Below are 55028 nucleotides of genomic sequence, written 5' to 3'. Positions count from 1 at the left end.
CGGCGATGACACCAGAACGCTCGTCACCATTACTGAATCCTCGTGGAAGCTCACGGAAGCCGGTGCAAAGAGCGCCTTCAGTAACTGCGAGGGGTGGACGGGGATGCTCCTCGCTCTGAAGAGCTGGCTCGAATACGGGGTCAACCTGCGCGAGGGGTTTTACGCGTAGCCGCTCTGCGACGCGGTGCGCGCCTGCCAGCGTCGCCGGTTGGGCGCGTGCCGCAACTCACGCTTTACCTATCGGTTAACGCCGATGTATCCTTGCCGCATGACACGACCCCCGGCAGCCCCAGACGTTTTCAGTGCAATCGGGCACCCGCGTCGGCGCGAACTCATCATGGCGCTCGCGGGCGGCGAGAAGCCCGTCGCTGAGCTCGTAGACACTCTCGGCCTCGCACAGTCCACGGTCTCCGAGCATCTCGGCGTGCTGCGCGCCGCGGGGCTCGTGCGGAGCACCAAGCGGGGGCGGGAACAGCGCTACACCTTCGAGCCAGCCCCCCTGGAGGACGTGACGGAGTGGATGGCGACGCTCGAAGCCTTCTGGGGTGAGCGATTTCACCGACTCGGGTCGCTGCTTGATGCCATGCACACCGCGGATACCACCGACAGAGAGAGCGAGACATGAGCAAGATCGAATACTCCACCACCTTCGACGTTCCGGCCGCAACGCTCTGGCGTGCGCTCACCGACAGCGAGCTACTCGCGATCTGGCTCATGCCGAACGACTTTGAACCCGTCGTCGGTCACGAGTTCACGCTGTCGACCGATCCCGCGCCCATGTTTGACGGCACCGTGCACTGCAGGGTGCTCGAGATCGACGAGCCCCGCATGATGCGCTGGTCGTGGAAGGGCGGCCCCATTGACACGATCGTGACGATGCGGGTCACCGAGCTCGGCCCGGAGCGCTGCACATACGAGTTTCTCCAGGAGGGCTTCCGCGGGCCAAAGGTGGCGATCGCCCGGATATTCCTCCTCCAAGGCACGCGGAAGATTCCCCCGCTCCTCAGCGCGGTCTTGCGCACGCTTGTGGCCGTGCCGGCATCAGGTGGTGAGCTACCCGACGGCGGGCGCCGGGGCTGAGTTACTCCACGCGCGGAGGCCCTTCCGGGCGTTGGTGTTGGTGCGAGTGGGTTCGCAGGATCCCGGCCGCAAGGAGCCCACCAACGACGGGGATCGCGGCGAGGCCGCGCTGCCACGGGGTGAGCCACGGCGTCAGCAGACAGCTGGCGACGATGGCCAGCCATACGAAGCCGTGCACGGGGCCGATGGCTGAAGCGAACGACCGCGAGTCGACGGTCGCGAGATTCACAAGCATTGCGGCGAGCGTCGCGACCTCGATTGTGCCCGCAACGATGAGGAAGATCCGCATCCGGCTGCGCCCGGTCATCCGCTCGCCCCTGGGCGCACAATCATCAGCGTGACGACGATCGCCCAGAGCAGCGCGAAGCCACCCGATGCGAGCCGTAGTTGCAGTTGGTCGCGCGCAGTGATGGGCCCGTCAAATGTGCGCCGCTGGAGCGGGTAAACCACGAATGCGAGCAGGATCGCAGCGAGGGCGGTGAGGATCATGGAGGCGATCACCCAGGCGTCGGCCAGGATGCCCATTCGGGCGGCGAGGACGAATCCGAGCGCTGGCACGAGCATGCCGATGACCCCGTAGACCCGGGTGACGCGGTGCAGCACGATCCTGACCTGTTCCGTTTTCTTGGGGAGCGTGTCGGTGTGGCCGGCTTGCGCTGTGTTCGTGATGGCCCTCGGCGACACCGTCACGAATGTGGGGTACAGGCTCGTGGCGAGGGTGACGGGGCCAACGAACAAGATCGACCCGATGACGTGGGCGACGAGCAGTGCGGTGTTCATGGGTGCCTTTCGTTGCTTTCAGTTTGACTGAAGCGTGGGTGTGGGTGAGCGGGTGAATCGGTGGGGTGCTGCGCAGTGTGGTGGGGCGCGGCGCTAGTCGCGCGAGCTGTACAGCTCGGCCATGGTTACGCGCGTCACGGCCTCGCCGAGCGCCCGCCACTCGGGCGACGCTGCCTCGCCAAACAGCTCCGCATCGATTGCGGCGATGTCGGTGGCGAGCTGCGCGAGGAGCGATCGCCCGGCTTCGGTGATCGAGAGCTCCGCTGCCTCGCCTGGATTCGGGATCGCGCTTTCCAGGAGGTCAGCGGTGATGAGTGCGGCGACGAGCGTGTGCATGCTCTGCACGGTGATGTCGAACCTGCGGGCGAGCTCACTGAATGACACCCCGGGGCTCGCGCTGATGTGGCGGAGCGCGCCGTACTTCCTGAGGTTGAGCCCGTGGCGGCGGAGCACTGCATCTACCGGCTGCTGCGCCTGCGACGCAATGACACTCAATGCGATCGAGGTGGAGATCCCCGGTCGCGCCGCGGAGGATTGCGGCTGGGGGGAGCTCGGCATGTGAGTGGTCCTTGCGGTGCGGAAGCTGGCGGATGGGAGTGCAGCTGCGCGCGCGCCTCATGGAGCTAGGGTGCGCGTGCAACGAGACCAGCGTAAGAGAATCCGCCGCCAAATCCGAATAGGAGCATCGGGGAGCCCGTTTTGAGTAGGCCAGCGGCGAGCATTTTCGAGAGCGCAAGCGGGATGCTCGCAGCGGAGGTGTTGCCAGACGTTTGGATATCGCGGGCGAGGTGCGCGGATTCGGGGAGCCCCAATTGCACCGCGAGTGGCTCGATGATGCGCAGGTTCGCCTGGTGCGGGATGAAGGCGCCGAGGTCGGTTGGGGTGAGGTTCGCCGCAGTGAGCGCCGCGGTTGCGTGCGCCGCCGCCGCGGTAATCGCCCAGCGGAAGACGCGCTGCCCGTCTTGGTGAAACTGCGGCTGCGCTCCCTCAATGAGCACTGAGTTGGTGAGCTCGGGGGCTGAACCCCAGGCCACCGGGCTGAGTTCGCTGTGCGCGGTTGCGCGCAGGAGGAGTGCGCCAGCGCCGTCGCCGACGAGCACGCACGTTGCGCGATCGGACCAGTCGGTCACGGCGGTCATCTTCTCGGCGCCGATCACCAGTGCTGTGGCCGCCGATCCGCCCGCGAGGAGCTGCTTGGCGATTTCCAGTGCGTGGACGAATCCCGAGCACGCGGCGTTCACGTCAAACACTGCGGCCGCCGGCACCCCGAGGCGGTGTGCAACGCGGCCGGCGGTGCTCGGCGTGCGGTCAATGTTTGAGCAGGTCGCCACGACAACGAGGTCAACCTCGCTCGCGGCCACTCCGGCGTTGCCGAGCGCGTTGCGGGCGGCGAACTCGGCCATGTCCGGCACGGAGTCCGTGTCGGCGAAATGGCGGGTGCGGATCCCGACGCGCTGCTGGATCCACTCGTCAGTGGTGTCGACGATCCCCGCAATGTCGTTGTTGGTGACGACCCGCGGGGGAAGGTAGTGGCCCGCACCAACGATCCTGGCGCCCATGCCCCAGTGTGGCGTGCGCTCTCCGTTCATGCTTTCAGTCTAACTGAAAGGTGGGCGAAGCGGTACCCGATTGTCTCCCGCACGAAAGCGGAGCTCTCCTCGGGCGCCTACGCCGCTTCGGGGGCCGCTGGCTGCTTCCCCGGTCGGAGAATGAAGAACCCCAGAATGATCGCGCCGAGCGTGAGCGTGATCCCACCAAAGAGCACCGATCCGCGCAGCCCGAAGAGCGAGCCGAGCACGGCGACCGTGAGGCCGCTGAACGTCATCATCCCCGGCCCGAACATCGTGTACGCTCCGATGACCCTGCCGCGCTGGTCGTCTGGTGCGCGCAGCTGCACGATGCTCATCTCCGTCGCGTCTGCCGTGATGCGGGCGACGCCGCCAATGAGGAGCGCGGCCACGGCAATCGGATAGATGGAACTCGACGCGAACACGATCGTGGTGATGCCGAGCACGATCGCGGCGAACACCGCCGTGCGTGCCGTCGTCGGCACCCTTCCCGTGGCCTCGAGCAGCAGGCCGCCGATCACTCCACCAGCGCCGTTCGCGAAAAGCAGCACCCCGTATGCGAGACCGGCAGACCCAGCGCCAAGCCCCTCGGCGAACTCCGGCATCGCGTTCTGAATCACGGCGCCAATCGTCGCCGCGCTCAGCGCCGAGAGCAGGATCATGCCGAGCAACTGCCGGTCGCGGCGGATCGTGCCGAGCACGCTGAATGCGGAGAAGAACGTCATCGGTTTCTCGGTGCTGCGCGCTGGCCGAGCGTCCCCACGGTCGAGCTTCACGAACCACAGGAACACCGTGAGGGGCAGGTAGAAGAGAATGTTCACGAACATGCCAGCCGCCGGGCCGATGCTCAGCAGCAGCGCAGAGCCGACGACAGGGCCAGCGAGAAACGCGAGCGACCGGAACGTCGCGTTCATGCGGATCGCCCCCGGCAGCTGCTTCGGCCCAACAAACTTGTACAGCAGCAGCTGCTCCGCTGGCATCCACAGGCAGCCAGCGATCCCGTGGATCACGAGGAGCACGCACGCGTGCCAGAGCTCGAGGGAGCCGGTCACAAACAGCACACCCCAAGCCGCAGACACCAGCATGAAGAGGGCCTGGCCGATCTGGATGACGCGCCTCGGGTCGAAGCGCTCGGCGAGCGCGCCGGCGGCGACGGAGAAGAGCAGGTACGGCAGCCAGTGGCTGACGATCTGGAAGCCAACGAGCCACGGCGAGTGGAACGTCTGCCAGAGCACCCAGTATGCGAGCACGTGCTCGACATTGTCGGCCATCATCGAGAGGGCGCCGCCACCAATGTAGGGCCCCGTCCGCCTATCTCGAAGTGCTCCGAATTTCCTTGGCCGCTCTTCGGGCACCTCAGCGCTGTTCATCAGACCTTACATTAGCAAGCTGGCGCACCGACCGGAGCCACCTGTCGCCAGCAGCTCGAATCCTTGGAGCTTCCTTGGTGCGCCCGCGAGAGTCTTGAACGATGGCGCAGCTCCCGCCACGGGCTGGGGCGGCGCCGCAGACACCGAACACCACGCTGCCCGAATGGAATACCGTTATGCGCAAAGACTCACTTCTCGAGACCCCGGAGCCGGTTGGTCGGCCGCGCATGAGCAGGCGCAGGCGCAAGCGGCTCGCGATCGTCATCTCGGTCACCCTCGTGGCGGTGCTCGGCCTGGGGGCAGCCGCCGTAGCGTTCGCGTTTCGAGGCGTCAGCGACAACATTGTGCGCTCCGAGTTCGAACTCCCGCAGGTTGCAGAAATCGTCGAAGCCGACCCGGGGGAGCAGAACATCCTCATCATGGGGATGGACAGCCGCGTCGACCAAAACGGAAACCCCCTCCCCGACGGGGTATACGAGGCGCTGCACGCCGGCGGCGCAGACGATGGCGGCTACAACGCCAACGTGCTCATGTTCCTGCACATCCCAGAGGACCGTTCGAAGACGGTTGGCATCTCCATCCCGCGCGACAACTACGTTGAGATCCCCGGCGCACCGCTCGGCGTGAGCTACACGAAAATCAAGGAGGCATACGGCCTCGCGATGCAGGAAAAGATGAATGAGCTGGTGTGGCAGGAGGACTCCGAGCTCACCGATGAAGAGGTCTATCAGCAGTCGCGGGCAGCGGGCAGGCAAGCGCAGATTGAGACGGTCTCACACTTCCTCGGAGACGTGCGTGTCGATCACTTCGTTGAGATGACGATGGGTGGGTTTTACCACGTCGCCGAGGCGGTCGCCCCCGTCTCGGTGTGCCTGAACCAGGCGACGGAGGATTTCTACTCCGGTGCGAAGTTCGAGGCTGGGCTGCAAGAAATCGATGCGCAAGAGGCGATGAGCTTCGTGCGCCAGCGCCGCGACACGGGCTTCGACGGGCCCTTCCTCACCGACCTGGACCGTTCGAGGCGACAGCAGGCGTTCCTCGTGTCGCTCGCCGAAAAGCTCCGCGAGACAAGCACGCTCATGAACCCGAAGACGGTGTGGTCGCTTGTCGACGTCACGCAGAAGCACGTCGCGCTCGATTCGGAGTTCGACGTGCTCGGCTTCATGCGCATTGCCCAGGATGTCGCGCAGCACGGCGCGCACTTCATCACCCTCCCGATCATGGAATTCGCGACGGTTGACGGCGCCGAGGTAAACATTGTCGACGTCGACGAGGTGCAGGCGATCGTCGCTTCGGTGCTCGACGGCAGCTACTTCGACGCGCCACCGGCCGACCCTGACGGGGCAGGCCCAGATGCGACCGACCCAGATGCAGCAGACCCCGAAGCTGGGGACGGCGAAGTCGGGGATGCTGCGGGCGTTGGGGCGGCGGATGGCGCCCCTGCGGCGGGGGACGGCGCGGCGGGGGACGACCCGATTCCAGGCACCGAGAACTACGACTCGTGGGAGGAGCCGATTCGTGCCGGATCCATCCCGTGCGTGAACTGAGCGTGCCGCGGCGATGCGGCACCAGACCGTGGTTCTCGCCCCGCAGGCCCCCGCGCGCTGGTCGGTAGTTCCCGCGCGCCACGGCAGGCTCCGCACGCTCACGATCGTGCTCCTCAGCGTCGTGCTCCTGCTCGTTGCGATCGGCGTGCTCATGGTGCAGTCGGCGAGCCAAGTGGTGGCGATATCGGCCGGGAGACACCCGCTCGAGGGTGTGCTTCGGCAGGGCGCGTTCGCGGCGCTCGGGATAGCGCTCATGCTCGGCATCAGTCGGGTTCCCACCGCCGTGCTGCGCCGGGGGTCATGGGCGCTCCTGCTGCTCGGGTTTTCGCTGCAGGTGCTCGTCTATTCGCCGCTGGGCTATGAGGCTGGCGGCAACCGGAACTGGCTGCGACTCGGGCCCATCTCGATGCAGCCAGCAGAGTTCATGAAGTTCGTGCTGCTGGTGTGGGTGTCGGCGGTGCTCGCGACGAAGGCGCGGTTGCTCGACCGCTGGGCACACGTCGTCATCCCGATCTTGCCGGTCGTTGCTGCGTCGATGTTCATCAACATCCTTGGCGGGGATCTCGGCACGCTCGTGATCCTCGCCGCGCTCGTGTTTGGCTGCCTGTGCTTCTCACGAGTGCGTGGGCGGATCCTCGCCGGCATCGCGGGCGTCGCCGCGCTCGGTATCGCAGCGATGACGCTCACGAAGCCGAACCGGGTGGTGCGGATCATGCACTTCTTCGAGGTGGACTGCCTCGCCGATGCCGAGCATGCCTACGCCGGCTGCTGGCAGACGCTCAACGGGTTTTGGGCGCTCGCCAACGGCGGGGTGTTGGGTGTCGGGGTTGGGAACTCGACCGCGAAATGGCACTGGTTGCCAGAGGCGGAAAACGACTTCGTGTTTGCGATCCTTGGGGAGGAACTCGGGTTTGTCGGTGCGATGATGGTGATCGTCGCGTTTGGTGTGCTCGCCGTGGTGCTCATGGCGCTCATGGCGTACTGCGACACGCCCTTTGCCCGGTCGGTGCTCGGCGGGCTTACCGCGTGGATCTCGGCGCAGATGATCGCGAACATCTCCGTTGTGCTCGGCTTCATCCCCGTGCTCGGGGTGCCGCTGCCGTTCATCTCAGCTGGTGGCACCTCGCTGCTATCACTGCTGATGGCAGTGGGGGTCGCGCTCGCGTGCGTGCGCGAGGCTGCGCTCGCCGCCGACGCTTGCGCCCCCGCGGGGCTCAGATAGTTTGGCGCAGGGAATCATGCGAGAGTTGAGACAACACTGGTACGCCGGGCCGATGGCCGGCCTGGGGATGAGGAGTCTCGAGATGACGCGATCTCAGGGGCGCTCCAGCGCGCTGCCCGACGAGCAGGCTTACCGCCGGTCGGCGTCAAAAATTGGCTGGCAGGTGATGGCGGTGTGCGCAGCGCTGTTCGTCGTTGGCGGCGCCGTTATTCTCGCGTTCGTGTTCTGGCAGACCACTCCAGCGCAGGTGAACAAGGCCCCGCAGCCCGGCGAGATCGAGGTTCGCCTCGACCCGGGTGAGCTCATTCTCGCCGCGACACTGCTGGCGACGGGGGCGGTGCTCGCAGCAGGGCTGGCAGCACGCCTCATAGCGCGGCGCGCGGTGCATCCGCTCGATGAGGCGTTCCGGTTGCAGCGCCGGTTCGTCGCAGACGTGAGCCACGAACTGCGCACCCCGCTCGCGGTGATCGACGCGCGGGCACAGCAACTCGCGGCGCTCACCCCGCCCGGTGACGCACGGCAGTCGGTGCTTGGCGAGCTGCGGCAGGATGCGCGAATCATGTCGGAGGTTATTGACGCGATGCTCGTCAGCGCATCCGGCGCGGCGCACGGCCACGGCACGGCGGCGCTCGCTGACACGATTGCCGCCGTCGCTGGTGACCTCGGTGAGGTTGCCAAACAGTTCGATGTTGCGGTGCGGCACGAGAGCGCTGAGGTCACCGTCGCGATGCCGGTCACGGTGCTGCGACGCTGTCTCGTCGCGGTGGTCGACAACGCGATCGACCATTCACCCGAGGGCACAACGGTGCGCATCTCCGGCGTTGAGCGCGGCGGGGAAGCGGTCGTGACGGTGCGCGACGAGGGTGACGGCATTCAGGGCATCGCCGCTGATCGCGTGTTCGATCGGTTCGCCCAGGGCACCGCGCCGGAGACGCCGCGCGGTGCTGCGCGGACGAGTCGCGGCATCGGCCTTGCCCTGGTGCGCGAACTCTGCGCCGCGCACGGCGGGCGAGTGGGCGTGGCGAGTTCCGGGCCAAACGGGACAGTGTTCGAGATCGTGTTGCCGCTCGCGCGCGAAGGGGAGGCGCGTTGATGCTCCGGCTCCTCGTCGTTGAGGACGACCCGCGCCTCGGCCCGATCATGCGAGAGGTGCTCTCCGCTGACTGGGAGATTGAGCTCGTCGCGAGCGCGGAGGACGGCGCCGTGGCGATCGGCGCGCAACACTTCGACGCGATGATTGTCGACCGCGGGCTGCCTGGCATGAGCGGGGAGGAGTGGATCCGCGAGCTGCGCGCACGCCGCATCCGCACCCCGATTCTTGTGCTCACCGCCCTCGGTGAACTCCACGACACGGTCGAGGGGCTCGACGCTGGGGCGAACGATTACCTCGTGAAGCCGTTCGAGTTTGCGGAGCTCAACGCCAGGTTGCGCGCCCTCACGCGCAGCTACGACGGGGGAGGGCCGATCACCGAGATTGGCGGGTGGGAGTTCTCACCAGAGGATCACTGGATCGAGTCGCCGTACTCCGGCCGTATTCTCCTCACCAGTACCGAGAGCGCCCTCCTCGCGGTGCTCGCGCACGAACCCGAGCGCACGTTTTCCCGTGAGGAACTCCTCGCGAGGGTGTTCACCCAGGGGGAGCGCGAGACGACGGTGGAAACCTACGTGCACTACCTCAGGCGGAAAACCGACAGGGAGCTCATTGAGACGGTTCGGGGGCGCGGGTATCGGCTTGGTGCGCTGAAGTAGCGCAGCCGAGCGCCGCCCCCAGCGCCGTCCGCCAGACCTGCTCGTCGATGTTCAGGTGCGCGATCTCGCCGCTGTCGACGTGCGCGATGACCGCGGTTTGTACGAGACCGCCGATGAGTTCGGGGAGCAGTGGCACGGCGGCACAGCGCGGGTGACTGCGGATCACCTCGGTGATGTCGCTCGCGAGCGCGCCGATCGCCGTGCGGTAGTACGCGTTGACCGAGGGGATGCTGAGCAGTGTCAGGCGCAGCTGCCTGCGCCTGACGTCGAGCTCATCGGGGGCCGTCGGGTAGGCGACACTGTCGCGCAGCGACGAGAATGTCGCGTGCAGTGGATCGTCGCCGCGCCTGAGGCTGGCGTCGATGCTCGCAGGAATGCCCGGCAGGTAGCTGTCGCCGAATAGCACAGCCTCCTTGCACGGGAAGTAGCGAAAGAAGGTGCGCCTGCCGACCCCGGCGCGTGCCGCGATGTCGTCGATCGACGCACGCTCGAACCCGACCTCTTCGATGAGGGTGACGGCTGCCGACCGGATAGCCGCGCTCGTTTTCGCCTTCTGTTCCTCACGGCTGAGTGGGGTGTGTTGCCCAGGGTCTGCGGTCGTCATCGCGCCTCCATTCGTCGCCCATGGCCCATCCTCCCACGGGGTGGTGGGGGAAGTGGCACCCGTGTCACGAGGTGTTCACCCGGTGTTATTCGGTCGGAAAGTGGCACTAGTGCCACCATTCATTCAGCCTCCATACCGTTCTGGGTGTGGCCACTCGAGCCACCCAAAACCAGGAGGATCCATGTCCAGAAAGTGGGCCGCACGCGGCCTCATTGCTGCCGCCGTTCTTGGTGCCTTCACGCTCTCGGCGTGCAGCGGGCCAGCCGGCGGAACGACGCCAACCACCCAGCAGAGCACCGCAACCCCCGTTGCTGGTGGCACGATGACCGTCGCGCTCGACCGTGAGGTGCCAAGTCTCGACCCCGCAGCTGGCGCGATCGGGCAGCAGCCGCTCTTCATCTTGGCGAACGCGCTCTACGAGCCCCTCATGAAGCCGGGTAAGGGCGGCACCGTCGTCCCGGGACTCGCGACCTCGGTGGAGGCCGACGCGACGGGAACGACGTGGACGATCGAGCTCCCAGCCGGTCTGACGTTCTCAGACGGCTCACCGCTCACCGCAACATCGATCAAGCAGTACTTCGAACACCTCCTCGACCCAGAGACGAAGTCGGCATCGGCCGGGCAGCTCGCCCAGGTGAAAGACATGACGGTCGAGAACGACACCGTGCTCACGCTCACCCTCCACCAGCCGAACGCGGACTTCAGCGCCCAGTTCGCCCGCGGCCTCGGCATGATCGCATCGACCTCGGCGACGGACGAGTTCGGGTTCCCACTCGGCGCCGGCCCGTACAAGGTCGAGAAGTTCGTCGGCGGCGATTCCATCACCGTCACGCGAAACGACGAATACCAGGGCAGCGAGCCGGCCTACCTCGACTCGATCGTGTACGCCATGATGCCCGACTCGGAATCGCGCCTGCAGAGCCTGCAAGCCGGAGACGTTGACCTCATGTGGAGCGAGGTCGCCAGCCACTTCGAACAGGCCCGCAGCAACGACGCCCTCGCCGTCCATGCCGCACCGGCAGCGATGACCTCAATCGTGCTCAACCTCGCGAACCCGAAGTTCGCCGACCTTGAGGTGCGCCACGCACTCGCGCAGGCAATCGACCGCGACGCGGTGAACACCGTTGTCAACCTCGGCGAGGGCACAACGGTCGACAACCCGTACGCGCTCCTCGGCGAACTCGCCCCCGAGATCACGTACCCGAAGTACGATCCCGCGGCCGCGAAGCAGGTGCTCGAGGGCAAAGATCTCGCGTTCGAACTCACCGTCAACAACCGCACCGAAACGGTCCAGCGGGGCACGGTCCTCAAGGACATGCTCGCGGAGGTCGGTGTCACCGTAACCCTCAAGCCGCTCGAAGCGGCGGAGTACGGTGCGACGCTCGGAGCCCACGATTTCGAGGCCGCCGACTTCGTCACCTCGCTGTTTGCCGACGCTGCGGGCGGACGCCTGGTCGCGCGCTCGGAGGCGCCAGTGAACTTCGGCGGCTACGCTAACCCGGCAGCGGATGCAGCCCTCGACGCGGCCGCAGCGAACACCAACGTTGCCGAGCGAGCAGCCGACCTGAAGGTAGCGTCGCAGAACCTCGCCGACAACCTCCCGATTCTCTGGCTCACCGCGAGCAACGCTGGTTTCGTCTCCAAGGCGGAGGTCGCTGGTATGCCAGATCTCACCGGGATCTCGCTCGTGTCGGTGCAGCCAGCATCGATCGGCTGGGCTGAGGCGCAGCAGTGATCCGCGCCGGGTTGCCGCGCATCCTGCGCTCACTCGGGGTGCTGCTTGTCGTCGCGGCCCTCACCTGCCAGTTGGCGTTTCTCATGCCAGGCGACCCGGCGCTCATCCTGCTCGGCCAGGAATCGACCGAGGCTCAGCGTGCGGAACTCCGCCACACGCTGGGCCTCGACCAGGGCTTCTTCCCGCGGTTCTTCGACTGGGTCGGGGGCGTGCTCACCGGGGATTGGGGAACGTCGTTCACGTCAGGAAGGCCAGTGCTCACCGAAATCCTCGAGCGCATTCCCGTGACACTCGAGCTCGTGCTCCTCGCACAGCTCCTCGCCCTCGCGGCGATCATCCCGCTCGCCCTCGGAAGCGCCCGCCGCGTCGGTGGCCGCTTTGACCGGGTCGTCTCAACGGCGACATTCATCACGCTCGCGGTACCGTCGTTCGTCGTCGGCGTGATCCTCATCTACCTGTTCGCCGTGCACCTCGGTTGGCTCCCAGCAACGGGGTACGTCGCGTTCGCCGAGGATCCGATCCAGAACCTCAGGCGCATGATCCTCCCCGCGCTCACCCTCGGCATCTCGGAGGCCGCCGTCTACACCCGTGCGCTCCGAGGGGCGGCGATCGAAGCCGTCCGGGCGCCGTACGCCTACGCGACCATGGTGCGAGGCGCGAGCGACAGGGCGCTCATGTGGCGGCGGATCCTCCGCCCGTCATCTCCCACCCTTGTCGCGATGCTCGGCATCACCGTCGCGACCGCGCTCGGCGGCTCCCTGCTCGTCGAACAGCTGTTTGCCCTCCCCGGGCTCGGGCGCCTCACCGTTGGCGCGCTCGGCGCACGCGACCTGCCGCTCATCCAGGGGGTCGTGCTGTTCGCGGCGATCGTCGTGGTCGCCGCAGGCATCCTCACCGACATCGCCCTCTTCCTCATCGATCGGAGAAGCGCTCGTGGCCGCTCCTGAACTCATCGCCATTCCCGTCAGCTCGAAGGCCCGCGCCCGGATCCCGCAACTGGGTATCACCCTCGCCATCGGGTGGCTCAGCGTGCTCGCCGCCGCGACGATTGCCGTGCTCCTCGGCGCCGGTGCAGACCCACTGGCGAACGACTACAGCGCGATCAATGCTGCTCCGGGGCTCCAGCACCCGTTCGGCACCGACAGCCTCGGCAGAGACATCCTCTCCCGGTCGCTGCACGGCGCAGCCGCGAGCGGTTTCGTCGCGATCATGACCGTGGTCATCGGCGGCGGCGTCGGGATCCTGCTCGGCGTGCTCGCCGGGCTCGTCCGCGGCGTCGTCGAGGCCGCCGTCGGGTTCATCACGGACGTCACCATCGCGCTCCCGTCGCTCATCATCGTGTCGACCGTCGTGACGCTCGCCGGACCGAGCATCTTCACCATCGGGTTCATCATCTCGGCGTTCACCATCCCCGTCTTCGCGCGCCTCGCTCGCGCCGCCACGCTCTCCGTCGCGACCGAGAACCACGTTGTCGTCGCAAGAACGCTCGGGGCGAGCGGCTGGCGGGTGCTCACCAAGGAGGTGCTCCCCAGCGTGCTGCCGCTGATGATCCCCGTACTCATGACCACGATCGCTGGCGCAATCGTCGCCGAAGGAGCACTGAGCTTCCTCGGCTTCGGCCTCCGCCCACCAGAGCCCTCGTGGGGCGCACTCATCGCGCAGGGCCGAGCGGAACTCACGAGCGCGCCGTGGCTGACCATGTTCCCCGCGCTGATGATCTGCCTCACGATCCTGTCCGTCAACGTGCTCGGCGAGCACTTCAGAGAGGCACGACGATGACCGAAACCCCGCCCGTTTCCGCCGCCCCCGACACCGTCCTCGCGGTGCGGTCACTCACCACAACGATCCACCGCCGCGGCGTCGAAAGCACCGTCGTCGACGACGTCTCCTTCAGTATTCGCGCTGGCCGCTCGCTCGCGGTCGTCGGCGAGTCTGGGGCGGGAAAGTCGATGCTCATCCGCTCGCTGCTCGGGATCCACCCTCCCGGGCTGGACGCGCGCGTCACGGGCAGCGTCGAACTCGCGGGAGTGGACATGCTCAACACTGGCGCGGCGGCAAGACGCCGTGTGCTCGCCGCGCAGGTCGGAATGATCCACCAGGATCCGCTCCGCTCACTCAACCCGACCTACCGCGTCGGCCAGCAACTCACCGAAGTGCTCACCTTCGGCAGGGCGCGGCCGAGCCGGAGCGCGCTGCGGCGGCGCGCGATCGACGCGATGGCGGCCGTCGGGTTCCGTGACCCAGAGCACGAAGCGCGACGCTTCCCGCACGAGCTCTCCGGTGGCCAACGGCAACGCATCGGCATCGCGGCCGCGACTCTCACCGACCCCGTGCTCCTCATCGGCGACGAGCCGACCACCGCGCTCGACGTTACCGTGCAAAAACGCGTGCTCGACCTCATCGACGAGCGCCGCAAGCGCACCGGGGCCAGCCTGCTGCTCGTGACACACGACCTCGGCGTCGCCGCTGAGCGCTGCGACGACCTCATCGTGATGCGCGCGGGCAGCGTCGTCGAATCCGGGCCAGCGCAGCAGCTCCTCACCCAGCCAGCACACCCATACACTCGCGCCCTCATCGACGCGATCCCGCGCCTCGACGGGCCACGCCCGCGCCGGCTCCGCACCCTCGCCGAAGGAACACTCTCATGAGCGCAACACCCGCAGCACTCGACGTGCGCGACCTCGTCGTCGGCTACGGCAACCGCACCGTGCTCCACGGCGTCTCCCTCACCGTGCCGCGCGGCGGCTGCGTTGGCCTCGTCGGGGAGTCTGGCTCGGGGAAATCCACGTTCGCCCGCACCGTGCTCGGGCTGAAAGCGCCGACATCTGGCAGCGTCACCGTTGCCGATGACGACTCGCAGCACCCGGTGCAGATGGTCTTCCAAGACCCCGTTTCCTCGCTCAACCCGCACCGCAGAGTCATCGACATCGTCGCCGAGCCGCGGACCATCTCCGGCGTCGGCACGCGCGCCCAACGACGAGCGGCAGCGCGTGAGCTCCTCGCGCGCGTTGGCCTCGCGCCCGACCGCTTCGGCGAGGTCAAGCCAGGAAACCTCTCTGGCGGCCAGGCCCAACGCGTCGCCATCGCGCGGGCACTCATGGCTGAGCCGAGCCTCCTGCTCTGCGACGAACCGGTGTCATCGCTCGACGTTTCCGTGCAGGCACGCGTGCTCAACCTGTTCGCCGACCTGCGCGAAGAAACCGGGCTGAGCATGCTTTTCGTCACACACGACCTCGCCGTGGTGCGCATGATCTCTGACGAGGTGTGCGTGCTCAACGAGGGCCGCATCGTCGAGTGCGGACCAACCGAGCGGGTCATCTCCGCCCCAGAACATCCCTACACGAGGGAACTGCTCGCTGCCGCGCCGCGGCTGCCGCAGCTTCCGAACACTCACGCCACCGAAAGGACACTGTCATGACTCGCACCTTCCCACCCGGATTCGTTTGGGGTTCCGCCACCTCCGCCTACCAGGTTGAGGGGGCATGGGACGCCGACGGGAAGGTGCCGTCGATCTGGGACACCGCCATGCGCGGCGCCCTCACCGTGCCGGACGGCACGAGCGGCGACACCGCGATTGACCAGTACCATCGCTTCGCCGAGGACTTCGACCTGCTCCGCGACCTCGGCGGGACAGCCCACCGATTCTCGACGTCGTGGCCGCGCATCGTGGTCGACGGCGCTGGCACCGTGAACGAGGCCGGGCTCGACCACTACGACCGTGTCGTTGACGCCCTCCTCGAGCGCGGCATCGCGCCCGCGCTGTGCCTCTTCCACTGGGACACTCCCCAGTGGCTCGAGGACCTCGGCGGCATGATGAACCGCGACTTTGCGGAGCGTTTCGCCGAGTACGCCGGCCACATGGGCGAACGCCTCGGCGACCGGGTCGCCCAGTGGTTCACCCTCAACGAGCCGGTGAACCCGACGCTCGGTGGCTACCTCGCCGGGGGACTGCCCCCGTACCGCAGGGAACGGGTGCGTGGCGGTCTCATCTCGGCTCACCACCTGCTCCTCGCACACGGGCGCTCGATCCAGGCGCTCCGCGCTGCGGGCGTCAGCGGGCAGATCGGAAGCGTCGTCAGTATCGGCGGTGTCGTGCCAGCAACGGACCATCCCGCCGACGTTCACGCCGCCGAGCGCGCCGAATACTTTGAGGGAAAGCTCTTCCTCGACCCCATGTTTGGGCGTGGGCACCTGCCGGAGGTTGCGGCGGTGCTCGGTGACGCGATCCACGAGGGGGACGCCGAGATCATCGCGCAACCGATGGACGTGTTCGGGGTGAACTGGTACTCGCAGTACGCGGCGGCCGCTCCCGAGCGGGCTGCGACGCACGCGATGGGCGTGCCAGAACGCGGCAGCATGGTGACGGCGCTCGCGGGCGCTACCGCGCCGCTCGGGTTCTCGCTCGTCCCAACTCCCGGCGCCCGCTGGGGTGGGGCGCACAGGCAGATCACTCCGGGCGGTTTCGCCCGCGCCCTCCGCTGGGTCGCCGAAACCTACCCCGAGCATCCCGATATCGTGATCACGGAGAACGGTGTCGGCGGGGCCGACATCCCAGGCCCGGACGGCATCGTGCACGATAGCGAGCGCATCGAGTACCTCTCCTGGGCGCTCGCCGAGCTCCACGACGCGATCTCAGCTGGGGCGCGAGTCACCGGCTACCACGTGTGGTCGAGCATCGATAACTTCCAGTGGATGGCGGGGTTCACCCACCGGTTCGGTCTCATCCACGTCGACGCCGAAACGCTCGTGCGGACACCGAAGGACTCCTTCGCCTGGTACCAACAGCTCGTGCGCAGCAACACGATCCCCGAACCCGTCGGCGCCGAGGCGACAGGCGATCACGTCGGGGTGGCGGTCTCTGGCGTGCGCAACGTGCGCGGCGTTGGCGGGTTGCGTCTCACCGAGGGCGGCACGCTGCGCGACGGCGTGCTGCTGCGGTCGGCCGGGCTGCACGCCATCGACGAACAGGGAAAGCGCGCGCTCTGCGCATACGGCGTGCGCACCATCATCGATTTGCGCGGCGAGGCAGAGTCGCTTGGCGCCTCCGACCCCGAGTTCGGGCCAACCCTCGTGTCGCTGCCACTGCACGAGCCAGCCACCGAGCCGGCAACCATGCTCTCGCTGCCCGAGATCTATCAGGAGATCGTCGACGGCAGGGGCGAGCGCATTGTTGCGGGCATCCGCGAGATCCTCGCGCTCGAAGACGGGGCAGTGCTCGTCCACTGCACCGCAGGCAAGGACCGCACCGGGGTGTTCGTCGCGCTCCTGCTGTCAGCGATCGGTGTCTGCGATGAGGACGTCATCGGCAGCTACGCCGAGTCGGCCGAACGACTCGGACAGCCCTTCGTCGAGGAGGTGCGCGCACACCTTGGCGGCGTCACCATCCCCGCCGACATGGAGGCGTATCTCATCGCATCCCCCCGCCAGTACATCGTCGACGTGCTCGCCGCGGTGCGGGCCGAGCACGGCAGCACGTGGGCCTACCTGCTCGCGCACGGGCTCACTGAGGGCGAGCTCGGGAAGCTGCGGGATCGGTTCCGCGGCGAGGCCCCGGTAGCCGCGAGCGCCCGCGCATAGCAGGCAGACGTGAGCGCAGCCGCGGCGGGTTCTCACCGCTGCGGCTGCGCTCTCGTGCGCGGCGCACTCGGCCACACGCGGCGAGTGATTCCGGCGATATACCCGAGTTGTGTCGGCACTTACAAGGGTCTTGAGGGGCCCTTGAGGTTACTCGCGAAAAGTCCCTCCGACACGCTGAGATCGTTTGACTTGGGTGGCTAGCTCCGAGATGCTCGAAGGTGGTCTGAGGGGAACTCGGCCTCGCTTATCGCGAACTCATCAAATGGTCACTGTGGACCAATGAAGGAGATTACTGCAATGAGGCATACGCCTGTTGCGATGGCACTTGGGGTGTCATTGTTGCTGTCTTTGGGGGTCGGGGTCAGCGCCCCGACCGAGAGTTCGGCTGAGGAACCGTTCCAGCCGAGCACCACCTACGACCTGTCGCTCACGGAGTCGGATCGCGCGGCAATCCACGCCGAGGTGGAGGCCCTCACCGGGCGGGTGGCGAGCGCACGGGCAGGCGACGGCTCGTACGATCCGCTCAGCCTCGTCGGCGCGATGCTCGACGGGTCGAGCTACGACTCCATCTCACGCGGTGCGGGCGGGCAACCCATCCCAACCGAATACCCGTTCCCGGTGAACAACACCGAGGCGAACCAGCATGAGTACGACCGCAAGGTCGCCAAGCTCGCCTGGGTCGTGAAGCTCGCCAAAGACATGGGATTCCCCGTTGTGGTGCAGCGCCAGCCAGACAAGTACGTGTACGTCGAGATCGGCGACCCAGAAGCGCCCGAGATGATCTCGGCGCTGAGCCACCTCGACTCACCGACATCATCGGTGTCTCCGGCCCAGCTTGAACGCTGGCGCGACGCAGACGGCAATCTCGGTACCCCTGGCGCGTACCACTCGCCGTACATCCAGGACGGCTGGATCTATGGCGCAGGCATCCAGGATGACAGCGGCCCGACGCTCGCGACAATGTTCGCCGCGAAGGCGCTCCTCGAAGCCGGGCTGCCCCTCGACCGTCGTATCCGCATCACGATGGGCGTCTATGAGGATGGTGGGCCTGGCACACCGACCGCGGCGAACACCGCTGCGTTCCAGTCGATCCCGTACAACGCTAACCCGAGTTTCTACGACAACTGGGCTTACAAGAACCTCAATCGCGAGGAAACCCCAATTGCGGCCTACACGTCTGATTCACGCTTCCCCGTGATCATTGGCAACACCACTGCGGTGACCCCCGACGTGTCGATGGATCTGTCGGCTGACGCAGGGAAAGCGTTCGCGCTCACGAACGCCACCGCCGGTGTCACCCTGCGGGAGGGTGACCCGACGCTCAAGGACATTGCGTACGGCAGCACGACGCAGATTGCGTCACGCGCGATCTTCACGCTTGACGTTACCGGTGTGCCAGAGGCGGATCGCGACGGTTTCATTGGAGCGCTCGTTGAGAGCGCAAGCGCGCGGGGCTGGCTCCCAGCACCCGCCGGCACCACGCCAAAGGTTCAGGCAGCGATCGTCGACGATGCGCTCACCCTTGAGATCAACACCGGCATGACCATGGAGATGCCAACTCCGCAATACGGCAAGAACGCTGTCGTGTGGGGCATGTCACTTATTTCCGCTGCGCTCGACGCGGTGGGCGTCACCGCGGACGACATGCAGCTGCAGCGCGCAGCAGCGGGCATCGCTGACCTGTTCTTCCGCGACGGTGTTGAGGGCGAGGCATACCTTGGGAAGTACATGGGTATCCAAGAGCACCTGCTGCGCAACCCGAGCAACGGCGCCCCGAACCTCACGTTCGCACTCATGGGCGGGATCAAATCCGAGGAGCCGACGCCGTTCTATGCCCCTGACAGCGGCAAGCTGAGCATCCCGATGTTTGTGCGCAGCATGCACGTCACGGCGGAGGACTCTGCGCAGGCCATGGGGGCCGTGAAGGCGGCCTTCGAAGGTCAGGGCTTTTCCATCGGTGAGCTCGGCGCGCCAATCGGGGCTGGCCTCTACGTCACCCATGACAACCCGCTGACGGCGCTGCAGTTCGAGAGCTACAAGGCATCGATCAACCACGACCCAGCGTCGTTCGACGGCCCGGCATCGCTCAGCGACATCGTCTACCCACTCGGCACGACCGGAGGGACGCTCGCAAGCAACTTCCGCAACAAGATGACGGCGTTTGGCGCGGTTATCCCTGGCAATGAGCGCTGGTGGCACACGGCGAATGAGCGCATGGGCGTGGACTCCGCGGTCCAGATGACGAAGATGATGGCCGACGCGATGCTTGAGATGGCTCGCTACAGCGGGCCAGCCGGTGCACAGTTCATGTGGGCAGACCTGCCAGGCATGAACACGAATCGTGCTGACCTCGACCTGCTCGATGTCACCATTGGCAGCTACGTCGACGCTTCGGACGCCGTCACGGAAGAGCACCTTGGTTCGCAGGCGCTGCTCGGGGCGACGACCTTCAACATTCCGATGTGGGATGGGCGTGGGAACACGACGAAGTCGGCAGCCGCGTACGCGCTCGGGCACGCGCAGGGGGGCGTCTACCTGCCCCTCGACGACCCCGAATACCTGGAAAGCACCTACGCTGCGCCAATGCGGCTGGAGTTCAAGGTTGACCGGCCAGCGCACATGAGTGACAGCGCCTGGGCCACGTTCATTGACGGCGGCTATGGCGACTTCACATTCAGCATCCTTGTCGGTGATGACGTGGTCGAGCTGGCGGTTCCCGAGGGGGAGGATCCCGAGCTGTTCTTCTCCTCACGAACGTCGGAGACGAACCCGAACGCGATCTACCTGTCGGTAAACCTCGCAATTGCCGATGCACCGTTCGAGGGCGTCGAAGCGCTCGTCGCCGACTCCAAGACCGACATGTACACGGTCAATCCGGAGTTCCTGAAAACGCGTTCCGACCCGTTCCCCGAGCGCGGCGCGATCGAGAAGCGAGGTTTCTTCTCGTTCGGTGACGGTGAAAAGAATGCCGAGTTCTCTTCGCCAGACGCGGTGTACGTCTCCGTCGACAATGCAGTGATCGACACAAAGATCACCGCTGAGGTGACGACGGTGGACACAAAGAGCGGCACGAAGAGCGGCAAGCAGAGCACGCTGACGATCACCGTCACCCGGACCCACATCGATGGCAGCGAGTCGGTAGTCTCCGAGGCGTTCACGATCGACGGTGAGAACGTCGCCGGCGCGTACACCGTTGGCGATCTGGTGGTGTGGGTTGACGCGCGAGGCAATGTCCTCGACGGGGAACCGGAGACCGTCGTTATCGTCCGCGACTCGAAGGGCAACGTCTTTGCAGGAGCGACGGTTGATGCCGGCGGTGCCTGGGTGATCACCGGCAAGGTGCCGTGCGGGGAGACACTCACCGCGACCAAGCGGATCGGCGATGGGCTCGAAACGGCAGCGGCCGACCCCTTCAAGGCGCCTGCTTGCTCCGTTGACGGTGGAGACGGTACCGGCAGCGAGGGAAGCGGCGGAGACGCCAGCGCGGGTACAGGAGGCGGTAGCGGCGACGACGTCGCGGCTACTGGCGGTATCCCGTTGCTCCCGGTCGCGCTCGCCGCTGCGCTTGCCGCGCTGCTCGGGGCAGCAGCCATGTTGCTGGCGCGGCGTAGGCAGCGTCAGTAGCCTCCACACTGGCGGGGCGTTGGCGGGGCGCGGGATCTTCGGATCCTTCGCCCCGCCCTGTCCGTCTTACACGCCGCGGTGCCCCGGTGCGGGCGAATCCGGCGTTGCGCGATGCGCTGCGCCGCTGAAGAATGGGAGTGCGCGAACCTTGCCGCCGACAGCCAACGGAGGTCATGATGTCGGAGCACCGCCAACACCCACCGCCCGTCGGGGCCGCCGCCCCAGAGGCTCGCATCCCGATCCACCCGGAGCTCGTCGCCGCGGCGCGCTGGCTGCCGCGGCACGTGACGAACCGGGTGACGCTGCGTCCGCAGCGCGTCCTCACCCGGATGGCACAGGCCTTCACCCGGCGCGGCCCCGAACCGGTCGCGGTTACGGTGTCTGCGTCGCTCACGCTGTTTTGGCCTGCGGGCGAGCCGCCGAAGGCCGGGCCGCCGTTGCCCGCGCTGCTGTGGATCCACGGCGGCGGATTCGTCGCAGGCTCGGTGCGGCAGGATCTCGCGCGCTGCGCGGACATGGCGGCGGCGACGGGCGCGCTGGTGGCCGCAGTCACCTACCGGAAGGCGCCGGAGCACCCGTACCCGGCTGCGCTGCACGACTGTCTTGCTGCGCTGCGCGCGCTGCGGGTCATGCCCGGGGTCGACCCTGAGCGCGTCGCAGTCGCGGGGGCGAGCGCAGGCGGCGGGCTCGCCGCGGCGCTCGCACTGCGCGTCAGGGACGTGGGGGATCCGCCCCTCGCAGCACAACTGCTGCTCTACCCGATGCTCGATGACCGGACGGGAAAGCACGCTGACGAACGCCACTTTCGGCTCTGGGAACACCGGAGCAACGCGTTCGCCTGGAAGGTGTACCTCGGCGACGCCGACCCCAGCGCCGCGGTCCCCGCCCGCGCCGCCTCACTCGAACGCCTTCCGCCAACGTGGATCGGTGTCGGAACGAACGACCTGTTCCTCGCGGAGAGCCGCAACTACGCTGCCAGGCTGCGGGCCTCCGGGGTGCCGTGCGAGCTGGCGGAGGTGCACGGGGCGTGGCACGCATTCGACGGGTTTGTTCCCATGGCCGCCGTGTCGCAGCGCTTCGCCGCGGAGCATCACGGCTTCGCGCGCCGGGCATTGGCGGTGAAAGCGTAGCTGTCGCCGGCTGATTGGCGCAGCCGCGGAGCACCGCACACGGCACAGACGACACCCGCTTGCGAGTCGCATCGCGGGCTCTACGCGCGGCAGGTGGGCCGGGAGCACCTGAGAGTGCGGGATACTGGTGGGTGGCACATATTTGGGGCCCGCGCACACCTTGGAGGGCACACATCATGGATCTACTCGCTTCGAACGACTCCCCGCTGAACCGCTACGGCTCGCTGGAGGAAGCACTCGTGCACCGCCGCGCCCCAGTCGAAAACCGGGTGTTCCTGCGCACCCTGCTCAACCGCATGCCGATCGAGCGTCTCGTGCGCGCCGACGGTGGTATTACCGTGGTTCGCTCTGACGACGCTCCCGACATTCTTGTTCGCAAGGGATACACCGTCGGGTTTCAGACGGAAGAAGAGATCATCGCGGTTGTCGGCTCCGAGGCCGAGCGCTGGGAGAGCAAGCGCAAGCCAGGCACGTGGGCGGTCGATCACCCCGTCGGGGGCCGCGGGCCCATCATCGAGGCTGAGGAGCTCGCGGCTGAGCGCGGCCCCGTGAAGCCAGCGCGCGGCGCGAAGCGCGTCGCCAAGCCGAAGGCTGAACCCAAGGTGAAGAAGCCGGTCGTGCAGGAGCGTGTGCAGCCGGTATGCCCGAACTGTTTCATGCTCATGGCGCTCTCGGGCGTTTGCGGCAACTGCTCGTAGCGGCCGCTTGGCGGTAGGCTCGTCGGGTGCCTCCGCGTTCCCCGTTGCCCCAGCGTCTGGGCCTCGACCCCGCTTGGCTCCGAACCGAGGGGCGCGACGAGGCTGACCCCGCGACGTGGCCGCTCATGCGCGACTGGTTGGTGCATCGCGTCGGCATGCACGTCGACGTCGACGCGTTCATCGCTCAAGGGCGGTTTGTTACCGCGACGGGGGTGCCCGTGCTCGCGGCGGACCCGTTCCGCCCGAACACCTTCGTGTGGTTTTACCGCGACCTCCCCGATGAAGCCAGGGTGCCGGGGGAGGTGCGTGTGCTGTACCGCGATGACCGGATCGTGGTCGTTGATAAGCCAGCGTTTCTCTCGACCATTCCGCGTGGTCGGCACGTGCGCGAAAGCGTCGTCGTTCGCATGCGCAACGCGCTTGGGCTGCCTGAGCTCACGCCAATGCATCGGCTCGACCGTGTCACGTCAGGGGTGCTGCTCATGGCAACCGAGCGGCGGTGGCGGGGCAGCTACCAGTCGCTGTTTCAGTACGGGCAGGTGACGAAAACGTATCGTGCGGTAGCGGGAATTCGTGACGATCTCGCGCTGCCGGTCACGGTGCGCAACCACCTCACGAAGGCGCGTGGCACGATGCAGGCTGAGGTGATCGAGGGCGCCGAACCGAACGCGGAATCGCTCGTCGAGTTTGAGCGCGAGCTCACCGCGGCGGAGCAGGGAGCGCTCGGTGGTGGAGCGCGCAGCGGGATCTATCGGCTCACACCGCACACCGGGAAGACGCATCAGCTCCGCATCCACCTCTGTGGACTCGGTATCCCCATCGCGGGCGACCCGCTCTACCCCGTCACGCTCGACACCCCGGTAGACGACTTCAGTACCCCGCTGCAGCTGCTCGCGAGCGAGTTGCGCTTCGTCGACCCCGTGGACGGGAGCGACAGGCACTTTGTGAGCGAACGCCGCTTCCCACTTGCATTTGAATCCGACGCTGAAGCGCCTCACTCGCAGGCAGCGCACACTGGCACCTAGCCCGATACCACAGTCAGCGAGTCGATTGGCCCCTCCTGAGTTCTGCACAGGAAAATCGCAGCCTTCGGGAGCATTTTGTGACGACTCCCGCCTTCCACCCGTCTCACATGTAGAGCGACATTCTCTCGCTCTACACAAGACGGCTCGACCGCTCAGGCCGAGCCACTGACAGTGGAGGTACTTCTGATGGCTACCGAAGAGACGAACACGACTGTTGTCACCGACAAGGCGCCGGCTGCACGCCGCGCTACCACCCCTGCTCCAGTCTCGTCGCGGGTTGACCGCACGAGCGCACCGTTCGAATCCGGCGCAGCGAACGAGTCGGCTGGGCGCACGACCGTCGCAGAGGGCGTCGTAGCGAAGATCGCAGGCATTGCCGCACGCGAGGTGCCCGGTGTCTACGCCCTTGGTGGCGGCGGCGCTCGCGCACTCGGTGCGATCCGCGACGCGGTCAACGCCACCGACCTGACCCAGGGTGTGAAGGTTGAGGTTGGGGAGACCCAGGCCGCAGCCGACATCACGATCGTTGTCGACTACCCTGCTCCGATTCAGGATGTCGCAGGAAACGTGCGCACCGCTGTGACGAACGCCATCTCCCTCATGGTCGGCCTCGAGGTCGTCGAGGTGAACATCGAGGTCAACGACGTTCACCTCCCGAGCGACGACGCTGACGACGACGAAGAGTCGCGCGTCTCATGAGCGCGACAGTAGCCGGGGCGCTGATGGGCGCGACGCTAGCGTTCGCCGGGCTCATCTTCGGGTTCTGGGGCTTCCTGCTCGTGCTGTTCCTCATGGGAGTTGGCGCGCTCGTTGGACGCATGCTGTCGGGTGAAATCGACGTGCGTGCGCTCGCCGGTGCCTTCACAGGCAGGCGCACCTCGTCATGAGCGCCGAGGCCGTTGACACCCCCGAGCGGACGACGGTCGTAGCTCCTCCTGAGATTCGCGGAGCCGTGCGTGTCCGTCCGCGGGCAATCGAAAAAGCGGTCCGCGAAGCATCTGCGGCGACCATGGGCGCTCCTCGCGGGGACGTCAGTGTCGAAATTGCAGAGTGGGGCGGCGGCCTGAACGTGCGGGTCGCAACCAAGCTGCAGATTCCTGCGCTGGACGACACCGAGGCGATCCGAGCAGAACTGCCCATCCTTGAGCGGGTGCGGGAACTCCAATCCGCACTCGCCACGGAGCTCTCCAGGCTGACAGGCAGGGAGATCCACCGCGTCACCGTCACGGTGACCGGCGCAATGATTCCTGAGCGAAAGCGGGTGAGATAGATGAGTAACGCAGTGTTGCAGCGGGTGGTGCGTCGCGAGACGCACTCGCCTCGCACCGTGATCACCGTCGTCGTGCTCGTCATCATTATTGCCGCGGCCGCATACGTTGGCACCGAGCTGGTGCTGCGCCTCTTGGGTGCCGGGCCGCTGCTCGCGGCCCCTGGGGCCGCGCTGACCTGGCTGGCAGACCTGCCCGATCTGGAGCCGGTTGCTGGCGTTGGAGCAGCGGGTGCCGTCGTCGCGCTGGTGGGGATCGTGCTCGTGTGGTTCGCTCTCGCCCCCGGGCGCCTGTCGAAGCACCAGCTCGGTGACTCAACCCATTCGGTGGTCGTGGACAACGGGGTGATCGCGTCGGCAGTTGCCGAGCGCGTGCGCCGCGAACTCGACCTCTCGAAGGACGGAGTGGTTGTGGGCATCGGCCATCGCAGCGCCGATGTGACGGTGCGGCCGGAACCGGGCCAGGTCGTGACGTCGGACGAGGTCCGCGCCGCAGCGCAAGACGAGCTCGCAGGGTATGGGTTGGCGCCCGCCGTGCGGGTCCGGGCTCGCGTGCAGCATCGGGCCGAAACGGGAGGATCGAAATGAATGCGACGAATCGGGCCGTGAACCGGCTCATCCTCGGAGTGGTCGGCCTGGTACTCATCGCCGTTGGCGGCGGGATCGTGACCGCGATCGCCTGGCCAGCAGCGGCAGACATGTGGCGCGAAGCGATGTCGAACGCGGTTGGATGGCTGCAGGAGGCTCATGCAGCTACGAAGATCGCCGAGGCAACGACACTGAGCTGGCTAGCGCTTGCTGTGCTCATCGTCTTGGCCTTGATCGTCGCTATCGCTGTCACGGTGATGGCGCGGCTCGGTGGGGGCCGAACAACTGCGGTGACCCGCGTCGAGGCGGGGGAAGGCGCCATCGGTGCCGTGACGATCCGCCACGGTTTCGCGGCTGACGCGCTCACGCACTCACTCGCCGGATACGACGAACTGCTCACCTCCAGGGTGAATGCGAGTCGGGTTCGCGGCGAGGAAGTGCTGCACGTCAGCGTCACGCCGCGGCAGAACACGTCGCCAGCTGCGGTCGCTGGGATCGTCACGCAGCTCGTCGACAACCTCGCAGTCCTGCTCGGCAAGGAAACGCCAACCTATGTGTCGATTCACTCAGGAGTCCGCGCACGGTTGGCCGCCGACCAGTCACGCGTGAAGTAACAACCTGGGCGCACTGCGCCCAAGAAATGGGGGAAGCAACATGTGGAAAAACACGCTGATGATCGCAGTTGTTGCGGTCGCTGCCTATCTGGTCGGGGTCGAATCGGCGAAGTCTCGTGGCAAGAACTACGAGGATCTTCGTCACCAGGTCGAGCGGCTCTGGTTGAGCCCCGACGCAAAGAAGGCAAGACGACGCATGGGTAAGCAAGCCAAACAGGCCGCAAAGCAGGCACGCAAGAGCCTGCTCGGGAGCTAGCTCACCCACCCGTCAGTGATCCACGCCCCCAACATCGGGGGGCAAACATGAAAGGAACAGCAATGAACGCTGTAGACAAACTCAAAGCCGCAGCCGAAAAGGTGACCGGAGAGGTCAAAGAGGCAGTTGGCAAGGCGACCGACAACGACAAGCTCGTCGCCGAAGGGAAGGTCGACAAGGCCAAGGGTGAGGTGAAAGGCACCGCCGCCGACGTGAAAGACACCGTCGCCGACGCGAAAGACCGCCTCACTTCGTAACCCGCTTGCGGCGGGCCAGCCGGCCCGCCGCACCGTCGCACTACCCAACATAAGGACATCTCCATGGGCTTCTTCAGTTTTCTCCTCCTCGGCCTCATCGCAGGCGCGCTCGCAAAATTCATCCTCCCAGGCAAGCAGGGCGGGTCTTGGTTCATGACGCTGCTCCTCGGCGTGCTCGGGGCAATGCTCGGCGGCTGGCTTGGCGGGGTGATCTTCAACGTGAACCTGCAGGGCTTCTTCAACCTGTCGACATGGCTGCTCGCGGTTGGCGGTTCGATCCTCGTGCTGCTGATTTACGGCATGTTCACTGGCCGTAGGTCACAACAATGAGGAGTTCACACAGAATCTGCCCCGTTCCCTACATTTCGGGCGAGGATTGGGGTAGGAAGCGGCGCTCACGGCGTCGTGTGGCCCTTGTTGAGGGAGGGCCCCTTCTCGTAAGGGGGGCTAAGAATGAGCTATGAATTCGAGCGCGAGTCACTCGAGAACGCCGACGATCGTATCGTGGCGGGGCGCGCAGCCGACGGCGATACGGTGGCGTTCGCGGTGCTCGTTCGGCGGTACACGCCGATGATGCGGGCGTATGCGCGGCGGATCCTGTCGGGCTCTGCAGACGTGGACGACGTGTTGCAGGACGCGTTCATCACCGCGTGGGAGCAGCTCGCGCAGCTCCAGGATCCCGGACAGACGAAGAGCTGGTTGATGCGCATCACCAGCCGCAAGGCGATCGACCGGGTTCGGGTCTCCCGTAGCTACACCGACCTCACCGAGATGGAGCTGCCGGCTCCGGAACGAATAGCGCCGCCGCGCCAGGCCGAGGCGAACGCGGGGGTGGCGGCGCTAAACGAGGCCCTCCTCGCGCTACCCGATGCCCAACGCGAATGCTGGGTGCTTCGCGAGTTCGGTGGGTACACTTACGAGGAAATTGCCGAACAGTTAGACGTTTCTGTGTCTACGGTTCGAGGTCTCCTTGCGCGGGCCCGCAAAGACATCATTGTTCGGATGGAGGATTGGAGATGAATCAAGACGACACTCGCAGCATCCTTGGTCTCGAGCCCGAAGATCTCGACGGGCATTCGATCGAGGAGCTCTCTGACTACCTTGATGCCGGGCGGCGCCCGCCGAATCGCGCCATTGACGAGTCAGCGCGCTGTCAGAACGCGCTCGACGCGCTCGAACGGTTGCGCAACATCACCCCTGCGCTGCTCGCCTCCGACCTCGCTGCTGAGCCCGAGCCGCAGGAAAGCTGGATCCAGGGGATCCTCGGCAGTATTGCGCTCGACGCGCGCGCGGGCCGGCGCATCCCCATCACAGCGACCATCGCCGATGCCGACCTGGGAATCACCGAGGGCGCAGTCCGCGGCCTCATCCGCGCAGCCGAAAGCTCGCTGCCCGGCGTGGTCGTAGGTCGCTGCACGCTCGACGGCGATGTCACCGAGCCCGGTGCCGAGATCCGCGTGAGCGTCGAACTCAGCGTTCCGTACGGCGCGGATATTCCCGAAACGGTCGACAGATTGCGCGGCGAGATCACGCAGCGCATCGCGGCCCACACCACGCTCAACCTCAGCGGCGTCGACGTCGCCGTGCAAGACGTTCAATACGCTCCGAACCGTTCGGAAGAAAGGCTGTGACCATGTCAAGCGAATACGCGCTCGCCACAGCGATCGAGGAGACCGTGCGGGCAACCGCCGGGGTTGCCTCGGTGTTTCGTGCGGGCACGACGGCGGTGAAGCTCGTCGACGCGGGAACTGAGCTCGTCGGTCTCGGCGCCGAGCGCGTGTCGCTCGTGAGAGTCACGCTTGAGGGCGAGAAACCGCACGTCGAGATCGCACTCGGAGTGCACCCGGCGGCCGGGTCGGTCGCGACCCTTCACAGCGTGCACGCCGCTGTCGAGTCGCTGATCGCCGAGCGCGGCGTTGCTCCCGCTGACATCGTGATCACCGTGATGCGGGTGAACGGAGCGCACTAGCCGCAACGCACGGCACGGGCCTCGATGGCCCGTGTCTGGCGTGCCCATGCCCCGCAATCATGAGGCTCGCAGCTTTCACTTGTAGCTTGCATGTTGAGCGCATGGTGCATTCGGCTGAGTGGCTGCGGCGTCCCGGTGTTAACTGTGGGCTTCCTGTGGCGTTGTGCTCGCCGAGGCATTTCGGTGTGCGCAGCGACGAGAGGAACACAATGCGGCTTTCAGTGGTTGATCTGGGGATTGTTGCCCCGGAGACGAGCGAGAAAGACGCACTGGTCGACTCCGTGCAGTTTGCCCTCGCTGTTGAGCGGCTCGGCTATCACCGCATCTGGTTCGCCGAGCACCACGCGAGCACCATGGGCGCATCGCACCATCCCGAACTCCTCATCGCCGCGGTCGGCGCGCTCACATCCAAGATCCGAGTCGGCTCGGGTGCGGTCCTCATGAACCACTACAGCCCGTTCAAGGTCGCCGAAATGTTTAAACAGCTCGAAGCGATGTACCCGGGCAGGGTCGATCTCGGTATGGGCAGGGCGACTGCCGGCCCCGTCCTCGACCTCGCGCTGCAACAAAACCGGATCACCCCGGCGAATGTGGAACACACCCAGCAGGTCGCTGAGACCGTCGCGTGGTTGACCGACGACTTCCCGCCAGAGCACCCCTTTTCCCTCACCGCGCTGCTGCCCTCCGTAGCGGAAATACCGCACACGTGGCTCCTCGGCTCGAGTCCGAACGGGTCAAACCTCGCCGCCGGCCTCGGGATCGGGTACACGTTCGCTGGCTTCATCAACCCGGAGGGCGCTGCGCCGGCACTCAGGCACTACCGAAAGCGGTTCACGCCGGGCGCGTCTGGGCTGGCTGAGCCGCGCGCGATTCTTGCCGTGAACGTCACCGTCGGCGAAACGGCGGACGAGGCCGCAAGGCTCGTCAGTTCGCCGAAGGCCTACTACGCCCGGGTCGCGCGCGGCGATTTCTCGACGCCAGTGCCTGCCGCGGACGACGCGGTGGCCGAGCTCACCGTGGCCGAGCGCGACCAGCCGACCTGCATCGTCGACGGAGTCCGCCCGCGGCTCGTCGCAGGCAGCCCAGCGCAGGTGCGCGCGACGATCGAGCAGATGGTGGAGGAGACCGGCGCCGACGAGGTGATGGTGCAGAGCATGATCCCCGACCCGGCCGAGCGCCACCGTTCGCACGAGCTCCTCGCCGAGGCCTTCGGTATCACCCCGGTGAGCGTGCCGTAGTGGCGGCGAAGCGGCACCCATCTGGGTAGCGTAAAATTGGCGCAATGACCGAAACTCCCGCAGCTGCCGCAGTGACCAACAGCGGCATCGACCCCGCAGATCTTGAGACCGCGCTGCGGGTCATCGGATCCGTGCACGAGTTGCCGTCGGAGCACCCGGACGTCATTGCTGTACGCCGCGCGACCTCAGCGATGTACAAGTCGGCAAAGCGGGAGCGGCGGCGGAGCCAACGCAACGAGATCGCCGACGCAAATCGCCGGGTCATCGAGGCGACTGCGACGGGTGCTCCCGACCGCATCGACGACGAGACCCGCGGGCTCCCGCTGACGGTGAGCTCGGAGACCCAATTTGTAGGCGAGCTGCGCAAAGCGCAGAGCTGCTACATCTGCAAGGAACCGTACACGCAGGTCGAGTCGTTCTACCATCAGCTCTGCCCGAACTGCGCGGCGTCAAGCCATGAGAAGCGCAACGCGCGCACCGACCTCACCGGCAAGCGGGCGCTGCTCACCGGGGGCCGCGCGAAGATCGGAATGCACATCGCGTTGCGGCTACTCCGCGACGGCGCACACACGACGATCACCACGCGCTTCCCCCGCGACGCGGCCCGCCGCTTCGCCTCGCTTCCCGACTCCGCCGAGTGGATCGACCGGCTCCGCATCGTGGGTATCGACCTGCGCGACCCTTCCCAGGTGATCGCGCTCGCCGATTCCGTTGCCGCCCGCGGGCCGCTCGACATCCTCATCAACAATGCTGCGCAGACGGTGCGCCGCTCGCCAGGATCGTACTCGTTGCTCGCTGACGCAGAGTCGCAGCCGCTCCCCGCCGGCGTGTTCCCCGAGACCGAGACGCTCGGTCAGCCGGCCGAGCTGCACCCGCGCGCGCTGCAGTCCTCGGTTGGTGGCGGCGGCGCGGTGTCGCTCGACGCGCTCCCTCCCGAGGCGCTCGATGGTACGGTCGCCGCCGGGTTCGCGCAGCACCTCACCGCGAGCGACCTCACCGCGCTCGCGATGGCGCCCGGCTCATCATCCCTTGCGAAGCACGCTGACGGCTCCGCGATTGACGCCGGCGGCCTCGTGCCAGACGTCACCCACGTGAACAGCTGGGTGCAGCACGTGCAGGAGGTGGATCCGATCGAGATGCTGGAGGTGCAGCTGTGCAACGCGACCGCGCCGTTCATCCTCATCAGTCGGCTCCGGAGCGCGATGGCTGCCTCGCCAGCGCGCCGCACCTACGTTGTGAACGTTTCGGCGATGGAGGGTCAGTTCTCTCGCCGCTACAAGGGCCCCGGCCACCCACACACGAACATGGCGAAGGCTGCGCTCAACATGCTCACGCGCACGAGCGCGGGGGAGATGCTCGAAACCGACGGGATCCTCATGACCGCGGTCGACACCGGGTGGATCACCGACGAGCGCCCGCACTTCACGAAGGTGCGGATGGCTGAGGAGGGCTTCCACGCGCCCCTCGATCTCGTCGACGGTGCCGCGCGAGTCTACGACCCCATCGTCCGTGGCGAGGCCGGCGAGGACCTCTACGGCTGCTTCCTCAAGGACTACGAGCCAAGCCCCTGGTAACGGCGTTGGCTGTGCGCGGGAGCGCACAGCCAACGGTCACGTTAGCGAAGTACTGAGATGCCGAGCGTTGCCAGCACCCCGAACGCAATGCCCCACAGGATGATCGAGATGACCTGCCACAGGATGACCTGGTTCTTCGGTGCGCCGAAGGACACCATTGCGGCGGAAGTGATCTGGCTCGGCAGGAAGATCTGGCCGAGGAGGCTCACGCCAGGCACGCCGTAGCGGTCGAAGCGCTCCTTGAGTTTCGCGCGGCTCGGTGTGAGCTCCTTTGGCGCCTTGCCCTGCGTCGCCTTGGCCCGGATCCCGTGCGCGGACAGCACGAAGATAAGCATTGAGATGACGTTGCCGATGACGGCTGCGCCCACCGCGATGATGGGGTTCATGCCGACGATCACGCCGACGGCCGAGCCGAAATACGACTCGACGAACGGGATCGCAGCGATGATCATGATGCCGAGCCACTGCAGGAACTCAGGGAGCGACGTGGTGAACTCCTGAAGGTTATCGATAAAGACGATCATGGCGACCTTTCGTGGGAGGCGGCGAGGCCAAGTGACCTTGCCGGGTGGGGCAGGGGCGGCGGAGCGCCGCAGTACACCTATCGTTTCGTGGTTGCGCGTTCCGCAGTAGTGCCGGGCTGTCACGCGTCCGCGTGCGAATCCACACTGACCTCCCGTGACATTTGTCACACGTTGCCGGAGCGAACGGCCGAGGGTATGAGTTCGCGCAGCAGTGGCCCTATGCTGACACTGATGGCTGCCCACCCGAACACCGCCGCTCCCTTCGCGGGCGTGAACGCGACCTGGACGTATACGCTCGGGTCGATCGTTTTCCTGTTCGTGATGCTCGACCTCATTACCGTCACCCAGCTGCTTGCGCGGTGGGCGAATTCCCGCTCGGGCATGGATCTCGCCCTCGTGCTTTTGAGCGTCGCGGCGGCGGCCACGCGGATCCGCTACTGCTGGTTCCTTCGCTCGGACTCCGGCAGCGGATGGCCGCACATCGGCTGGACAATCGCGCTGTTTGCGCCGGCGATCGCGTCGTGGGCGCTCGCCTTCGCAGCTGGCGAGGCCGCACTGTTTGCTGCCGCGCAGCTCTGGTTCTCCGGGGTCATCTTTAGTCTCGTCGCCCCCCCGGAAGCTCCGCTGGCGGCTCATCGGGGCGATGCTTGCGCTCTCGCTCGCCCCGCTGGTTGTGGGCCTCTTCGTTGACGGGACCCCGCTCGTGCAGTCGGGCAATGGTGCCGCATTCATGGTGATGTTCTACGCGGCGGTTCTTCCCCTCATGGTGATCTCGAGCCTGTGGTTCTGGCGCGTCGTCGCCAGGCTGGAAGAGGCCAGGCTCATCTCGGCGGAGCTCGCCGTCACACAGGAGCGGCTGCGCTTCGCGGCGGACCTGCACGACATTCAGGGGCACCACCTGCAGGTCATCGCGCTCAAGGCTGAGCTTGCCGAGCGAACGATCGAGAGCAACGCTGACTACGCTGCTGGGCAGATCGGCGAAATCAGGCTCATCGCGAAGGAAGCGATGGAGGAAACCCGATCGCTCGTCGCGGGGCTCCGCGAGGTAGCGCTCGGTGACGAACTCGAAAACGCGAGCGAAGTGCTCACCCTTGCCGGTACGAAATGCACGCTCAGCATTGACGGGTCGCCTACCGGTGCGGAGGCCGAGCGGGTGCTCGCCTTCGCCGTGCGGGAGGCAACAACGAATATCCTGCGCCACAGCGAGGCGAGCACCGCCGCGATCACGCTCGCTGCATCCCGCGGCGGGTACGAACTGCTGGTGGTGAACGATGGCGTCGGCGGGGACCAGCATGGCAGCGGATCGGGTCTCGCAGGGCTACGCGAACGCGTCATCGCGATCGGGGGAACCCTCGAAGCACAGGCAGGCGCGGGCGCGACCGGGACGGTGCCGCGCCTGGAAATGGGACGTTTGAACTACGCGTCTGGGTACCGGATGGGGGAACGCAGTGAGTGCGATGAGTGAGAGTGAACAACCGACGGGCAGCATCAGGCTGCTCATCGCAGACGACGAGCACCTCATTCGCGGGGCACTTGAAGCCCTGCTCGGGCTCGAACCAGACATCGAGGTCGTCGCCGGCACCGATAACGGCGCCACTGCGGCGCAACTCGCACTCGAGCTCCGCCCAGACGTCTGCCTACTTGACCTCGAGATGCCGCGCGCTGACGGCATTGAGGCCGCGGAGCGGATCATGGCTGGGGTGCCTGGGGCGCGCGTGATCATCGTGACTCGCCACGCGCGTCCCGGCGTGCTTCGACGTGCGCTCGCCGCAAAGGTCGCAGGCTTCGTGCCGAAATCTACGCCGGCGGGAGACCTCGCCGACGTGATTCGCGACGTTGCGGCGGGCAAACGCTACATTGACCCGGAGATCGCGGCGGCAGCCCTCGTCGCCGAGCGCTGCCCGCTCACCGACCGCGAGCTCGACGTGCTCCGCGCGACCCGGACGTCGTCGAGCGTGCAGGCAATCGCGGATGCGCTCTTCCTCTCCACTGGCACCGTGCGCAACTACCTCTCGGCGGCGATGACGAAGCTTGGGGCGAGTAACCGCCACGATGCAGCAGAGCACGCCTGGCAGCAGGGGTGGATCTGACACCAGTCCGACGCTGCGCGCCGGCAGTGCGGTTGCGGCACTCGCACTCGCGCGAGTGCCTCTGCCGCGGACTGCTCATTGCGATTACATCGACGCGGCATTAGCTTGGGGGCTAGGTGCTTGGTGGCGAATGGGGGAGCATCATGCGGATACGCGCAGACGAGATGACAACGCGCGGTGCGAAAAACATCGGATTCCCTTCGCGCCAGTGGGCGCGACTTGCCTCGCGAACTATCGTGGCACTGCTCATTGCGCCGCTTCTCGCACTCTCTTTCGCGGCGCCGAGCCTCGCGCTCACCGAGCCGGGGGACGACACGAGCGCGACGGTCGAGTCCGAGGCGTCGCCCAGCGGAGAAGAAGCCGAAGCGGATGCGCAGCCGTCAGACGCTGATGAACTGTGCAACGTCATCATTGCGTACTCATTCGACGGGCGTGTTGTGGGGCTGCAAGAGTTCAGTGACATGCAGCAGGGCGAGCTCATAAGGTCTTCAGACCTGGAGATGCCCTCTGGCTATAGCCTGAAATCCCCCTTTCCCGATTTCACTGTCTACGAGGATCAAGAGATCACCGTGGAACTCGTCAAGGCCGAGAAACCGCTATTTGACGTCACCGTGAGGTACCTTCTCGATGGCGAGGAGATAGGCCGAGAAGTACTTGCCGGTCTCCCAGAACTCTTCGTGGTGCACGATGAGGACCTCACCATCCCGGAAGGGTTTGTGCAGGCAAATCCGATGGTGCCGCACGTCGTCGTGGCTAGCGACACGATCGATGTCCCTGTTCTCAGAAATTCGGTTCCTGTTGCCGATGTCATGGTCTGGTTCGTCTACGACGGCAAGACCGAGGGATTGCAGATCTACCGGGGCCTTCCCATCGGCGCGGTCATCACGGAAGCCACCCTCGTGCTTCCAAACGGGTTTGTGCTTGCCGGACCATTCGCCGACTACACGGTGACCGGTCAGGCGGAGCTCACGCTAGCGGTCGTGCCCGTCGGAGTTGACCCTGAGCCCGAGAAACCAGTCATCGATACGCCCGACACTGACACGGAAGAGGACGTGCCCCCGGCCCACGACGGCAAGGGCGCAACAACGGAGCTCGCGAACTCAGGAACGCAGCGGACGGCTGCCATTGGCGTGGCTGCGTTCGGCGCGCTCGGGCTCGGGCTCGTACTGATGCTTGGCGCTGCGTCGCGCGGCCGCGCGTTGCACCGCTCGTAGGGCGAGGGGCTAGTAGCCGCCGCCCGCGCCCTTGATGAGTTCGGCGAGCTGCCACAGGCCGCGAGCCTCGGCGTTCGCGAGGGGCGTGCTGCCCTGGCCGTCGCGCAGATTCGGGTCCGCGCCGCCAGCGAGCAGCAGCCGCACGGTCTCACGGTGGTTCTCGCCGTCGGTGCCGAGGATCGCGGCCTCCTGCAGCGCAGTCCAGCCGAGGTTGTTGATGTGGTCAGGGTCGATCCCAGCCTCGAGCAGCATCCGGGTGACGCCGACGTGCCCGTGCTCGCCAGCGGGGATGAGGGCCGTGCCACCGAAGCGGTTCGTGCTCGTGAGGTCGGCCCCGTTTGCGAGCGTGAGCGCGAGGATCTCCTCGTAGCCTTCGGCACCGGCGTAGAGGTACGCGCTGTCCTCGATATCGTCTTTCGCGTTGACGTCGGCTCCCGCCTCGATGAGGGCGGTCGCCGCGGCAACGGCGTTTGCCTTCGTCGCCGCGACGAGCGGGGTCATTCCGGCTTCGCCGCGCAGCTCGATGTCGGCGCCACGCTCGAGGGCCGAGCGCACTGCGGCGCCGTCGTTCGCACCGACTGCGGCGGCGAGGTCCGCGTTGGCACGCGGATCCGGTTCTGCTGGCTGGTTCGGCTCGGGCGACGGGGTCGCGGAAGGCGACTTTGGGGCAGCTGCTGGTTCGGGCTGTGCGGCGCACCCGGCGAGCATCGCGAGCGTCACGGCGAGGGCGGCAGGGATGAGCACGCGGAGCGCGCTCGTGCGGTGTGAGGCCCCCGTGCGTGCGCTGGGGGATTCGAATGGTGGCACTGACGGAACTCCTTATCGCCGATGCCCGCAATCGTAGTCTGCGCCGGGCTCGGGAGGCTGAGGGCTCTGGTAGCTGGGAGAGCATTATCATGAGGCTATGGATACCTGGCCCGCGCGCTGCTTGCCATCGCGGGAGAGTTCGCGCGGCTATGCAGAGTGCACACCATCGCGGGTCAGCTGGGCCAACAACGGCACGGATCCTGAACATCCCCCTCTCTACCCTTGAGAGCAACGGGGCTACACGGTCATAGAAGACCATCTCGGAAAGGACGGCAATGACGCTGAACCACTTGCTTTGGCTCTCACCCGCAGCCGGCACAACCGCTGATTGCATCGGCGACGACACCCGCATGCTGAGCTACGCTGAGGTCGACACGCTCGCGCGCGCCTTCGCCGAGCAGCTCACTGAGCTCGGCGTTTCGCAAGGAGACGTCGTCGGCGTAATGCTCGAGAACAGCATCGAGCTCGTCGTTGGGATCCTCGGCACCTGGCTCGTCGGCGCCATCGCCACACCCATCAACCCGACGTTCACCGAACGTGAACTCACGTATCAGCTGGGCGACTCAGAGGCGAGCCTGCTGCTCGCCGATGAGGCGACACTCGGCAGGGTTCCCGGGATCCGCACCCGCGCGCTGCCGGTCACCGAGATGCGCACCGCACCGACCCGCGAGACGGAGCGGCGCACGACGGACGCTGGCGAGATCGCACTGCTCATTTACACGAGCGGATCCACTGGGCAGCCGAAGGGCGTCATGCTCGACCACGCCAACCTCAACGCGATGACCACGTCGTTCGTCGACCACGTCGATATGACCGAGGCCGACCGCGCCCTGCTCGTGCTCCCGATGTTCCACGTGAACGCGATCAGCCTGAGCTGGCTCTCGCCGATCACGGTTGGCGGCTCAACAGTCATCGTGAAGCGGTTCGCCCCCGTCCCGTTTACCGAGGCCGTCGCTCGCCACCGCCCGACCTTCTTCTCGGCCGTGCCAGCGATCCTCGCCCGCCTCGTCGAACTGCCGCCAGAGATCGCACCCGATTTCAGCTCCGTGAGGTTCGTGATCTGCGGTGCCGCCCCCGTTTCGCGTGAACTGCTCCAGCTCTCCGCCGAGCGGTTCAACCTCCGCATCATTGAGGGCTACGGCCTCACAGAGGGTACCTGCGCTTCAACGTGCAACCCATTGGAGGGGCCACACAAGCTCGGCAGCGTCGGCCCGGTGCTTCCCGGCCAGCGCATCAAGCTCACCGACGACAAGGGCAACCCCGTGCCAACTGGCGAGCGTGGGGAGATCCGCATCAGTGGGCCAAACGTGATGCGCGGCTACCTCGGACGCCCCGAGGCGACGGCGGAGACCATCGTTGATGGCTGGCTCCGCACCGGCGACGTCGGGGTACTCGACGAAGACGGCTACCTGAGAATCGTCGACCGCATGAAAGACATGATTATTCGCGGCGGTGAGAACATCTACCCCAAGGAAATCGAGACGCACCTCGCAACGCACCCCGCGGTGCTCGAAGCCGCCGTCGTCGGTGCGCCGCACGCGACGCTCGGCGAGGTGCCCGTCGCGTTCGTTGTCGCGCTGCCTGGCGCGCAGGTGAACAGCGAAGAGCTCATCGCGCACTGCGCCGAGGGGCTCGCGAAGATCAAAGTCCCTGCGGAGCTTACGGTCGTCGAGGAGCTGCCGAGAAACCCCGTGGGAAAGATTGATAAGCCGGAGCTGAGACGCCGCGTGGCTGCCGTCTCTAGCTCCCCAGAAACGGCGGTCAGCGCCTAGCAGCGGCTGACCCCTCGCGCGGGGCCCACCGACAACTGTCGCGGGCCCCGGAGCTCGCGGTGCCCTCCGGCACCGTGGGGGTATTTCGTGTGCGAAAAAAAACCTGTCACCAAAGGAGTTGTCATGGGTTTTCAAGAACCAACGTTCCCGAATGTGGAACCAGAATCGTTCATCCAGCGCCCGCTGCAGGAACGCTTGCGCGTGCTCACAACGCAGTGGGCTGAGTGGGGCTTCGGCGCAGCCCGCAACATTTCCGTGCTCTACCTCGCGAAGGTGTTCGGGGCCTGGCTCATCGGCGGCGTCCTGCTCGTCACGCTCACCTCGCAACTCAACCCGCTCGACCCCGGCGCGTGGTGGACGAACCCCATCGTCTACCAAAAGTTCGTCGTCATGACGATGCTGCTCGAAGCGATCGGCATCGCCGGCTCATGGGGGCCGCTCGCGGGGAAGTTCGGTCCGCTCACTGGGGGGATCCTGTTCTGGGCACGGCCAGGCACCATCAAGCTCAGCCCGTACAAGTGGGTCCCGTTCACCGGAGGCAACCGCCGGACCGTACTCGACGTGTCGCTCTACTTCGGTTTCCTCTTCGCCATGGGTATCGCGCTGCTGTCGCCAGGCCAGACCGCCGAGGAGGTGCCAGCCCTCGCCCGTTTCCAGGCCTTCCTTGCCGATCCGGCAAGCGGGGCACCTGCCTGGCTCGCGAGCAACGCGGACAGCTTCCAGCTCATCCAGACAACACCGCTCATGTTCGCTGTCGCCCTCCTGCTCCTCATCGGCCTGCGCGACAAGACCATCTTCCTCGCAGCCCGCGCGGAACAGTACCTGCTGCCGATCGTCTTCTTCATCGTCTTCCCGAGCTTCTTTGAGGTGACCGACATGGTCATCGCACTGAAGATCTTCCTCGTGACGGTCTGGGTGGGCGCCGGATTCTCCAAGCTCAACCGGCACTTCAGCCTGGTGATTCCGCCGATGCTCAGCAACACCCCGTTCTGGCCGCCGCGCTGGCTGAAGAAGTCGATGTACAAGGACTTCGATGGCAGCGACCTGCGCCCAAGCCGGCCCGCACACCTCATCGCGCACGTGCTCGGGACGATCGTGGAGATCGTCGCCCCACTCGTGATGCTCTTCGTCGCCGGAAACGCCCTCGGCGGGCAAACCACCGTGACGCTCGCAACGCTGCTCATGGTGGGCTTCTGCCTGTTCATCATCTCGACGTTCCCGCTCGCGGTGCCGCTCGAGTGGAACATGCTCTTCGCCCTGTGCGCCGTGGTCTGCTTCATCGGCTACCCGAACGCCGTGGGCTTCAGCGTCTTCGATATGTCGGAGCCGTGGCTGCCCTTCGCGGTGATCGCAATTCCCGTGTTCTTCGTGATCTTCGGTTCGCTCCGGCCAGACAAGGTCTCCTTCCTCGCGTCGCTGCGCCAATACGGGGGCAACTGGGCGTCGGCGCTGTGGGCGATCCACCCAGACGCGGAAAAGAAGCTGCACCGGGTCTACCGGCCAACGACCGACCAGATCGATCAGCTGCAAACGATGGGGCTACCGTACCCCCTCGCAGAGACCTTCCTTGAGATGACGATCGGGTGGCGCTCGCTTCACAGCCAGGGGCGCGGACTCTTCTCCGTGTTGCTCGAGAACGTGCCAGATATCGACCACCGGCGCGTGCGGGAGGCCGAGTTTGGGTGCAACGCGATGCTCGGATTCAACTTTGGGGAGGGGCACCTGCACAACGAGGAGCTCATCGCCGCGATCCAGGAGCAGGCCCAGTTCGAGCCGGGCGAGTTCATTGTCGCCTGGGTGGAATCGGAAGCGCTGTGGAGCGGATACCAGGAATACAAGATCATTGATGCTGCGCTCGGCGTGGTTGAGCGGGGCCGCTGGCAGGTGAAGGACGCCGTCGCTGAGCAGCCGTGGCTGCCCAATGGCCCGATCCCGCTGACGGTGACCTGGCGATCGCCAGAATTCGAGCAGCTCCAGTTCACCGCAACCGATATTGTTGGGCCAGACGCGGTGATTGTTGGGGTCGACACCGCTGCCCTGAACCAGTTCGTTGCAGAATCTGAAGCGCTTGTGGAGGTGCGAAAGCCATGACAACAGCGGTCGTAGTCGGTAGCGGCCCAAACGGGCTCGCCGCGGCGACCGTGCTCGCCCGCGCCGGAGTCGACGTCACCGTCGTCGAGGCAGCGCAACAGCTCGGAGGGGGCGCTCGCTCGGTCGAGTCGCCCCTCTCCGGGCTGGTGCAGGACCACTGCGCGGCCGTGCACCCCATGGCGCCGGGATCCGCCTTCTTCAAGACGCTCGACCTCGAAGCAATGGGGGTGCGATGGGCGTACGCCCCCATCGACGCGGCGCACCCACTCGACCGCGGCGAGCCTGGGCTGCTGCGCACCTCGGTCGCCGACACCGCAGCTGGGCTCGGCCGCGACGGCCGGCGCTGGTCGGCGGCATTCGGGCCGTCCGCGCGCGCATTCGACCGTCTCTCACCGGTCATCATGTCGCCGATGCTGCGAGTCGCCAAGCACCCCATCTTGCTCGCGCGAATGGGGCTCGTCGCTGGGCCCCCGCCAGCGCTCGTTGGGAAGTTCTTTCGGGAGGAACGGACGCGCGCGCTCTTCATGGGCGTTGCCGCGCACGCGTTGCAGCCGCTCACGCTGCCGCTCGTCACTGGCATCGGCGCTGGGATCATCATCGCAGGCCATGCCGTCGGCTGGCCCGTCGTCGAGGGCGGCACGGGCAAACTCACCGATGCGCACATCGCGATGCTCCGCGGCATGGGAGTGCGCTTTGAGACGGGCAGGCGCGTCACGAGCCTCCGCGAGTTGCCGCCGCGAGACATCACCATCCTCGACGTGCATCCGCACGCTGCGGCGAGCATCCTTGCCGGGCACCAGCCGCAGCCTGCCCGCCGCTCGTACCGGAAGTTCAAATCAGGCCCTGCAGCGTTCAAGGTTGACTTCGCGATCGACGGCGGCATCCCGTGGCGCGACCCCGAGGTCGCTCAGGCCGGCACCGTGCACCTTGGGGGTACCGCGGCCGAAATCGTCGCCGCCGAACGACAGATGGCTGCCGGGAAGATGCCCGAGCGGCCGTTTGTGCTCGTCGGGCAGCAGGCGGCCGCCGACCCCGCGCGCGCGAACGGATCAATCGTGCCGATCTACGCATACGCGCACGTGCCGACGGGCTACCCAGGAGACGCGAGCGAAGCGATCATCGCGCAGATCGAGCGCTTCGCCCCCGGATTCCGCGAGCGGATCGTTGGCATGAGTGCGCGATCCCCGGCGCAGAGCGAGGCCGAGAACGCGAACTTCGTCGGTGGCGACATCCTCACCGGAGCGAAGTCGCCTCTGCAGTTCCTCCTCGGGCCAAGGCTCAGCACACAGCCGTACGACACCGGGGTGCCCGGCGTGTACCTCTGCTCCGCGGCAACCCCGCCAGGCCCGGGGATTCACGGCATGGGTGGGTACAACTCAGCGAACCGGGCCCTCCACGTGCTCGCCAACGGGCGCGATGCGCGCCGCGAGGAAGTGCGCGTATGAGCGCGCCGGAGCCGGCGGACCACGACCGGGAGCTGCGCGAACTCATCGTGCGAGTTGGCGGGATCATCCAAGAAATGACCCCGCAGATTGTCGAGGAGATGACGGAGCTGCTCTCTGGGCGCGTTTCCGGTCTCGACAGAGACGCGCAGATGATCCAAATGCTGCGAGCGAGCGTCGACGGCAACGTGTGGACGATCGGCCACATTCTGACCAACGACATTGCGATCGAATCGGTGCAGCCGAGCACCGCAGCCGTTGAATACGCCATGCGGCTCGCCCAGCAAGACGTGCAGCTCGGCTCACTCACCCGCGCCTACTATCTCGGGCAGTCGCTCGTCGTGCGCCGCGGCATCGACGTCGTAGATGGCCTCGATCTCGACGACAAGAACCAGCAGATGAACCTCGTTCGGTGGATCACCGATGTGATCCACAACTACATCGACTGGATGCTGCAATACGTCACCGACGTGTATGTTGCCGAGCATGCGAAGTGGTGGACCGCGCGCGCCGTGACGAACGCCGCCGCGGTGCGCAAGGCGCTGCGCGGTGAGCCAATCTCTGTCGCGGGCTTTGAAGCGAAAACGAAGTACTCGCTCGAGCAGCATCACATCGCGCTCATCGCCTGGCTTGAGTTCGACACGGCAGGCACTGACGAACAGCGGCAGATCGATCTTCTGTTGCGGCGCATCGCTGCAATTCTCGGCTCGACAAAGCCGCCACTCATCACAGCGGCGGATCAGACAACGGCATGGGCGTGGGTCGGCATGCCAACAGCCGACCTCAGCCCAGACGCGCTCACCCGGATTGCGCGGCTCGCAGAATCGCAGGAGGCCAACACGATCCGGCTCGCGGTGGGGGTGCCTGGCGACGGCGTTGCCGGGTTCCGGCGCAGCCACGAGCAGGCGGCGAAGGCCAGGCTTGTAGCGCTTGGCGCTCAGCGCTACCGCGAATCACAACTGGTCGCCTTCAGCGAGCCAGACGTTGGGTTCCTGTCACTGCTCATGCACGACACGAAGAGCGCGATCACGTGGACGCGGGAGGTGCTCGGAGACGTCGCCGCACCGGGGGAACAGCACGCCGCGCTCAGGGAGACCCTTGCGACGTTCTACGCCACAGGTGAGAACTCCTCGAAAACTGCCGAGGTGCTCGGGCTGCACCGCAACACCGTGCGCCAGCGCGTCGCCCGCTTCGAGCAGGAGCGCGGCACGAAGCGCATCAACGGGATGGAGATCTCCCTCGCGCTGAAGCTCTTCGATCTGCTCGGAGACGGCGGCTAGCGGCCTCGGCGCTGGCCCGAGCCCGTTGCCGCGGGGCGGCCCGAGCCTGCACGGCGGCCGGTCTGCGCCTGCGCGCCGCTCCTGCCATCGTTGCGGGTGCGCGAGCGCTCAGAGTTGCCTCCCTGTGCGCGGCCGTTCTCCTGGCGCCCGCCCTGAGCGCGGCCACCTTCAGGCCTGTCGCCCTGTCCGCGGCCTGCGTCGCCGCGAGCGCCCTGGCCGCGGCCGCCCTGGCCACGCCCAACCTGCGCACGCTCGCCCTGGGGGCGGCCGGACTGCGAGCGCGAGCGGCTGCGCTGCGGCTGATCCTGTTTGAATACCGGTGTCACGAGCGGCGCGACCGTGCCGACGAGTTCGACAACGGCTGGGGACTCAGCGGTGACGCTTTGCGGGGTCACCGTGATCTGCGCCTTGCGGAGCAGCGCGGCGGTGTCCTTGCGCTGGGTCGGGAGCACGATGGTCACAACCTCGCCTTCCTTGCCGGCGCGGGCGGTGCGGCCTGAGCGGTGCAGGTATGCCTTGTGCTCGGCCGGCGGATCAACGTGGATGACGAGTTCGATGTCGTCGACGTGCACGCCGCGGGCAGCGACGTCCGTCGCAACGAGGACCTTCGCGTCGCCAGCGGCGAACGCGGCAAGGTTGCGGTCGCGGATCGTCTGCGAGAGGTTGCCGTGGAGGTCGAGCGCAGGAATGCCCGCCTCGGTGAGCTCGCGTGCGAGTTTCTTCGCGTGGTGCTTGGTGCGCATGAACAGCACGCGGCGGCCGGTGCCAGACGCGAGCGTGCGCACGAGCGTGCGTTTCGCTGCTGCGCCGTCAACCTCGAACACGTGGTGGGTCATTGCTGCGACGGGGCTGTTTGCCTCATCGACGGAGTGGGTGACCTCGTTGTGGAGGTAGCGGCGGACAAGCTTGTCGACCCCGTTGTCGAGGGTCGCGCTGAACAGCAGCCGCTGGCCCGACTGGGGAGTCTTGTCCATGATGCGCGTGACGACGGGGAGGAAACCGAGGTCAGCCATGTGATCGGCCTCGTCGAGCACAGTGATCTCGACAGCGTCGAGATTCACGTGCCCCTGCTTCATGAGATCCTCAAGCCGTCCCGGGCAGGCGACGACGATGTCGACGCCGTTTTTCAACGCGGAAACCTGACGGTTTTGGCTGACGCCTCCGAAGATCGTGGTGGTGTTCAACCCGTACGCCTTGGCGAGGGGGTCTATGACCGCGGTGATCTGGGTTGCGAGCTCACGCGTCGGGGAAAGCACGAGCGCGAGCGGCCTGCCCGGCCGGCGCTTGCCGCCTGCGAGCGCGCCACCGAGGCGGGCAACGAGAGGAATGGAGAAGGCGAGGGTCTTGCCAGAGCCGGTCTTCCCGCGGCCGAGCACGTCGCGGCCTGCGAGCGTATCGGGGAGGGTGTCGACCTGGATGGGGAACGCCTCAGTCTTGCCTTCTGCTGAAAGCACGGAGACGAGGGGAGTGGGCACGCCGAGCGCGCTGAACGTAGTTGTCATGCTGGGGTAAATGCCTTTCGGGCACGGGCCGCGGGCTGCTTCGTCGCTCCCGCGCTCAGTCGAGCGGGGAAAGCGGGCGGGAAAATCCGCGGTGGATGGCGAAGGTGGCAATGGCCACTTCCGTTCGCCGGAGAAAGAATCCACGAGCTCAGAGTTCTGAGCGAGAAGAAGTTGGAGCCCTGCGGATCGGGAAGCCCGGTGAAATCTGTGGGCGACCCGTTACGGGGGCAAGCGTTCTACGACGCAGGGAAACCGTCGTGGTTTCACAAGTTCACTCAGTATAGCAGGGGGCGTTTTCCCTGGCGTTCCTGCGCGGCAGGAAACGCCAGGGAGGGCGGTGGTCGCTATTCGCCGATGCGGACGAGCATCTTGCCGGTGTTCGCGCCGCGCATCATTGCGAGGAACGCGTCGACCGAGTTATCGATACCGTCGACGATGGTTTCGTCGTACGCAATCTTGCCCGCGCCAAACCAGCCGCTCATCTGCTCGGTGAACTCTGGCAGCTTGTCCCAGTGGGATCCGATGGTGAAGCCCTGCATGCTCAGCGAACGGGTAATCATGTTTGCGAGGTTCGTCGGGCCGACCGGACGCTCGGTGGTGTTGTACGCGGTGATCGCGCCGCACAACGCGAGGCGGCCGCCGTCGTTCATTGAGGCGAGCGCGGCTTCGAGATGGTCGCCGCCGACGTTGTCGAAGAACACGTCGACGCCGTCGGGTGCGGCATTCGCGAGCTGCTTGCGGACCGCGCCTTCCTTGTAGTTGAACGCTGCGTCATACCCATACTTGTCGGTGAGCAGCGCAACTTTTTCTGGCGAGCCAGCGGAACCGATGACTCGTCCAGCTCCGAGGAGCTTGGCAATCTGACCTGCCGCAGTTCCCACCGCCCCGGCCGCGCCAGAGATGAACACGGTGTCGCCAGCACGCATCCCCGCGATGGTGGTGAGCCCGACGTAGGCGGTGAGCCCCGTCATCCCGAGCATGTGCAGGCGCAGCGACAGCGGAAGGCCGGGAACCTCTTCGATGGCGCGGAACTTTGCGGCATCCGCCTGAATCACGTCGGTCCAGCCGTGCTGGTGCAGCACCGCGGTCCCGACGGGGAGGGCGTCGGCGGCCGAGGCGACCACTCGCCCGACGGCGGCGCCCGCGATCACGTCACCGAGCTGGTACGGCGGCACGTAACTGCGCACATCGTTCATGCGGCCGCGCATGTACGGGTCGACTGAGACGAACTCGTTGCGTACGCGAACCTCACCTGCAGCTGGGGCGTCGTAGTCGACGGTGACGGTCTCGAAGTCTTCGTGCACCGGCCAGCCGACGGGCCTGCGTGCGAGCCTGATCTGGGTGCTGCGTTCGTTGTTCATGTGGCTCCTTTGTGCTGCGTCAGTCTGCTGGGCATCGAAGCGGTGACGGCCGGCACGCGGAACCCACCCGGGTACGGGCGCGGCTGCGACGCCATCGAAACCCCGCTGTCACTTCGACAATAACGACCCGGGCTGTGACAGCGCACAGGCAAGCGACACACCTCCCGCTTGCCACCCCACCCCGGTTCGTGGCTAAGCTGAGGGTTCCAGTACACATCCGCTGGGGGGGCCCGAAGGGGCTGAGATCCACTACTTGCTGTGGACCACCCCAGGAACCTGATCTCGTTAACACGAGCGGAGGGAAGCGGTCAATATGTTGATCCATGTTCACGTGTCGCCCACACCAATGGGAGACGAAAACGGTCCGTACAGCTGCGTCGAGGGCGCGATTCGCGTCATCGAGCAGAGCGGCCTCGAGTACGAGGTCGGCGCGCTCGGCACGACGATCCAGGGGCCGGCCGACAGGCTCTGGCCGCTCATGCGCGAGTTGCACGATGCGACGCTCACGGCTGGCGCTGACCGCGTGATGACGCACTTCCGGATCCTCGAGGCCAAGGACGACGTCATCGAGGCATCGATGGCCGACCTGGCCGCGCGCATCACGCACTAGCACGCTGGCCGCCGTGAGAACTCTCACACGGCAGATCCTCCCAGTCCTCCTCGCCGTCGCCGGTGTGGTGGCGCTGTGGGGTCTGCTGGTGCGCGTCACCGACGCGCCCTCGTACCTGCTGCCGTCACCCTTGAGCGTCTGGCGGGCAGGCCTCGCAGACCGAGAACTCCTCGGAATGCACCTGCTCGCCACCATGCGGATCGCGATCTCGGGGTTCGCGCTCGGGGGAGTGTGCGGTGTCGCGGTGGGGATCGTGCTTGGGCTTTCTGGCACGCTCCGCCGTGCCTGCGAGCCCGTGCTCATCGCGAGCCAGGCGATCCCGCCCGTCGTGTTCGCCCCCATCCTCATCGCAACGCTCGGCTTTGGTCCGTTCCCAAAGATCCTCGTCGTGACCCTCGGCGCGTTCTTCCCGATCGCGATCAGCGCGAGCGCTGCGATGCGCGACGCCGACCGCTCACTCGTTGACCTCATGGTCGCGATGGGGGCCTCCCCGCTCACCGTGTTGCGGCGTGTGCGGCTCCCCAGTGCCGTGCCGGCGATCGTGGCTGGCGCAAAAGTTGCCGCGAGCTACGTCGTATTCAGCGCAATCATCGCCGAATGGATGGGCGCGTCCGTCGGCCTCGGCGTGTACCTGCAACGCTCACAAGCGAGCTACAAGATGGACCAGCTCTTCGCCGCTGTCGGCGTGATCGCCGTGCTCGGCGTGCTGCTCTTCTGGCTCACCTCACTCATTGGGGGCCTCGTGCTCGCGCGGTCCCGATCCACACCCACCAGAAAGGGCGTCTCGCAATGACCCCCACACGTTTCCCCGCACGCCGCGTCGGCATCGCAGCCGCGCTCATCGGTTCCCTCGCGCTCACGGGTTGCCAAGCGGAGCCCGCAGCGCCCGAGCTGCAACCCGTCACCCTCATGCTCAACTGGACGCCAAACGCACACCACGCCGGCATCTACTACGCCCAACAGCACGGCCTGTACGAGGCGGCGGGGCTCGACGTCTCCATCATCGAGCCGGGGGACGGGATTGGGGCCGCAGCTTCGGTCGCGGAAGGACGCGTCGAGTTCGGCATCTCGCAAGCGGAATCGTTGCTCCCGGCGCGTGCGGCAGGCATGGACCTTCAGGCGGTCGCGACACTGCTGCCGGTGAACGACTCAGTGCTCATGGGGCTCACCGGATCCGGCCTCACGACCGACCCAGGATCCCTCGCCGGACTCACCTACGGCGGCTACGGTGGGGCGCTCGAGACAGAAATCATTTCCGCCCTCGCCAGCTGCGGCGGTGGCGACCCGAACGAGGTCGAGTTCATCGACATCGGCAACGTCGACTACCTCGCGGGCCTCGCCCAGCAGCGGTTCGACGTCACGTGGGTGTTTGGTGGGTGGGATGCGCTGCGGGCTGAGGCAGAACGCGACGACGTCGTCATCGTGCCGCTCGCCGAGCACGAGAGCTGCATCCCCAACTGGTACACCCCGATCATTGTCGGCAACGGGGCTGCCATGTCGGCGGATCCCGAGCTCGCCGCTGCCTTCCTCGCTGCGACGAGCAGCGGCTATGACGCGGTCGCTGGCGACCCCGGCGCAGGCGCCGACGCGCTGCTCGCGGCCGCGCCAGAACTCGACCGAGCGCTCGTTGAAGCCGCGGTCGAGTACTACGCGCCGCGGTACACCTCACAGGGGCGATTCGGTGAGATGGAGGAGGCGGTCTGGCAACGCTTCACCGAGTTCCTCGTGAGCGCCGAGATGCTCGATGACGTCGCGCCGCTCGACGGTGCGTGGAGCAACGACTACCTCCCCGCGGGCTGACGTGGCACCGCGCAGCGGACGGCAGCACCGCGCGAGGCGGCAGCGCTCCGGCACGCCGGCCGAGCCGCAGCAGCTTGTCGTCACGGCTCTCTCGCATGCCTTCCCCGCACCTGGCGCAGGGCGGGTGCTTCGGCGCGGTGTCAGCAGCGCAGCACTCGAGAACGTCTCCTTCACGGCGGAGCCTGGCACGCTGACTGCGATCGTCGGGCCCAGCGGTTGCGGCAAGTCGACGCTGCTGCGGATCCTGGCCGGGCTCGTCACCCCGGACAGCGGGAGCGCCGCGATCGGAGGCACCGACCTCGTAGGGTCGCCTGGCGGCGTCGCCTACCACCCGCAGCGCGACGCGCTCATGCCGTGGTTGCGCGCACTCGACAACGCGACGCTTGGCGCGGAAACGTGTGGGCGGGACCCGGCAGTGGCGAGGCGAGAAGCACGAGCCCTGCTCGAGCGCTTCGGCCTGCTCGGTCAGGAACGCGCCTGGCCAGACGAACTGTCGGGCGGGATGCGCCAGCGCGTCGCGCTCATGCGTACGTTCCTCATGCCGCAGGGGGTACTCGCACTCGACGAACCGCTCGGGGCGCTCGACGCCCTCACCAGGCGGCAGTTGCAGCGTTGGCTACTGGAAATCGTTGCCCTCGATCAGCGGCAGATTCTGCTCGTCACGCACGACATCGACGAGGCGCTGCTCTTGGCAGATCAGGTGCTGGTGCTTAGCGATCGCCCCGGACGAATTATCCACATTGAAGCGCGCCCGGATGCCGCAGCGCGCCTGCGTGAAGCGGAAAGCGGCGGCGACAGGGCGGCAAGTACGAAGCTGCTGACACTGTTGAGCGGCGCAGGAGGAAGCATGAACACCCCTGACAGCGCGAACTCCGGTTGCGGGTAGTGGGGCCCTCACGCACGTGTACGCGACGACACCCTGCGATGGTGGCCCACATCACCGGACCGACCGGATCATCCACACGCTGAGGCCGCCGATCAACACGAATGCAATCGCCCAAGGAAACAGCGCGCTGTAGCCGCCGAGCCGCAGAACGATGAGGCCCGCTGCGGCCGGGGCGATGGTCTGCGGGAGGGTCGCAGCGATGTTGATCACCCCGAGATCCTTCCCAAAGTCGTCTCGGTCAGGAAGTACCTCGGTGATGAGCGCTGTATCGACCGACTGGAACACACCAAAACCGAGGCCAGCAATGAACGCGTACGCGAAGATGCCACCCATTGTCGGAAGCACTAGTGGAACAAACAGGCCGACGCTGAGGATCACGCTGCTGGCAAACACGAACACCCGCCGCCGTCGCAAGCGATCAGAGAGCGGCCCGGAAGTCAGCGTTGTGATGAGCATCCCGACGAGCCCTACCGCCGCGACTATGGGGAGCGCGCCAAGGGCCTCCGCCAGCGTGAGACCGACGAACTCCTGCAGGATGAAGAGGCTGTATGTGGAGATGAGCGTATAGCCGGTATTGATGAGTAGCCTGCCAACGAACGCCCAAAAGAAGTCTGGGTGCGCGAGCGGATTCACCCAAAACGTCTTGAAGAACACGGCCGGGCTGAACGGCTTGCGAGGTTCGCCAACGTTGGAAGCCTGCGGGTTGATCAGTACGAACGCAACGATTGCGAGGACAACGAATCCACCGAGCAGCAGGTAAGCGAGCAGGAAGTTCGGCACGAGCATTGCGCCAAGAATCTGACCGCACAGCATCCCAGCCAGCAGGCCGAGACCCATTACCGAAGAAAATAGGCCGCGTCGCTCACTTGGCACCCGGTCGGGGAGCACCGCTGAAAGTGGACCCTGGGTGAAATTCAGGGATACCTGCACCGCACACCACGAGAGAAACACTTGCAGGATGGTGTTTGCTGACCCTATACCGATGAGGCCGATAGCTCCCACAACCGCCCCGCCCACAAGCCACGGCGCTCGCTTGCCGAACCGGCTCCGCGTTCGATCGGAGATGACGCCGGCGATGGGCTGCGCGAAAATGGCGAGCAACGCCCCGACGCCCGCGACAAGCGCGTAACTACTCTCCTTGTTGATCGGGTCGATTACCTGCACTTGTGCCTGCAAGAGCACGCCAGTAGTGGCGCCCCAGACGAGGAAGATAGAAAGATTCGCCGGCAGGAGACTCACGAGAAGTCGGCGAAGCCGTGGACTGAGCGGTGGGGGTTTGATGGGTGCCGCGGTGGTCGACATTCGGGTCCATACCCTTCCAGTTCGACGTTGAACCTCAAATAGAACCTACGTCGAGTGGGTTTTCTTGCGCAAGCTACCGCTGTCGAACTGTGACCCACCCGACCAGAGCGGGCGGGCCACAGTGCAGGGGGCCGGGGCGGGCTGTCCCCTCAAACGCGCACTCAGTCGACCTCGGTGACATTCCACCAGGTGATCGACGCGTCGAATACCTTGATGTTGTCGAGACGGGAGGACGAAGCGAACATGTCGTGAGTGTCGCCGAGTCTGCTCAGCGGACGCAGATCCTCAATGTACTGTTGCATTTCATCGTAGAGGCCCTGCGCATCCTCAATCGTCGCGGAGCCACGATACTCCTTTTCGAGGCGCGCGAGCTCAGTATCTCCGGCCTGGTAGCCGGGGTTGTTCGATACCCAGCCGATGGTCTGCGTCGGCTCGTTCTTCACGACCTGCGTAATGATTCCCTCATGAAACTTGAGACCCTCCCGAAGTCGGCTCGATGCACAGCTTCACACGTTGATTATTAGGGCGATCGCGGACGGGCAATCGGAGGTTGCCCGCCAGCGGTTGAAGGAGCACGCGCGAGCGACGTTCGACGTGATGGTCGGGGTGGGGCGCGTGCGACCGGACGACAGCGACGAGCATCACGAGCCGGAGAATAATCAATAAGCTTGGGGGATGACTGCAACTCTCGTCGCCCAGGGCGTCGCGGGCGGGTACGCACACCGCACGCTCTTTGAAGACCTCGACCTCACCGTCGCACCCGGCGACGTTGTCGGAGTCGTCGGCGTGAACGGGGCAGGCAAGTCCACGCTGTTGCGGATCCTTGCGGGGGAGCTCGCCCCACAAGAGGGGACGATTCACCTCGCCCCTCGCGACGCCTTCGTCGGGTGGCTGCCACAGGAACACGAGCGGATCGCTGGCGAGACCGTTGCCGCCTATGTGGCGCGGCGCACCGGGTGCGCTCAGGCCACTGCTGAGATGGACGCTGCAGCGGCGGCGCTCGGCGAGACCGACCCTGTCGCGCCGGGCGCGCCAGACCCGGCGGACGTGTATTCCGTCGCGCTCGACCGATGGCTTGCGAGCGGGGCAGCCGACCTCGAGGATCGCCTGCCTGCGGTGCTCGCAGAGCTGGGGCTCGGCGCAACCACTTCAGGTGCAGCAGACGGTGAGCCGAGTGTTGGTGTCTCCGAGGGGTCGCTCATGACGTCGCTCTCGGGCGGGCAGGCCGCGCGGGTGGGGCTCGCCGCCCTGCTGCTGTCTCGCTTCGACATCGTGCTCCTCGACGAGCCAACGAACGACCTTGATCTTGAGGGGCTCGAGAGGCTCGAGTCGTTCGTGCAGGGGCTGCGCGGAGGTGTTGTGCTCGTGAGTCACGACCGCGAGTTCCTCGCGCGCTGTGTGACGCGCGTGCTCGAGCTGGATCTTGCCCAGAACAGCAACCGCGTGTTCGGTGGTGGCTATGACGCGTATCTTGAGGAGCGCGCGATCGTTCGGCAGCACAAGCGCGACGACTACGAGGAGTTCGCGAGCAAGAAGGCGGATCTCGTCTCCCGTGCGCGCACGCAGCGGGAATGGTCGAGTCAGGGTGTGCGAAACGCGATGAAAAAGAACCCCGACAACGACAAGATCCGCCGCGCGGCCTCGACCGAGTCGAGCGAGAAACAGGCGCAGAAGGTGCGGCAGATGGAAAGCCGGATCCGCAGGCTTGAGGAAGTCGAAGAGCCGCGCAAGGAGTGGCAGCTTGAGTTCACAATCGGGGCCGCGCCCCGGTCGAGCGCTGTCGTTGCGACGCTGAACGAGGCCGTCGCCGTGCAGGGCGACTTCACGCTTGGTCCGGTGTCGCTGCAGCTCAACGCCGGAGAGCGTGTCGGTATCACCGGGCCGAACGGCGCGGGGAAATCGACGCTGCTCAGACTGCTGCTTGGTAGGCAAGAGCCCGACACCGGGTCGGCTGCGCTTGGCAGTTCTGTTTCGATCGGCGAGATCGACCAGGCACGCTCACTGTTCGCGGGGATGGATCCGCTTGCTGAGGCGTTCGAATCGCTTGTGCCAGAGCTCACAGCAGCCGAGGTGCGCACGCTGCTCGCAAAGTTTGGTCTGAAAGCGGACCACGTGAATCGGCCGTGCGGTGAGCTCTCGCCTGGAGAGCGGACGCGCGCCGGACTCGCACTGCTTCAGGCGCGAGGGGTGAACGTGCTCGTGCTCGACGAGCCGACGAACCACCTCGATCTGCCGGCGATCGAACAGCTCGAGCAAGCGCTCGAAAGCTACGAGGGCGCGCTGCTGCTCGTTACGCACGACCGCCGCATGCTCGGCACCGTGCGGCTCGACCGGCGCTGGCACGTTGAGGCAGGCTCGGTCAGCGAGCTGTAGCCCTGCGCGAGCAGCCGAGCGCCAACCCGTGACCACATCTCGCGCAGGGCGGGGTGAGGATAACGGGCGGCCGAAACGGCATCCGGATTTCCGGCTGCGCCCAAGGAAGCGTGCTTTCTATGGTGCGCCATTCGAAGTCCCAGCAACCTGCTGTGCGTCGCGTGAGAGCCCGCGCCGTATATCGGAGAAATCTCGGCGCCACCGCCGCCGCACATCAGATGTGCAGAGCAAAGGCTGTTAAGATTTCGCAGAGATACGGCAGATCGTCACAGCTGCAACAGCTCGACCAGGAGAGTCAATGGCTATCGCGAACACCGCAACAGAAACCGCAACCGCAGGCGCCGAAGCGGAAGCGACCCCGGAGATTGAGAGATCTCCGGTCGACCGGTTCATGCGGCGTTTGCTCCGCGTTGAAGGCGCAAAGAAGACGCCGTTTATCAACCGGGACGCTCACAGGAACTTCCGCGTCGCCATCATCGTTTCCGGTGTGCGCTGCATCATCACCTACCTGCTCATTCCGATCCTCGTGCCGATCGTTGGGTTCGCCGGAGTTGTCGCGGCGCCGCTCGGGATCGCGCTCTGCCTCGTCGCTGGCGTGAACGGGGTCGTGAGTGTCCGCCGATTCTGGATCAGCGACTACCGCGGTAAATGGATGTACACGTGGTTCATCCTGTTCGTATTCCTTGTCCTTGCCATCTCCATCGTGGCCGATGTTGCCCGGATTGTGAGCCCAGCATGACCTCAGAACAGCACACGCAGCTTCACGCACCCGCCGGTGAGGCAGACAGCGACGCAGCGGTCGATGCGACCGTTGGCGATGATAACCCCGAAAACGTGCCAGCTAAGGCGTGGGTAACGATGGGAATCTTCGCGGTCTTTGTGATCGCGTTTGGCACCTGCGCTTCGAACTTTATGTTCAACTAGCGATGGCGGGCTCGACGTAGGTCGGGCCCGCCATCGTGCTTGCGCGATCGATGAACAGCGCGGTGTGCCGGTTCGTTCGGAGCACCGGAACCGTTAGACGGCCGTGTAGCCCCCATCGATAACGATCTGCTGCCCTGTGAGATAAGCGGATGAGTCGGAAGCAAGGAAGATCACGAGACCCGAGAGGTCCTCGGGAACAGCCATTCTCCCTTGCGGGATGAGGCGAACCCACTCGGCCTCGAGCGAGGGATCCTGTTCGATGATTTGTCGGGTCAGATCCGTGAGCACGTACCCGGGAGCGATTGAATTCACCCTGATTCCCGATGGCGCCCACTCCACCGCGAGCGACTTACCCAGGTGGGCAACGGCCGCCTTTGAAGAGTTGTATGACGCGGCCCATTGGGGCACGTTGACGATGAGCCCCGACATCGACGAGATTAGGACAGCACTTCCCTGGAGACCTGCGGCGAGAAGTCCTCGGCCAAATGCTTGGGCGGAGAAGAAGGTTCCGGTGAGGTTGACATCAATGACTTTTCGCCACTGGTCGGCCGTGACATCGATCGAGTCGCCATTGATTTCGATACCGGCGGCCGTGAGTAGCACCTGGGGGACCCCAAGGTGCTGAGCGATCGCCGCGAAAGCAGTTTCAGTCGCGGCCTGGTCTGTGACGTCAAGTCGCTGCCCGTAGGCGCGCACGCCAAACTCCTCAGCGATCTTCTGTGCTGTCTCGCTCACGGTGTCGAGGAGATCGAGTAGAGCAATATCGGCGCCCTCTGCCGCCAATGATCGGGCTACTGCGAGCCCAATACCTCGACCGCCTCCAGTGATAACCGCGACTCTTCCTGAGAGGTTGGTGTCCATGTTTTCCTGTCCTTTTCCATGGTGTCAGTGCGTGATGAGAATTTGTGTGCGTCGGAACTCATAGGCGCAATGTGGGGTCACGCTAGCTGGCGATGAGTTCACGAAGATATGCAGCCGTCTGCGGCAGCGTAATCTGAGGATCTCCGCTTGTAGAGCATTCGAGGTTGACGGATCCGGAGTATCCGACTTCCTTGAGGGTCTGAAAGATGTCGATCCAATTCAGGCTTCCCTGGCCCGGTAGCAACCGGTTATTCTCGCCGAGGTGCACGTGACGGGTGCGGTCCCCAGCGGATCGCAGAGCGCCGCTGATGCTCTGCTCTTCAATCGACATGTGAAAAGTGTCAGGTAGCAGGCCGCTATTGGGATGATTAACCAACTCGAGCACGCGGAGGTTGTCGCTCACGGAATTGAGATAACGGCTCTCATACCTGTTCAGTGGTTCAAGCAGGACAGCTGCCGCCGAACCGCTCGCTCGGGCTAGGAGTTCGAGGTAGAAACTCACGAAGTCAGTTTCCTCGGCCGCTGGCATCTGCCTGTAGGGAGTGAAAAGCGGCATTGGATCCTGGGGCCCGTACTCGTATTCGATTTCGGTCACCATGCCTAGCTCAGCGCACACGTCAACAGCCTCGCGGTACATGTCGCGACAGGCATCACGGAGTCGCAGGTCCTCAGACATTGCGTTCCCGTAAATATCGTCGGTGAGGACGAACTCGACAG

59 protein-coding genes and 1 riboswitch (1 of these 60 running past the window's edge) are annotated in these 55028 nt (G+C 66.0%); of the genes, 45 read left to right on the top strand and 14 right to left on the bottom strand.

Going from position 1 to position 55028, the window contains the following annotated elements; translation table 11 throughout:
- The 3 genes from SD72_RS06420 to SD72_RS16875 form a co-directional block, all read left to right on the top strand.
- A protein-coding gene (locus tag SD72_RS06420) for an SRPBCC domain-containing protein (protein WP_042543614.1) crosses the window boundary here: on the top strand, positions 1–169 show its 3' end. The gene continues 302 nt to the left of window position 1, outside the view; only the last 169 of its 471 coding nucleotides appear in the window; its start codon lies beyond the left edge, outside the window; the stop codon is at positions 167–169.
- A 99-nt stretch (positions 170–268) separates the two neighbouring features.
- Positions 269–625 carry an ArsR/SmtB family transcription factor gene (locus SD72_RS06415; protein ID WP_042543613.1) on the top strand — a complete coding sequence of 119 codons (357 nt, stop codon included), beginning with the start codon at positions 269–271 and terminating at the stop codon, positions 623–625.
- Positions 622–1080: an SRPBCC family protein gene (locus tag SD72_RS16875; RefSeq protein WP_052492518.1), complete on the top strand. Its 459-nt coding sequence runs from the start codon at positions 622–624 to the stop codon at positions 1078–1080. Before SD72_RS06415 ends, SD72_RS16875 begins: the two co-directional genes overlap by 4 nt.
- 1 nt (position 1081) lies before the next feature.
- Here the strand turns inward: SD72_RS16875 and SD72_RS06405 are convergent, their stop codons facing one another.
- The 5 genes from SD72_RS06405 to SD72_RS06385 form a co-directional block, all read right to left on the bottom strand.
- Positions 1082–1387: a hypothetical protein gene (locus SD72_RS06405; protein ID WP_052492517.1), complete on the bottom strand. Its 306-nt coding sequence runs from the start codon at positions 1385–1387 to the stop codon at positions 1082–1084.
- Positions 1384–1860 (bottom strand): hypothetical protein, encoded by a 477-nt coding sequence (locus SD72_RS06400; protein WP_042543612.1) that lies wholly within the window; start codon positions 1858–1860, stop codon positions 1384–1386. Before SD72_RS06400 ends, SD72_RS06405 begins: the two co-directional genes overlap by 4 nt.
- 93 nt (positions 1861–1953) lie before the next feature.
- On the bottom strand, positions 1954–2418 hold the full coding sequence (locus tag SD72_RS06395) for a MarR family winged helix-turn-helix transcriptional regulator (RefSeq protein WP_052492516.1): 465 nt from the start codon (positions 2416–2418) through the stop codon (positions 1954–1956).
- A 65-nt stretch (positions 2419–2483) separates the two neighbouring features.
- On the bottom strand, positions 2484–3449 hold the full coding sequence (locus SD72_RS06390; RefSeq protein ID WP_232299665.1) for a beta-ketoacyl-ACP synthase III: 966 nt from the start codon (positions 3447–3449) through the stop codon (positions 2484–2486).
- 77 nt (positions 3450–3526) lie between these two features.
- Positions 3527–4702, bottom strand: a complete 1176-nt coding sequence (locus SD72_RS06385) for an MFS transporter (RefSeq protein WP_232299664.1) — start codon at positions 4700–4702, stop codon at positions 3527–3529.
- A 272-nt stretch (positions 4703–4974) separates the two neighbouring features.
- Between SD72_RS06385 and SD72_RS06380 the strand changes: the two genes are divergently transcribed.
- The 4 genes from SD72_RS06380 (at position 4975) to SD72_RS06365 (ending at position 9316) form a co-directional block, all read left to right on the top strand.
- Entirely contained in the window at positions 4975–6345 is a 1371-nt protein-coding gene (locus SD72_RS06380; RefSeq protein ID WP_052492515.1) for an LCP family protein, read from the top strand.
- Between the two features lie 13 nt (positions 6346–6358).
- Positions 6359–7567, top strand: coding sequence for an FtsW/RodA/SpoVE family cell cycle protein (locus tag SD72_RS06375; RefSeq protein WP_042543610.1), 1209 nt, complete (start codon positions 6359–6361; stop codon positions 7565–7567).
- 82 nt (positions 7568–7649) lie between these two features.
- The gene (locus tag SD72_RS06370) at positions 7650–8660 is read left to right on the top strand and encodes a sensor histidine kinase (protein WP_052492514.1); all 1011 of its coding nucleotides are present in this window, start codon (positions 7650–7652) and stop codon (positions 8658–8660) included.
- The gene (locus SD72_RS06365; RefSeq protein ID WP_042543609.1) at positions 8660–9316 is read left to right on the top strand and encodes a response regulator transcription factor; all 657 of its coding nucleotides are present in this window, start codon (positions 8660–8662) and stop codon (positions 9314–9316) included. The genes SD72_RS06370 and SD72_RS06365 overlap by 1 nt, the downstream gene beginning before the upstream one ends.
- On the opposite strand, the gene SD72_RS16870 is transcribed toward SD72_RS06365, so the two are convergent.
- Positions 9267–9920, bottom strand: a complete 654-nt coding sequence (locus SD72_RS16870) for a TetR/AcrR family transcriptional regulator (protein ID WP_052492513.1) — start codon at positions 9918–9920, stop codon at positions 9267–9269. The genes SD72_RS06365 and SD72_RS16870 overlap by 50 nt on opposite strands.
- Before the next feature lie 181 nt (positions 9921–10101).
- Here SD72_RS16870 and SD72_RS06355 point away from each other — a divergent pair, with 181 nt between their 5' ends.
- The 23 genes from SD72_RS06355 (at position 10102) to SD72_RS06245 (ending at position 31472) form a co-directional block, all read left to right on the top strand.
- Positions 10102–11655 (top strand): ABC transporter substrate-binding protein, encoded by a 1554-nt coding sequence (locus tag SD72_RS06355; protein WP_042543608.1) that lies wholly within the window; start codon positions 10102–10104, stop codon positions 11653–11655.
- Positions 11652–12602: an ABC transporter permease gene (locus tag SD72_RS06350; protein ID WP_042543607.1), complete on the top strand. Its 951-nt coding sequence runs from the start codon at positions 11652–11654 to the stop codon at positions 12600–12602. The genes SD72_RS06355 and SD72_RS06350 overlap by 4 nt, the downstream gene beginning before the upstream one ends.
- Complete coding sequence (locus tag SD72_RS06345) at positions 12589–13434, top strand: ABC transporter permease (protein ID WP_052492512.1); 846 nt, start codon at positions 12589–12591, stop codon at positions 13432–13434. Before SD72_RS06350 ends, SD72_RS06345 begins: the two co-directional genes overlap by 14 nt.
- On the top strand, positions 13431–14303 hold the full coding sequence (locus SD72_RS06340; RefSeq protein WP_052492511.1) for an ABC transporter ATP-binding protein: 873 nt from the start codon (positions 13431–13433) through the stop codon (positions 14301–14303). The genes SD72_RS06345 and SD72_RS06340 overlap by 4 nt, the downstream gene beginning before the upstream one ends.
- Complete coding sequence (locus SD72_RS06335; RefSeq protein ID WP_042543606.1) at positions 14300–15073, top strand: ABC transporter ATP-binding protein; 774 nt, start codon at positions 14300–14302, stop codon at positions 15071–15073. The genes SD72_RS06340 and SD72_RS06335 overlap by 4 nt, the downstream gene beginning before the upstream one ends.
- Positions 15070–17232: a family 1 glycosylhydrolase gene (locus SD72_RS16865; protein WP_052492510.1), complete on the top strand. Its 2163-nt coding sequence runs from the start codon at positions 15070–15072 to the stop codon at positions 17230–17232. The genes SD72_RS06335 and SD72_RS16865 overlap by 4 nt, the downstream gene beginning before the upstream one ends.
- A 297-nt stretch (positions 17233–17529) precedes the next feature.
- Positions 17530–20856, top strand: coding sequence for a M20/M25/M40 family metallo-hydrolase (locus SD72_RS06325; RefSeq protein WP_198141888.1), 3327 nt, complete (start codon positions 17530–17532; stop codon positions 20854–20856).
- Between the two features lie 137 nt (positions 20857–20993).
- The gene (locus SD72_RS06320; RefSeq protein ID WP_198141887.1) at positions 20994–21986 is read left to right on the top strand and encodes an alpha/beta hydrolase fold domain-containing protein; all 993 of its coding nucleotides are present in this window, start codon (positions 20994–20996) and stop codon (positions 21984–21986) included.
- A gap of 176 nt (positions 21987–22162) precedes the next feature.
- Positions 22163–22684: a hypothetical protein gene (locus SD72_RS06315; RefSeq protein ID WP_042543604.1), complete on the top strand. Its 522-nt coding sequence runs from the start codon at positions 22163–22165 to the stop codon at positions 22682–22684.
- A 26-nt stretch (positions 22685–22710) separates the two neighbouring features.
- On the top strand, positions 22711–23709 hold the full coding sequence (locus tag SD72_RS06310) for a pseudouridine synthase (RefSeq protein ID WP_042543603.1): 999 nt from the start codon (positions 22711–22713) through the stop codon (positions 23707–23709).
- A gap of 186 nt (positions 23710–23895) precedes the next feature.
- A complete protein-coding gene (locus SD72_RS06305; protein ID WP_042543602.1) occupies positions 23896–24408 on the top strand; it encodes an Asp23/Gls24 family envelope stress response protein in 513 nt (170 codons plus the stop codon).
- Entirely contained in the window at positions 24405–24596 is a 192-nt protein-coding gene (locus SD72_RS06300) for a DUF2273 domain-containing protein (RefSeq protein ID WP_042543601.1), read from the top strand. Before SD72_RS06305 ends, SD72_RS06300 begins: the two co-directional genes overlap by 4 nt.
- The gene (locus tag SD72_RS06295) at positions 24593–24979 is read left to right on the top strand and encodes a hypothetical protein (protein ID WP_042543600.1); all 387 of its coding nucleotides are present in this window, start codon (positions 24593–24595) and stop codon (positions 24977–24979) included. Before SD72_RS06300 ends, SD72_RS06295 begins: the two co-directional genes overlap by 4 nt.
- Positions 24980–25564: a DUF6286 domain-containing protein gene (locus tag SD72_RS06290; protein WP_042543599.1), complete on the top strand. Its 585-nt coding sequence runs from the start codon at positions 24980–24982 to the stop codon at positions 25562–25564.
- Entirely contained in the window at positions 25561–26178 is a 618-nt protein-coding gene (locus tag SD72_RS06285) for a hypothetical protein (protein WP_042543598.1), read from the top strand. The genes SD72_RS06290 and SD72_RS06285 overlap by 4 nt, the downstream gene beginning before the upstream one ends.
- A gap of 40 nt (positions 26179–26218) precedes the next feature.
- Entirely contained in the window at positions 26219–26434 is a 216-nt protein-coding gene (locus SD72_RS06280) for a hypothetical protein (RefSeq protein ID WP_042543597.1), read from the top strand.
- 62 nt (positions 26435–26496) lie between these two features.
- Positions 26497–26691 carry a CsbD family protein gene (locus tag SD72_RS06275; RefSeq protein WP_042543596.1) on the top strand — a complete coding sequence of 65 codons (195 nt, stop codon included), beginning with the start codon at positions 26497–26499 and terminating at the stop codon, positions 26689–26691.
- Positions 26692–26754: 63 nt separating this feature from the next.
- The gene (locus tag SD72_RS06270; RefSeq protein WP_042543595.1) at positions 26755–27021 is read left to right on the top strand and encodes a GlsB/YeaQ/YmgE family stress response membrane protein; all 267 of its coding nucleotides are present in this window, start codon (positions 26755–26757) and stop codon (positions 27019–27021) included.
- Between the two features lie 123 nt (positions 27022–27144).
- Positions 27145–27711 carry an RNA polymerase sigma factor gene (locus SD72_RS06265; RefSeq protein WP_042543594.1) on the top strand — a complete coding sequence of 189 codons (567 nt, stop codon included), beginning with the start codon at positions 27145–27147 and terminating at the stop codon, positions 27709–27711.
- Entirely contained in the window at positions 27708–28322 is a 615-nt protein-coding gene (locus SD72_RS06260) for an Asp23/Gls24 family envelope stress response protein (RefSeq protein ID WP_042543593.1), read from the top strand. Before SD72_RS06265 ends, SD72_RS06260 begins: the two co-directional genes overlap by 4 nt.
- A gap of 2 nt (positions 28323–28324) precedes the next feature.
- Entirely contained in the window at positions 28325–28660 is a 336-nt protein-coding gene (locus SD72_RS06255) for a hypothetical protein (protein WP_042543592.1), read from the top strand.
- Between the two features lie 209 nt (positions 28661–28869).
- Positions 28870–29898 (top strand): LLM class flavin-dependent oxidoreductase, encoded by a 1029-nt coding sequence (locus SD72_RS06250; protein ID WP_042543591.1) that lies wholly within the window; start codon positions 28870–28872, stop codon positions 29896–29898.
- A 44-nt stretch (positions 29899–29942) separates the two neighbouring features.
- Positions 29943–31472: an SDR family NAD(P)-dependent oxidoreductase gene (locus SD72_RS06245; RefSeq protein ID WP_042543590.1), complete on the top strand. Its 1530-nt coding sequence runs from the start codon at positions 29943–29945 to the stop codon at positions 31470–31472.
- Between the two features lie 41 nt (positions 31473–31513).
- On the opposite strand, the gene SD72_RS06240 is transcribed toward SD72_RS06245, so the two are convergent.
- Positions 31514–31996 (bottom strand): small multi-drug export protein, encoded by a 483-nt coding sequence (locus SD72_RS06240; RefSeq protein WP_042543589.1) that lies wholly within the window; start codon positions 31994–31996, stop codon positions 31514–31516.
- 231 nt (positions 31997–32227) lie between these two features.
- On the opposite strand from SD72_RS06240, the gene SD72_RS06235 reads away from it, so the two are divergent.
- The 4 genes from SD72_RS06235 to SD72_RS06220 all read left to right on the top strand — a co-directional run bounded on the left by SD72_RS06235 (position 32228) and on the right by SD72_RS06220 (position 35300).
- Entirely contained in the window at positions 32228–32686 is a 459-nt protein-coding gene (locus tag SD72_RS06235) for a hypothetical protein (RefSeq protein ID WP_042543588.1), read from the top strand.
- On the top strand, positions 32640–33461 hold the full coding sequence (locus SD72_RS06230; RefSeq protein ID WP_052492509.1) for a sensor histidine kinase: 822 nt from the start codon (positions 32640–32642) through the stop codon (positions 33459–33461). Before SD72_RS06235 ends, SD72_RS06230 begins: the two co-directional genes overlap by 47 nt.
- On the top strand, positions 33454–34086 hold the full coding sequence (locus tag SD72_RS06225; protein ID WP_042543587.1) for a response regulator transcription factor: 633 nt from the start codon (positions 33454–33456) through the stop codon (positions 34084–34086). The genes SD72_RS06230 and SD72_RS06225 overlap by 8 nt, the downstream gene beginning before the upstream one ends.
- A gap of 236 nt (positions 34087–34322) precedes the next feature.
- Positions 34323–35300, top strand: coding sequence for a hypothetical protein (locus SD72_RS06220; protein ID WP_198141886.1), 978 nt, complete (start codon positions 34323–34325; stop codon positions 35298–35300).
- A gap of 9 nt (positions 35301–35309) precedes the next feature.
- Here the strand turns inward: SD72_RS06220 and SD72_RS06215 are convergent, their stop codons facing one another.
- Positions 35310–36107, bottom strand: a complete 798-nt coding sequence (locus SD72_RS06215) for an ankyrin repeat domain-containing protein (protein WP_232299663.1) — start codon at positions 36105–36107, stop codon at positions 35310–35312.
- A gap of 275 nt (positions 36108–36382) precedes the next feature.
- Here SD72_RS06215 and SD72_RS06210 point away from each other — a divergent pair, with 275 nt between their 5' ends.
- The 4 genes from SD72_RS06210 (at position 36383) to SD72_RS06195 (ending at position 42692) form a co-directional block, all read left to right on the top strand.
- Complete coding sequence (locus SD72_RS06210) at positions 36383–37879, top strand: class I adenylate-forming enzyme family protein (RefSeq protein ID WP_042543585.1); 1497 nt, start codon at positions 36383–36385, stop codon at positions 37877–37879.
- 123 nt (positions 37880–38002) lie between these two features.
- Positions 38003–39970, top strand: coding sequence for a DUF3556 domain-containing protein (locus SD72_RS06205; RefSeq protein ID WP_084766836.1), 1968 nt, complete (start codon positions 38003–38005; stop codon positions 39968–39970).
- Positions 39967–41415: a phytoene desaturase family protein gene (locus tag SD72_RS06200; RefSeq protein WP_042543584.1), complete on the top strand. Its 1449-nt coding sequence runs from the start codon at positions 39967–39969 to the stop codon at positions 41413–41415. Before SD72_RS06205 ends, SD72_RS06200 begins: the two co-directional genes overlap by 4 nt.
- Positions 41412–42692 carry a PucR family transcriptional regulator gene (locus SD72_RS06195; RefSeq protein WP_052492508.1) on the top strand — a complete coding sequence of 427 codons (1281 nt, stop codon included), beginning with the start codon at positions 41412–41414 and terminating at the stop codon, positions 42690–42692. Before SD72_RS06200 ends, SD72_RS06195 begins: the two co-directional genes overlap by 4 nt.
- Here SD72_RS06195 and SD72_RS06190 read toward each other — a convergent pair.
- Positions 42689–44194 (bottom strand): DEAD/DEAH box helicase, encoded by a 1506-nt coding sequence (locus tag SD72_RS06190; RefSeq protein WP_042543583.1) that lies wholly within the window; start codon positions 44192–44194, stop codon positions 42689–42691. The genes SD72_RS06195 and SD72_RS06190 overlap by 4 nt on opposite strands.
- A 344-nt stretch (positions 44195–44538) precedes the next feature.
- Positions 44539–45555: an NADP-dependent oxidoreductase gene (locus SD72_RS06185; protein ID WP_042543582.1), complete on the bottom strand. Its 1017-nt coding sequence runs from the start codon at positions 45553–45555 to the stop codon at positions 44539–44541.
- A 212-nt stretch (positions 45556–45767) separates the two neighbouring features.
- Positions 45768–45875: riboswitch (TPP riboswitch) on the top strand.
- A gap of 11 nt (positions 45876–45886) precedes the next feature.
- Here SD72_RS06185 and SD72_RS06180 point away from each other — a divergent pair.
- From SD72_RS06180 to SD72_RS16860, 4 genes are read left to right on the top strand one after another with little or no spacing between them, the layout of a single operon-like run.
- On the top strand, positions 45887–46165 hold the full coding sequence (locus SD72_RS06180; protein ID WP_232299662.1) for a thiamine-binding protein: 279 nt from the start codon (positions 45887–45889) through the stop codon (positions 46163–46165).
- 13 nt (positions 46166–46178) lie between these two features.
- Positions 46179–46958, top strand: a complete 780-nt coding sequence (locus tag SD72_RS06175; RefSeq protein ID WP_052492506.1) for an ABC transporter permease — start codon at positions 46179–46181, stop codon at positions 46956–46958.
- Positions 46955–47965 carry an ABC transporter substrate-binding protein gene (locus SD72_RS06170; RefSeq protein ID WP_042543579.1) on the top strand — a complete coding sequence of 337 codons (1011 nt, stop codon included), beginning with the start codon at positions 46955–46957 and terminating at the stop codon, positions 47963–47965. The genes SD72_RS06175 and SD72_RS06170 overlap by 4 nt, the downstream gene beginning before the upstream one ends.
- The gene (locus SD72_RS16860; protein WP_084766834.1) at positions 47910–48851 is read left to right on the top strand and encodes an ABC transporter ATP-binding protein; all 942 of its coding nucleotides are present in this window, start codon (positions 47910–47912) and stop codon (positions 48849–48851) included. Before SD72_RS06170 ends, SD72_RS16860 begins: the two co-directional genes overlap by 56 nt.
- A gap of 51 nt (positions 48852–48902) precedes the next feature.
- Here the strand turns inward: SD72_RS16860 and SD72_RS06160 are convergent, their stop codons facing one another.
- Positions 48903–50033 carry an MFS transporter gene (locus tag SD72_RS06160; RefSeq protein ID WP_198141885.1) on the bottom strand — a complete coding sequence of 377 codons (1131 nt, stop codon included), beginning with the start codon at positions 50031–50033 and terminating at the stop codon, positions 48903–48905.
- A 281-nt stretch (positions 50034–50314) separates the two neighbouring features.
- The gene (locus SD72_RS06155) at positions 50315–50596 is read right to left on the bottom strand and encodes a hypothetical protein (RefSeq protein WP_042543577.1); all 282 of its coding nucleotides are present in this window, start codon (positions 50594–50596) and stop codon (positions 50315–50317) included.
- A 232-nt stretch (positions 50597–50828) separates the two neighbouring features.
- On the opposite strand from SD72_RS06155, the gene SD72_RS06145 reads away from it, so the two are divergent.
- The 3 genes from SD72_RS06145 (at position 50829) to SD72_RS06135 (ending at position 53450) form a co-directional block, all read left to right on the top strand.
- The gene (locus SD72_RS06145) at positions 50829–52526 is read left to right on the top strand and encodes an ABC-F family ATP-binding cassette domain-containing protein (RefSeq protein ID WP_042543575.1); all 1698 of its coding nucleotides are present in this window, start codon (positions 50829–50831) and stop codon (positions 52524–52526) included.
- A gap of 298 nt (positions 52527–52824) precedes the next feature.
- Positions 52825–53265 carry a hypothetical protein gene (locus tag SD72_RS06140; protein WP_232299661.1) on the top strand — a complete coding sequence of 147 codons (441 nt, stop codon included), beginning with the start codon at positions 52825–52827 and terminating at the stop codon, positions 53263–53265.
- Positions 53262–53450, top strand: coding sequence for a hypothetical protein (locus SD72_RS06135; RefSeq protein ID WP_042543574.1), 189 nt, complete (start codon positions 53262–53264; stop codon positions 53448–53450). The genes SD72_RS06140 and SD72_RS06135 overlap by 4 nt, the downstream gene beginning before the upstream one ends.
- A 93-nt stretch (positions 53451–53543) precedes the next feature.
- Here the strand turns inward: SD72_RS06135 and SD72_RS06130 are convergent, their stop codons facing one another.
- Together SD72_RS06130 and SD72_RS16855 are read right to left on the bottom strand one after the other, a co-directional pair.
- A complete protein-coding gene (locus tag SD72_RS06130) occupies positions 53544–54311 on the bottom strand; it encodes an SDR family oxidoreductase (RefSeq protein WP_042543573.1) in 768 nt (255 codons plus the stop codon).
- An 82-nt stretch (positions 54312–54393) separates the two neighbouring features.
- On the bottom strand, positions 54394–55028 hold a 635-nt coding region (locus tag SD72_RS16855; protein WP_157000482.1), incomplete at its 5' end, for a sugar phosphate isomerase/epimerase family protein.

This window comes from Leucobacter komagatae (genome assembly GCF_000834055.1).
GTDB lineage: Bacteria > Actinomycetota > Actinomycetes > Actinomycetales > Microbacteriaceae > Leucobacter > Leucobacter komagatae_A.
The sequence above is the reverse complement of the archived record's forward strand: the minus strand, read 5'-3'. Positions and strand labels throughout refer to the sequence as shown.

What these genes read in the sequence shown, in the direction of transcription:
- SD72_RS06260 (WP_042543593.1), top strand. Translation starts at nt 27,708, where the DNA reads ATGAATCAAGACGACACTCGCAGCATCCTTGGTCTCGAGCCCGAAGAT.
- SD72_RS06305 (WP_042543602.1), top strand. Translation starts at nt 23,896, where the DNA reads ATGGCTACCGAAGAGACGAACACGACTGTTGTCACCGACAAGGCGCCG.
- SD72_RS06275 (WP_042543596.1), top strand. Translation starts at nt 26,497, where the DNA reads ATGAACGCTGTAGACAAACTCAAAGCCGCAGCCGAAAAGGTGACCGGA.
- SD72_RS06170 (WP_042543579.1), top strand. Translation starts at nt 46,955, where the DNA reads ATGACCCCCACACGTTTCCCCGCACGCCGCGTCGGCATCGCAGCCGCG.
- SD72_RS06290 (WP_042543599.1), top strand. Translation starts at nt 24,980, where the DNA reads ATGAGTAACGCAGTGTTGCAGCGGGTGGTGCGTCGCGAGACGCACTCG.
- SD72_RS06205 (WP_084766836.1), top strand. Translation starts at nt 38,003, where the DNA reads ATGGGTTTTCAAGAACCAACGTTCCCGAATGTGGAACCAGAATCGTTC.
- SD72_RS06395 (WP_052492516.1), bottom strand. Translation starts at nt 2,418, where the DNA reads ATGCCGAGCTCCCCCCAGCCGCAATCCTCCGCGGCGCGACCGGGGATC.
- SD72_RS06315 (WP_042543604.1), top strand. Translation starts at nt 22,163, where the DNA reads ATGGATCTACTCGCTTCGAACGACTCCCCGCTGAACCGCTACGGCTCG.
- SD72_RS06240 (WP_042543589.1), bottom strand. Translation starts at nt 31,996, where the DNA reads ATGATCGTCTTTATCGATAACCTTCAGGAGTTCACCACGTCGCTCCCT.
- SD72_RS06390 (WP_232299665.1), bottom strand. Translation starts at nt 3,449, where the DNA reads ATGAACGGAGAGCGCACGCCACACTGGGGCATGGGCGCCAGGATCGTT.
- SD72_RS06380 (WP_052492515.1), top strand. Translation starts at nt 4,975, where the DNA reads ATGCGCAAAGACTCACTTCTCGAGACCCCGGAGCCGGTTGGTCGGCCG.
- SD72_RS06270 (WP_042543595.1), top strand. Translation starts at nt 26,755, where the DNA reads ATGGGCTTCTTCAGTTTTCTCCTCCTCGGCCTCATCGCAGGCGCGCTC.
- SD72_RS06295 (WP_042543600.1), top strand. Translation starts at nt 24,593, where the DNA reads ATGAGCGCCGAGGCCGTTGACACCCCCGAGCGGACGACGGTCGTAGCT.
- SD72_RS06190 (WP_042543583.1), bottom strand. Translation starts at nt 44,194, where the DNA reads ATGACAACTACGTTCAGCGCGCTCGGCGTGCCCACTCCCCTCGTCTCC.
- SD72_RS06385 (WP_232299664.1), bottom strand. Translation starts at nt 4,702, where the DNA reads ATGATGGCCGACAATGTCGAGCACGTGCTCGCATACTGGGTGCTCTGG.
- SD72_RS06415 (WP_042543613.1), top strand. Translation starts at nt 269, where the DNA reads ATGACACGACCCCCGGCAGCCCCAGACGTTTTCAGTGCAATCGGGCAC.
- SD72_RS06405 (WP_052492517.1), bottom strand. Translation starts at nt 1,387, where the DNA reads ATGACCGGGCGCAGCCGGATGCGGATCTTCCTCATCGTTGCGGGCACA.
- SD72_RS06340 (WP_052492511.1), top strand. Translation starts at nt 13,431, where the DNA reads ATGACCGAAACCCCGCCCGTTTCCGCCGCCCCCGACACCGTCCTCGCG.
- SD72_RS06145 (WP_042543575.1), top strand. Translation starts at nt 50,829, where the DNA reads ATGACTGCAACTCTCGTCGCCCAGGGCGTCGCGGGCGGGTACGCACAC.
- SD72_RS06255 (WP_042543592.1), top strand. Translation starts at nt 28,325, where the DNA reads ATGTCAAGCGAATACGCGCTCGCCACAGCGATCGAGGAGACCGTGCGG.
- SD72_RS06195 (WP_052492508.1), top strand. Translation starts at nt 41,412, where the DNA reads ATGAGCGCGCCGGAGCCGGCGGACCACGACCGGGAGCTGCGCGAACTC.
- SD72_RS06365 (WP_042543609.1), top strand. Translation starts at nt 8,660, where the DNA reads ATGCTCCGGCTCCTCGTCGTTGAGGACGACCCGCGCCTCGGCCCGATC.
- SD72_RS06285 (WP_042543598.1), top strand. Translation starts at nt 25,561, where the DNA reads ATGAATGCGACGAATCGGGCCGTGAACCGGCTCATCCTCGGAGTGGTC.
- SD72_RS06200 (WP_042543584.1), top strand. Translation starts at nt 39,967, where the DNA reads ATGACAACAGCGGTCGTAGTCGGTAGCGGCCCAAACGGGCTCGCCGCG.
- SD72_RS06245 (WP_042543590.1), top strand. Translation starts at nt 29,943, where the DNA reads ATGACCGAAACTCCCGCAGCTGCCGCAGTGACCAACAGCGGCATCGAC.
- SD72_RS06325 (WP_198141888.1), top strand. Translation starts at nt 17,530, where the DNA reads ATGAGGCATACGCCTGTTGCGATGGCACTTGGGGTGTCATTGTTGCTG.
- SD72_RS06140 (WP_232299661.1), top strand. Translation starts at nt 52,825, where the DNA reads ATGGCTATCGCGAACACCGCAACAGAAACCGCAACCGCAGGCGCCGAA.
- SD72_RS16860 (WP_084766834.1), top strand. Translation starts at nt 47,910, where the DNA reads ATGACGTCGCGCCGCTCGACGGTGCGTGGAGCAACGACTACCTCCCCG.
- SD72_RS06280 (WP_042543597.1), top strand. Translation starts at nt 26,219, where the DNA reads ATGTGGAAAAACACGCTGATGATCGCAGTTGTTGCGGTCGCTGCCTAT.
- SD72_RS06400 (WP_042543612.1), bottom strand. Translation starts at nt 1,860, where the DNA reads ATGAACACCGCACTGCTCGTCGCCCACGTCATCGGGTCGATCTTGTTC.
- SD72_RS06210 (WP_042543585.1), top strand. Translation starts at nt 36,383, where the DNA reads ATGACGCTGAACCACTTGCTTTGGCTCTCACCCGCAGCCGGCACAACC.
- SD72_RS06355 (WP_042543608.1), top strand. Translation starts at nt 10,102, where the DNA reads ATGTCCAGAAAGTGGGCCGCACGCGGCCTCATTGCTGCCGCCGTTCTT.
- SD72_RS06375 (WP_042543610.1), top strand. Translation starts at nt 6,359, where the DNA reads ATGCGGCACCAGACCGTGGTTCTCGCCCCGCAGGCCCCCGCGCGCTGG.
- SD72_RS06250 (WP_042543591.1), top strand. Translation starts at nt 28,870, where the DNA reads ATGCGGCTTTCAGTGGTTGATCTGGGGATTGTTGCCCCGGAGACGAGC.
- SD72_RS06185 (WP_042543582.1), bottom strand. Translation starts at nt 45,555, where the DNA reads ATGAACAACGAACGCAGCACCCAGATCAGGCTCGCACGCAGGCCCGTC.
- SD72_RS06135 (WP_042543574.1), top strand. Translation starts at nt 53,262, where the DNA reads ATGACCTCAGAACAGCACACGCAGCTTCACGCACCCGCCGGTGAGGCA.
- SD72_RS16875 (WP_052492518.1), top strand. Translation starts at nt 622, where the DNA reads ATGAGCAAGATCGAATACTCCACCACCTTCGACGTTCCGGCCGCAACG.
- SD72_RS06235 (WP_042543588.1), top strand. Translation starts at nt 32,228, where the DNA reads ATGGCTGCCCACCCGAACACCGCCGCTCCCTTCGCGGGCGTGAACGCG.
- SD72_RS06225 (WP_042543587.1), top strand. Translation starts at nt 33,454, where the DNA reads ATGAGTGAGAGTGAACAACCGACGGGCAGCATCAGGCTGCTCATCGCA.
- SD72_RS16870 (WP_052492513.1), bottom strand. Translation starts at nt 9,920, where the DNA reads ATGACGACCGCAGACCCTGGGCAACACACCCCACTCAGCCGTGAGGAA.
- SD72_RS06230 (WP_052492509.1), top strand. Translation starts at nt 32,640, where the DNA reads ATGCTTGCGCTCTCGCTCGCCCCGCTGGTTGTGGGCCTCTTCGTTGAC.
- SD72_RS16865 (WP_052492510.1), top strand. Translation starts at nt 15,070, where the DNA reads ATGACTCGCACCTTCCCACCCGGATTCGTTTGGGGTTCCGCCACCTCC.
- SD72_RS06265 (WP_042543594.1), top strand. Translation starts at nt 27,145, where the DNA reads ATGAGCTATGAATTCGAGCGCGAGTCACTCGAGAACGCCGACGATCGT.
- SD72_RS06130 (WP_042543573.1), bottom strand. Translation starts at nt 54,311, where the DNA reads ATGGACACCAACCTCTCAGGAAGAGTCGCGGTTATCACTGGAGGCGGT.
- SD72_RS06370 (WP_052492514.1), top strand. Translation starts at nt 7,650, where the DNA reads ATGACGCGATCTCAGGGGCGCTCCAGCGCGCTGCCCGACGAGCAGGCT.
- SD72_RS06335 (WP_042543606.1), top strand. Translation starts at nt 14,300, where the DNA reads ATGAGCGCAACACCCGCAGCACTCGACGTGCGCGACCTCGTCGTCGGC.
- SD72_RS06300 (WP_042543601.1), top strand. Translation starts at nt 24,405, where the DNA reads ATGAGCGCGACAGTAGCCGGGGCGCTGATGGGCGCGACGCTAGCGTTC.